Consider the following 41289-nt stretch of genomic DNA (forward strand, 5'->3'; position numbering starts at 1 on the left):
GACTTTTCTGAAAAAATCGCCGTTCTGCTGGTTGGTGCCTCGAGTTTCAAAACCGCTCAACACAACTCTCCTTGAAGTGAACCACCCTGAAGACGTTTGAACCGTTACGGCACATCCATCCACAGGCAGAATAATCCGTGGGCACAGGCCATCGTTCCGCGCCAGGCTGTTTACCGGGACGAAGCTCAGGGGGGTGATCCCTCCGATGGAATCCAGGGGGGCGGCGACCTTGGGCCGCGATAGGGTTCCTCTGCCGGAGACGCTGGCCGGCTTTCCGTGCCCCGGACGGGAGATGCAGCACCAGCGTCGGCGGCTGGAGCCGCGGTTGTGGCCCTCTGGACGGGTTCCCGCTGCATGACCGGCAGCAGCCCCTGCATGCGCGAGCGCAGCTCGTTCGTCATGTCACGGGCGTCCTGAGGTGTTTGCACGATGCGCGGCCGTAGCAGGACCAGCAGCTCGGTACGCGTGTAGTTGGTCGTGCGCGTACCGAACAAAGATCCGACCACCGGCAAACCTGACAAGATTGGCACGCCGTCGCGGCCAGTGGAGGCGTTGTCACGGATCAGGCCGCCGAGCCCGATGGTCTCGCCGCTCCTGACCACGACCGTGCTGTTGATCCGGCGCTGTGCGATGGTCGGCGCATCCAGGTTAGATGAATTTGTTTGCGACGCCTCGGAAACATTCTGCTCAATCTCCATGCGCACCATGCCGCCCTCATTGACGCGTGGAATAACCTCGAGTGTCACGCCGGTATCGACGTACTGGATCGAGTTGACGATCGGGGCGTCGGTATTGAGGACGCTGGTCGCCTGCTGGACCGGCACCGGCACGCTGTCGCCGACCTGGAGCAGAGCCGTCTGGTTGGTCAGGGCCAGCACCTGAGGCGATGACAGGACGCGAACATCCGTTACCGCCTCGAGCGCGCTCAGGATTACCCGCGTATTAGCCGTGTTGAAGATCGTGGCGAAACCGGGCAGTTCGGGTGCAGGAACAGGGGCGTTGCTCCGGCTGAGCAGCGCCTGGAAGTTTCCGCTGTTGAAGAACCACTGCAGCCCGTAGGCGAGCTGATCATTGAGCGTGACCTCGGCGATGGTCGCCTCGATCAGTACCTGGAGCGGTTGAGTGTCAAGCTGCCGCAGAGCATTTTCAATGCGGCGATACTGCTGGCGCGTCGCCTGAATGAGCAGTGCGTTCCGGCTGTCATCGGCCGTGATGCGCAGGCCTGGCGCTGACACGGAGGTGAAAGTAGCTCCCTGCCCGCCGCCGCCAGCGCCTCCGCCTAGACCACCGGATCCGAAGCCGCTTCCACCACCCTGGCCACCGAGACCACCGCCCAGGCCACCGCCCAGACCGCCACCCTGATCCTGGCCGCCCAGACCACCGCCCTGCCCCAGTCCTCCCTGCCCCAGTCCTCCCTGCCCCAGTCCTCCCTGCCCCAGTCCTCCCTGTCCAAGCCCTCCCTGGCCCAATCCACCTTGTCCCAATCCTCCACCGCCGCCCCCCAAACCTCCAGCACCACCTCCCAGTAGGCTCGATCGGCCGAGTTGGCGCGACTGCAAGCCGGGAGCGATGCCGCCGATCTGCTGACCGGTGGGTTCGGCGCCGAAGATCTGTCCCAAAGCAACAGCGATATCGGCAGCCCTGCCGTTCTGCACGGGATAAACGAACAGTTCAGGCTCGGAGCCGCCGCCCTCCTGATCCAGGCGCTCCGCCCATGTCAGCATCCTGTCGATTGTGTCGGGCTTCTTGGCCACGATGACGAGGGCATTCATGCGATCGACAGGCACGAAGCGAACGTCCTGCGGCTGGCCCTCCTCGGTGCTGAAAATCGAGGTGAGTTCTTCGGCCAGGGCTGCCGGCGAGGCGTAGCGCAGCGGCTTCAGCGCCAACGACATGCCCTGGAGCTGGTCCAGGTCGATCGCCTGAACCGTGGCTTCCATCAGGTCAAGCTGGGACCCCGCCCCCGCGAGCAGCAGGAGGTTGCGGGTCGGATCGGCGGACACGACTGCTCCCCTTGGCGTCAGCGGTGCCAGAAGCTCGGCCGCCTTGCCGGCCTCGATGTGGCGCAGCCGCAGGATGCGCACACCCATGCCGGGCCCGGCGGCGAGCGAGGGTCCGCTGGTGAGCGCATTCTCTGCGGGAACCACCTGGTAGCCGCCGGGCATGGGCACCATCGCTATCCCGTGCATCTGGAGCACCCGCTCCATCAGCGCCAGCACGTCGCCGCGCGGAATCGGTCCGCGGGTCTCCATGCTGACCGTCCCCTCGATCCGGGGATCGACCGCGTAGGCAAGGCCGAGGATGTCGCCCAGCACCGCCCGGGAAAACTCCCGGATGTCCGTTTCGGGGAAGTTCAGCTCGACGCTTTCGCCCTGCGGCGTCGGTCGGGTAGCCGTCTGCGGCATCTGCACCCGGATGCCGCCCCGCTCGACAAAGGTAGGCCGGCGCGGTGGCTCATCCGACCTGGTCGAGGATGAGCCGGTTCCGCCAGGCGGCACGAGCGCCGTCGGATCACCGGAGTTCCCCATGTCGATCCGCATCATCTCGGCCACCTGCTCGTCCATTCTCGCGCGGGAGTCGCGTTCCTGCGCGCACCCAGCCAGAAGGGCGATGAGGGCACAGGCGGATAGGCCCAGCCGCGGCCCCGGGAAAGCGGGCCTCATTTTTTCAGTCATTCGATTATCACCGGCCATGAACCTAACGCGACAGAAGCATGCTGACAGGGCTGTGAATTCCATCCGCGACCTGGATTGTCTCCCTTTGTCCTAGCATTCCAGACCAGCTTGCCCGGAAGCGCATCGGTGTGGCTGAGTGAAATGGTCCAGATCGATCCTTTCGAAAGGTTTGGATCGCTGTTGGGAGAGGCTGACTGCCCGTCGGCAGAACCAAGCCGCCATTTGGACCTATGGGTGAAATATATCGTATTCTCAATCGTCAAGGTATGGTGTGCCTGGATCTTGTGGGGGTAGGCGTGCACACTTCGCACATTACTGGCATATTCCAAGAAAGGTCCATACAGATCGATTGGGCACAGATCGATTGAGCGGCGCCCAAGATTTTTGACTGCCCATGAGCAATAGGCTCAAGGCACGCTACCGTGGCTGCTCTGAAACCCTGGGACCGAACTATTTTTCTCGCCGGGCCGTCTTATCGGGCAGGTCCTGCCGATCGGGGATTGAGGACTGGGCCGGAAATCAGGGAGAGTGAGCAGAGTGGAAGGATTGGAAGTGCTGCTGATCGCGGCTGCACCACTGGCCGGCGCAGCCGCCGGCATGGTCGTCGATCGCTATCCAGCACCGGATCAGGATGAGACTTGCGCTGCCGGTTCAGAAGAGATCAGATCTGTGCTCCTGCGCAGTCTTCACCCTGGTATTGAGATAACCTGCACGACGACAGCAGTAGTGGCGGCATTTGCCCTTTCGGCGCCCTTGTCCCTTGTCGCGGCCGGGTTGAGCTGGGTGCTTCTCATCCTGACGCTGATAGACCTGCGCTACCTGGAGGTCCCGGATGCGATCTCCCTGCCGCTGATCCTCGCCGGGCTAGCCACGACCTGGTGGATCAAGCCTCAGGCCGTCCTCGAACATGCCGTGGCGGCCGCCGGCGCAGCGACAGCCATCTGGCTTCTCGGTGAAGCCTTCCGGCGGCTGCGCGGCGTTGCCGGGATCGGAGGCGGAGATGTCTGCCTGTTCGCCGCGGCTGGCGCCTGGGTCGGACTGGCAGCACTGCCAACTGTCGTGTTCCTGTCCGGGATCTTCGGCCTGATCGCAGCATCGCTTTTGGTCAAGCTGGGCTGGGTCGCCTGGAGAGACCACATTCCGTTCGTGCCGGCCATTTCCGCCGCTCTCTGGACCGTCTTTCTTATACCTGAGCAGGCATGGCCCTGACGAGCCTGATTGACGACCCTCTCATGTCCGCAGCCGAAAGTAGGATCAGCCTGACGGCTGCGGTCACAAACCCTGCCCAGAGCTATACCGTCCGCAGTCGTTGTCGTCCGGCAACCAGCAGGTAGTCGAGGATAGCCATCACGACCAGCGATACCCCCACAAGGGGGAAAAGAACGCCGCCGATCATCAGGATCGCCAGCACGCCGCGCAGAACGCTGCGATCCGACGGCAGCGGCGGTACGCCGAGGGAGCGGCCGGGCCGGCGCTTCCACCACATGATACCGGCAGAAACCGACAACAGAACGATCGCCATGCAGACCAGCAGCATCAGGATCTGGTTGGCGAGGCCGAACTCCTGGCCCATGTGGACATTAACGCCCCATTCCAGCGCCTTGCCGAACGGCCCATAATCAGCATAGCTCATGTCAATCAGCGGTTTGCCCGTGTACTGATCGAGATGAACGACCCGCTGCAGCGACAACTCATCCGGATAGGCCGACGCGCTGTAAACGCCTGTCGGACCGCCCGGTAGGCTGACCGCATATCCGGGCGCCATGCCCAGCCGGTCGAAAATCGCCACCGCACTGTCCAGGCCGATCGATCCGCCGCCAACCGGGATCGACTCCGGCATACGCGCCTGCTCGAGCGACCAGCTGGTGGCCGACATGTGGGCCAGATGCTCGTCGGACATCGGAACGTCGGTCCGCACGCCGGATGGATAGCCATAGTTGGAGCTGTTGGCCCACTGATTGACATAGCTGCCCCAGAATACCGACCAGGGCATGCCAGTGACTGCCAGGAACACGATGAAGGCTCCGACGAAAATTCCAGTCACGGCATGAAGATCACGCCAGAAAACGCGCTGGCGCCGGGTGCCACGGACCGTCACGACGCCGCCCTCGGCGCCTCCTTCCCGCTTGCGTGGCCACCACAGAAAGATACCGGTGCCGACCAGCAGGATCGTCCAGCCGCCGACTATTTCAATAATTCCGTTGGCCACAGGTCCGAACCAGGCAAGGCTGTGCAACTGCCGGACCACCCACATGACCGAACCCTTGTCAGGGATGTCGCCAAGTACTCGTCCTGTATAGGGATCGACAAAAACGGAAACTTTATCCCTACCGGTTTTCACAGTGATCTCAGCCGAAGCTTCCGGATCGGCCGGCGGCAGATACTTCACCGCAGTTCCAGGATATGCGGCAAGTGCCGCATCGATCAACGCCGAAGGCGCGGCACGCTCGGCCAACTGGACCTCGACGTGCTTGAGGTCGCGGTAAACAAAATTATCGATCTCGTCCTTGTACAAATAGGCAGCACCCGTCACCGCTAGGATGATCAGGAACGGCAGTGCCAGCAAGCCGGCATAGAAGTGCCAGCGCCATACCGCCCGGTAAACACTCAAGGATGAGATTGCAGCGGCCCGCGAAGGAACCGCTCCCAGCAAAGTTTCCGTCATAGCCTTGTTCCAATGGCATTACGCCGGTGTGCGGACACTTGGACTGTCGGGCACGGCGTCGTTTCGTGAAATCCTTAAATCAGGAGGGGCGCCATCAAAACATTTGTGGGTGGAGCACGCGGACGCAATGCAGTCAAAAAATGCTTGTCGATAGACACCTCGCCTAGCCAGACATTGATTGTCTTTACAGCCGGCGGGCAGTTCAGATCGGACTGATATGACGCCGGCGGGAGCGACGGCGCGGTCCCCGAGCAAACGGTGCAGAGATCACAGGTTTCTCCGGTAGGTCCATGAGAGGAAGCGGATTGTGGCCGCTCAGCCTGGATCGAGTGTTTTACGGCGTGCTTGGGTGTAGCACTATGCCCGTGCTGCGTGGTTGCAATCAGATAATCGGACCTTGGCAGGTCAGCGGGATGAGGAGAGCCGGCAGGCACATGTCCGACGATCAAGCTCTGCATAGCCGCAGCAATGATCGCCACCCAGACGGTCACAACGTGCAAACGATTCCTGCGCCTGCGGAGAAAGTGTCCGCAGTAGAACGGATCCCGACGAAGGTTTCTCCCAATCTGTCGCTTCATTGCAGGTGTGTCGCCGGAGTATCTAAGATGCTACAACCTATGATGGATCAGAAGCCGGAATAATCCAACAAACAATAACTTTTGACGCTTGGTCCTGGCGGTGAGCCTTTCGCTCAAAGCGCTCTATATGGCCAAGTGGGAAACAGGAGATGTCGAGGCACGCCTCATCTCTCAGGCATAGAATGGATTATCCTTGGAGCGCGACTCACTTAGTCTGACGCTCCAAAGGCCAGCAGTTTTCGAACTGCCCAGGCACCGAAACGCCTAGGGCAAACAGTGAAATTCCTAACTGGAAGTATTAATCCCTCAATTTCAGGAATACGAGCGTAGTTCGTCCGTCATCTGATTGAACATGTCGCAGAGGCGGTGAACACAATGTGCTCAGTTGAATTTTTCCAGCACGATCTGACCGGCAGGATGCACGGCGATCTGGACAAATGGAACTTGGCGCACGGATGGATCAGCGCTTCTCCGGCAGAACAACACAGATTTTCCATTCTCGACTCAACTCGCATGTCCAGTCACGGGAAATAGGTCGCTGACGCTGGCTGCGGATCGGAACTGACAGGTTCGAGCCAGGCACAACGACAACTGTAAGAACCGGATTTTTGCTCGGGATCTTCCCGAGGCGGCGACGTGCGTCCTTTTGCGGCGAACCAAGGAGCGATGACAACAATGCGCAGGCGGGAATTCATCAAATACGGCAGCGCACTCGCTGCATTCACAACGGCATCAATGTCCCTGCCGTCATTGCTTTCAGCCCAGATTGCCGAGGAAGTTCCGACCGGCGAGGAAGCGGACTTCGACCTCGAGATCGTCGATGTTGATGTCGAACTGATCGACGGCAGCACTGTGCCGATGTACGCCTTCTGCCACGCTGGTCAGACCCCGACCATTCCCGGCCCTATCCTCCGAGTAAAGCAGGGTAGCACGGTCCGTATCGATGTTCGGAACTCCAGCACCAGATCCCATGGTTTTCAGATCATGGGGCAGGATGCCGCCATTACGGCCATCGCGCCCCATGAAGGCGATGGCGAGGACAAGATCCGGATTGAATTCACGGCGACAAGGCCGGGATCCTACCTCTATGTCGATGGCGACAACGCCCCAATCAACCGTGTCCTCGGTCTGTACGGCGCCTTCATCGTCGAGCCGACAAACGGTTTCGCCGATGCGGCGCGGCAGAAGCCGATGCCCTATGCTCCGGCAGCCGCGACACCAGCCATCAAGTCGCTGTTCTCAGCGCTCGGTGAGGCGACGATCGGCGGTCAGCCGGCCCGGTTCCCCGGCAAGGCTTGGCGGCCTGGTCGGGAATACATCTGGATCTTCAATCAGATCGACCCTGTTCTGTGCCGGCGCATCGCGGCTGGTGAAAATCCCACAGCGTCGGAGTTCCAGGCACAGTTCCACCCCCGGTACTTCACGATCAACGGCCTGTGCGGCCTTGACTCGGCCCACGACAAGGCAACCTGCCCGACCGGCCGCGTCGGCGAACCGGCGCTGATCCGCACCATGAACGCCGGCCTGGCGACCCATTCGCCGCACATCCATGGCAACCATGTCTTCGTGCTGACTGAGAGCAACAACAACGGCGTGCCGGTTTACCAGGAAAGCCTGAACGAGCACGATGTCTGGACCATGCAGCCGATGAAGACCAAGGACGTCCTGCTGCCCTTCACGGCACCGCCGGACGTGCCGCCGGCACCGTGGAGAATGGTCCAGGAAAAATATCCACTGCGTTATCCGATGCACTGCCACAACGAGATTTCCCAAACCTCCGCCGGCGGATCCTACCCGATGGGACTGGTCACGGATTGGCACATCGACGGGCCACTGTAATCCGGCCGGGTAGTTATGAATCTGCCGGGCAGCTCCGGCAGGCACAGGAACCATCAAATCCACCATTAGAAACACGGCTTAACCGACCAACCGGCGAGACGGGTTCCGGCCATCGAAAGCTGTAGAGCCCTGACGCCCTGGAGACACTGATATGGTAACGATCAATCGGCCAATGTTCGATCCTCAGGAATTTGATACTTTTGGCTGCCATCCCTTCGAGAACGACCCTTCGACCCCGGACCGGATCGCGCGTCAGGTCTATGTCGAGAGGCAGGTGTCCAGCTGGAACGTCAACATGAAGGACGGCTCGCAGCTGCAGTTCTGGGGCTTCAAGGATCCTACCATTTCCGGCAGCGACTCTCCCTGGCCGTCCAAGATCATCCGGGTCAAGCAGGGCCAGATCTTCCACTGCATGTTCAAACCATCCAAGGGTGCCCACACCATCCACTGGCACGGCATCGAACCGACCCCGATGAACGATGGCGTCGGCCACACCTCGTTCGAGGTCAAGAGCAGCTACACCTACCAGTGGTGCGCTCACCAGGCCGGAACCTACCTCTACCACTGCCATAAAAATACGGTGCTGCATTTCGAGATGGGCATGTACGGCGTGCTCATCATCGATCCGGTCACAAAAAGCCCCGACACCAACAACCCGAACTACTTGTACGATCCTCTCCCGGGTGACTCGGCTCCCGGCATCACCGCCGGCGCCCCCTACTCGGCCGAATCGATCCTGGTGTTCGACGACGTCGATCCCAGATGGCATACGCTCGATCACAATGCCGGCATGTGCGGCGACGATGTCGGGCTCGACAAGTTCAATCCCAAGTACTTCCTGATCAACGGAGTCCACAACGGCCGGACCCAGACGGATGCGAAGACTGTCACCAAGGCCACTGCCGGGTGGAACGTGATGCTCCGCATCGCCAACGCCTCGTACAGCCGACTGCACGTGACGCTTCCCTTCAACTGCTACATCGTCGAAGTGGACGGCCGTCCGCTGCGGACGAACCCCGCCAAGGGTTGGTTCTCGTCCCCGAAATACATGGCCGCGGGCAGCAAGCTCGAGGTTGGCGTGGCCCAACGCTACGCTATTTGGGTTCCGAAAATTGCGGCGGGCAGCCACTCGATCACCGGCAACTTCCATCACTGGATCACCAACAACAAGCATGCCGACGGTACCGCGATCGCCAAGATCAACGCCGCCTGATTTAACGGAGTTTTTGACCATGAGTGCCTCGCATCTTCTGAAGGGCGCCGGACGGACGGCGCTTCTGGCAGGATTTCTGCTGAGCGGTCCGGCTCTGTACTTCGGGTCCATGGCGACGTCCGCTCAGGCGGATTCTGACCATGCCACTGTGGACAAGGGATTACAGGCTGAAGCCGGGTCGGCGCACGCTGCCGGGAGCCACAGCGGCGGTCACGGCGATACGGCGGCATCGAAGCCGGAGGACACACAGGCGGGCGGCCATGGTAGCGGCGGCTACGGCGCCCACAGCGGTTGGCCGGAGCCGCATCAGCTCGGCGGTGACTTCAGCCTGACCGACCATACTGGCCGAAAGGTAACTCTTGCTGATTTCAAGGGTAAGGCGACCGCCTTTTACTTCGGCTACACGCAGTGTGACGATATCTGCCCGATCATTGGCACCAAGCTCGGCATGGCGGTCGATCTGATGGGCAATAAGGGCGGTCAGATCAACATTGCCATGGTCAGCGTTGACGACCGCAATGATGGTCCACAAGAACTCGCCACCTTCGTTGCCAAGCAGCATCCTCGCCTGATCGGCCTGTCCGGTAACCGGGAGGAAATCTACCAAATCGCCGCGAAGTACCGGGTTCGGCGGGATTATGTCATGACGAACCAGGTCGCCAAGGAAGGTGAGCAGCCGGCCGAGGAGCACGGCAACGATCATGGGGCTGGCCATGGTGATGCCTCGGTTCAGAACCAGCATAGCGGTCAGGGGGCTGCAGCCCACGGCGAGGCCGGCGAAGCGGCCCAAGCTGTACCGGCTTCCGCAGAGATCGTGCCCGGGGACTCTCCGGCTGATGCGCCGCGCAAACCGGGCCAGCGGATCAAGATCCGCTCCGCTTCCGACGACGCGACACGGTTGCACAACATGGCGATGGCGCACACCACCCACATCTACCTGCTGAACAGCGAGGGCCAGGTTGTGCGGTACATCTACCCCAGCATGACGCCGGAAAATCTTGCCAAGCGCCTGACCGACCTGGTGGATGCAGGATGACAGAAGGTTAGGTCATGAGGAGATGCTCGGGTGTGAGGCGGGCTGCTGTTCTGATCTACTGCTCTGAACCGGCGCCAGCAGTAGCCGCGGTCTCGACGAATTCGATGACTGATCCACTCACACCTCAGGAGGCTTCCTTTAAGCAGCCGGAGCGGGGCTCGGGTACAATATCGCGGCCCGATCATCGCTGCCGGCTGCCGGCGCATAAGAGCAGTTACGTGCGCAGCAAATCTCCGGCGGGAGATATGCTGCTTACGGCATGCGAGCTGCTGGTCATTACGGCAACGATCTGCCTGCTGGCTGTAGTGATCTTCCTTGACTCATGATACGTGAGGGTGCCTGCGGGTACCCTAGTGGAGACGATCAAATGGCCGTACCGGGCTCGCTCACGCAGAACGCCTTGAAGGGATGGCGCTGGTGGACCGGCGAGCTCCGCGCCTGCATTCCGCAGCGGTTGCGCTCGCTTGCGCTGTCCCGCGACCTGCGGGTCGAGATGTCCGCCAATGCCATCACGGTCAGGCGCTCATCCCGATCCGTATCGTCCTTTCCGCTGCCGCTCGACAGCGGGAACCGTGAGGTGCTGACCCGTCTGCTGAAACGCCGCCGGTTGACAGTTATAGTTCCCGCGGAGCGCGCAGTTTCCTGCGTTGTCGATCTCCCGCTCGCGGCGGAGCGGGCGGTATCCCAGGCTCTACGCTACGAGGTGGATCGCCGCACACCATTCAAGGCCGATGCCGTTTACCTCGGCTACAAAGTCCGCGAGCGCGACACTGCCGCGCGCAGGCTCAAGGTGGAGATGGTGTGCGCACCCCGGCGCCTGCTCGATCCGCTCCGTGGTGTTGCAGTGTCGGCGCAGGCGGTAATTGGATCGCTGATCGCTGAACTCCCCTCTGGCAATGTCGATCTCGGCTTCGGCGAGAACCAGCGCGCCACTGGCGGTCCGGAACGGATCGTCGCGCTCGGCTTCGGGCTCGGCTGCGCTGCCGCGATCGCGGGTTTGGCGATCCCCCTGATGCGCATCGAGGCCGCCGCCGAAAGCATGGAGGCCGAGGTCGCCGATCTCAGGGTCAGAGCAGGACGGGCGGCGGAGCTGGAGCGCGAGATTGTGCAGATTACGGCGCGTGAAACCTCTCTGGACACGTTTCTCCAAGGTAAGGCCCCCCTGGTCTTCCTCGCCGAACTGGCCAGCATAACCGGCGACGACACATACATCACCGGCTTCCGTTTCGACGGCAACGCTTTTCAGATCGACGGCTCCGCCGCCTCTGCCGCCGCCGTGGTCCAGGCGATCGAAGGTTCACCCCACTTCAGGAATCCAACCTTCCGGACAGCCGTGACACCCGATGCGGATGCCGGAGAGGACTTCTCGCTTAGCTTCCTGGTTGAGCAAGCCGTGCCGGAGGATCGGTGATGTCCCTGCAGATTTCCCCCAAGCTGTCACGCCTACTGGCCCTGACGATCCTTGTGGTCTTGGTGATGGGATCGGTCAATCTCGTTGCCCTTCCCCTGCTGGAACGGTTTGAGACTGCGGAAAGCCGGTTGGCCGATGCTGCAGCCTGGCGCGCGCGTCTCTCTACTTCCCTGGAGCGCATTCCCCAGCTGGAGGAAACACTTCAGCAAACCCGGGAGGCAGCCGGAAGCCGCAAGGGCATCCTGCACGTCGAGAACGAGGCTCTGGGGTCCGCAGAGTTGCAGAAGATAGTCCAGAAGCTGATTTCCGATGCCGGCATCCAGTCGCGCAGCATACAGCCCGTGCCGGCGCGCCGCGAGCATGATGCCATGCAACTTGGAATTCGGGTTTCGGCCCGCGGCGATGAACCGGCCATGGTCAATCTTCTGGAGAGGATTGAGCGGCATGAGCCTTCCCTGGCCGTCAGCAACCTGAACGTTTCGGCTTCCACTTATCGCGGTGAAGTCCCCAGCGGACCCACCGAGGTAGATATGCAGATGGTGCTCGAAGTCCTGGCGGTGGCAAACTCCAAGTGATGCTGCTCACCCTCTGCTGGATAGAGAACCATCCCGATGAAGTTGAAATTTGCGTAGTGCGCGGGATATTTCTTGAGTATTCATCCGGATGGCATCCCTTTCCTTGTATAACCAGGCAAATAATCAATCTTGCGGTGATGTTTCCGGCTATTCGCTCAGGGCTAGGCAAGTCATAGGCATCAGCTGTCGAAAAAATCCTGTCATCGGGAAAATTCCCGGCAATAAAGTCGCTCCCCACACGTCATCTCCCTGAACGCGGTCCTCTGGCTTGGTTAACGGGCACAGGCGCACTCATCGAACAGGTTCCGGGAGAACATTTCCTATGCGGCTCGGTCTACGCCACTGGCTTCTATCCACCTCGACATGCCTCCTCACCGCGGTGACTGTCACGGCGATGTGGTCGTCGTTGAGCCTCGCCCAGACGATACCGGCGGATTCGGAGTTGGGTGGGGAAGTCGAGATCATCGACAACATCGAGGACACTGATCCCGAGGATGAGGTGATCGACGTCAATGAGCCGGATGACCGCCCCCTGGAGTCGCTGAAAGGTAAGGCGCCGCCGCTGCCAGACCTGACCGGCATCGTCAGGAACAAGGATTGGGCCAAAGCGGCCGGGAAAGCGCTGTTCTGGGATCAGCAGATCGGCAGCGACACCGTGGCCTGCGCCAGCTGCCATTTCCGCGCCGGGGCGGACCCTCGTGTCACCAACCAGCTGAACCCGGGACTGAACGCCGGCGACAAGATGTGGGGTTCCACCGCCGGTACGGGGCTGACGGCATCGGGACAGAAGGCCGGCCCCAACATCACCCTGAAGCCTGATGACTTCCCGTTCCGCAAGTTGCTGGATCCGAATAACGCGAAGAGCCGCGTTCTGTTTGACACCAACGACGTCTCCGCGTCGGCGGGTACTTTCGCGGGCGATTACGTCGGCACGATCGAGCGTCCGAAGCAGCAGCCGCGCGCGACCAACACGGACCGCTGCAGAAGGACTGTGGACGAGGTGTTCAATATCCTCGGCCACGGCACGCGCAAGGTCGAGCCACGCAACTCGCCAACCGTCATCAACGCCGTGTTCTATCATCGGAATTTTTGGGACGGTCGGGCGAACAACATGTTCAGCGGCACCGGCGTGTTCGGCCTACGGGACATCCGCAACGACAAGGCCTCGCGGCTCGTCGTGCTGAAGGCGGATGGCAGCGTGGCGCTCCAGAATGTCCGCCTGGAAAATGCCAGCGCCGCTTCCCAGGCGGTGGGTCCGTTGCTCAGCGACTTCGAAATGTCGTGCACCGCGCGCGCCTTCGCCGATATCGGGCGCAAGATGATGGCCCAGCAGGCACTCAAGCTTCAGACGGTCAGCACCTCCGACAGTCTGTTCGGCGCGGGCGGTCCGCTGGGCGATATGGTCACCGCCTCCATGATCGGATTGAAGTTCACTTACGGCGACATGATCAGGAATGCGTTCGCCAAACGCTTCTGGGGGTCTCCGGACAAGTTCAAGTTCGTGACCAACGATGACAATTCGGTAAGCCTGGTCAAGGATCCTGCAGGCTACACCCAGATGGAGCTGAACTTTCCGTTATTCTTCGGCCTCACTGTGATGCTGTACGAGGCAACCCTGGTCTCGGACGACAGTCCCTTCGACCGCGGCCAACTCACCGCCCAGCAGCAGCAGGGTAAGGCGATCTTCGAGGGCAAAGGCAAGTGCATCGCCTGCCACGACGGCCCGCTGATGTCCAAGGCCGCCCATGTATCCAGTCCGGGCAAGCAGCCCAAGCTGGTCGAGCGCATGCCGATGAGTGACGGCAATCCCTCGCTTTACGACAACGGGTTCTACAACATCGGTGTCCGTCCGGTGCAGGAGGATTTGGGCGTCGGCGGGACCGATCCATGGGGGGCTCCGCTGTCATACTCGCGCCAGTGGATCAACGGACGCAAGGCCGACTCCTACCTGATCAACCCCTGCGACTTCGAGGTCCCATTTCCCGGCCAGGAAACCGTCGCCTGCGGCGGCAATGCGGTACCGCCAAGTGTCAACCTGAAGGACGAGAGGCTGGCCGTCATGGGCGCCTTCAAGACCCCGACGCTGCGGAACGTCGCCCTGACGCCGCCCTACTTCCACAACGGCGGTCAGGCTACCCTGCAGCAGGTGATGGCGTTCTATAATCGTGGTGGAGACTTCAACAACATCAACAAGTCCCCCGACGTCACGCCTTTAGGCCTGACCCTGACCGAGCAGGACGCCCTGGTTGCCTTCATGCAGTCGCTGACCGACGAGCGGGTCCGGTGCTCACGCGCCCCCTTCGATCATCCCGAGCTGCTGATCCCGGATGGACATAAGGATGGCGTGTACAAGGCCGACGGCCGCGTCGCCGACCGCCTGCGGGTCCTCAAGGCAACGGGAGCAGCGGGCTACGGCTCGACCAGCTGCCCGTCCAACACCGGCAACCTCTTCGACATGGCTCGTAACATCAACGGCTTGCCGATCAAGCCGTAGGACGACCCTCCGCCTTTGCTCACACAAGAAAGCCCCGGACCTTTGCAGGTCCGGGGCTTTCCTCGTTCTGTCAGAAGCCCCACGACATAGCGGAAGGCAAAGCCGGTTAGATGCCGATCCTTCCAACCGATAGGAGTCGAGACTATCGGCCGATAATTCGGATTACAGATCAACCTGTTCTGAGCAGGCAGCGTCGCCAAGGAAGAAGGATGCTCCTCAGCAGCGCGATAAAATTTGAGAAGCATGTGGCATCCACCCTGAGGGCAGAAAGGGGACGCAAGAAAAAGGCCGGGACAAGCCCGGCCTGAAGTTTCGGTGCTGTGGCGCGTCGAAATGGTCAATCGATCCGGTTATCGACCTGGAGTGTATCCTGGACTTGCACACTCAATTGGGTGTTAGGGTTGGTGGTCATGATCGGCCGTCCATTTGCGTCGATCATCCGGACGCCAACAATGCTGGGGCAACCATCGCCCGCTTGATTGCCGGTCTGGGCATTCGTCAGTCTGGCGTCAACACGATAGAGCCCGAACCGTGCGTCTCCAGCATCGGCAACCGACGTCACGTTGATCGGGTAGGCGAACCTTGCTAGGCCATTGCCTGCAACCCGGAAAATTTCGACCCGGGTCGCCGGGGGCAGGTTCTGTCCACGGTATGTCGCGCCGCGCAACTCGAGTTCGATGTCATTTGGTGCGCGCTCCCGGCACTGGGCGCGGAGAATACTGATTTTTGCCATCGTAGGGGTCGCGATCTCGCCTCCAGACACCTCGAGATCCCACAGATACATCTTCCCATCGTCGGACCACCAGCCCTCGGCTGCCACAGGTGTGCCTGGGATAATGCTGTTCCGGATGAGCGGGAAGCCGAAGTCGTTCTTCAGCGGATTGCCAGGGACACGCGGATCGAAATCAGACTTACCGGTCGGAAAAGAGGGGGCATTTGCACGCGGCGGCATCAGGACAATTTCCATGCCGTCCAGCTTCAGCGTATTGTTGCTGTTCTGGGTGATGTAGCCGAGTGCTACGTTTTCCTCTGGGTTCAGCGCGATGTCACGAGCAGTGACCGTTGCTCCGTTGCTCTCACCAATGACGATTGCAGTGGCATTGCGGAAACCGTTGGGCTTGCCCGGTATCCCGTTCCTCACCGCTTCGGACCAAGAAATATCCGGGTTGGTTGGAGTCGAGATTGTCACACTGTCGTCCGGCGGGATCTGAATCACAGTACCCATTACTGTCATGGTTCGGGTACCGGGTTCATTGACCATGTCCAGAATGCGGCCCTCGATTTCGACTTCCGTGAACGGAAAAGTCGGCTGATTTTGGGCGGAGGCAGGTGCGGTCATTAAGGCCGCCGGAGACATCAGGGCAGTCGTTAGAATAAGGGCTCTGGTCAGATTACGCATAGGCAAATCCTCGGTGTCGCTCCCAGCGGGCGCGCAGTGGTTAGAAGGCTGTTTCTGAATTTCATGCACACGTTTCCGCAGATACTGCTATCGGACACCTGGCGGCATGATCGGAGCGTTTCAGGAGATCAAGTGCTTGCCGTGTACACCTAGATCATTGGCAAAAAAGGTATGAGCATCCACACGTCATGACATGTGGTGGATTACTCCCTTGCGGCAAAAGCGCAGTCCTTGCCTCCCCTGTTACTGTCTTTCCCTGACATGACGATTGCGGCGGCTCAATATTCCTGATTTTTTCTGAACCAAGAGAGGTATTCCAAGTTCACCGGAATACTGTCTATTTTTGGACTTTCGGCATACATATGGTATTTGATAGATCCCATAGGCATAGCGGCGGGTTCGTCGAAAACCAAACCGGCGATATTCAATGTGTGAAGTTTGAATCCACTGAGATGATCTGCAAAGCAATCCGTGACCGAAGCTCCTTTGTGGATGTGACGGACCTGTGGCGCCATACAGTCTTACCTCTTATGAAAAGAGGCACAATCAGGATTAAGTACCGCCCTGAGTCGTCTTTCTCAAGGAAAGGTAGAAACACGCTCGACGGTGGAAAATAAAAATGCAAAGAGCCGAAGACGATGTCAGGGATGCCCTGCCGGCATTGTACCTAAAACTGAGGCGTTTCGCCTTTACTCTCACTGGAACGGAGGACGGAGCCGATGATCTGGTCCAGATCACCTGCGAAAGGGCAATTCGTCAGGCATGCCAACGGGACCCTGCGACTCCTCTCGTGGCGTGGCTGTACTCGGTGATGAACAATGCCTGGGAGGGAGAGCGGGAGTTACCGCCCAATACCGAACCCGTCAGCGAAATTCCAGACCATGACTATCGCAGCACTATGGTTTTTGAGGATCGTCTAATGCTGCGAAGTGTCCGACGCAAAATTCTCGACTTGCCAGAAGAACAGCGATCGGTTGTAACATTGGTAGGGCTGGAGGGTTTCAGTTATAAGGAAACAGCCGAGATGCTCGGCATCCGCATCGGCACCGTCATGAGCCGCCTGTTCCGTGGGCGCCACGCGCTTTCCCGGATGATTGACATGCCGTCACGCCGATCAGTTGCCGGCCAGGACCTATGAACAGCCCTTTGTAAACTGCCGAAATGCGCGGGTATCCAGTGATCACGGAAAAAAGGCGAATGGCGCGATACCGCCGTGCTGGTGCGGGTTCACGGTGTGCTGCTGCGTATGGCCCAGTCCGATCCCGAGACCGCCGCTCGGGAGTTGGATGTGATCGTCGACAGTTGCAGCGTCCGGGCCAAGCACGGCACCAAATATCATATCGTCATCCCAAGCGACGGTCTGCCGCTGGGTGCGGTGGCCTCGGTTGCGAGCTATGACGGAAACTGGGTGATAACGTGGTGAGCAAGGCGGCGTATCGAGGTAGGTGCTTGAAGCCTGCCAGAACCTCCACGAGGGAGCGATACGCCATGAACGAGGATAACAGCATTGTCCAGCTTCGCCAGCCCAACGAGATCGATGATCCGCTGACAGCGCTTTTGCGGAGTGGTGTCAACGGCGAATGAAGTTCGGTCCATCCGCATTCCCGGTGCACAATCTCTGAGTGAATTTTCTATTTATACTTTCTCCATAGTTATGCGGCTTCCAGAACCCGGTGACGGAGCAGGTCAAAGCCGGCCCGGCCGCACATGGTGCGCTTGATCGTCTTAAGCTGGCTGATCTGACCCTCTACCGGGCCGGTACTCCACGGCAGCGACAATCCTGCGCGGACTGCCGCCAGATCCCGCTGCAGGCCACCGGCAAATCCAGCCAGCGGCGTTGCCTGTGCCACGATGAGCCACTGGTCCAGTTTGCCGGCCTGCTTCTCACGTACCATCGCGCGGAACTCGCGCGCCAGCAAGATCACGGGAACCAGATCCGGCGCTTCGGCAAGCAGGGCATCGACGAACTTCCGCGCGGTGTCGTCGATCTCGCCGGCATCGGCGACCACCAGCCACGCCGCGCGACGGCCGGAGGGTGCTTTCCAGGGGCTTGCCGACGGCGCCTGCCCGGCGGGCAGCGGATCGCTGCGCCGGAGCTTGTACCGGACCCATTCCTGCACGCTCTTTGGCCTGCCAGGATAGCCACGATCGCGGATCTCGCGCCACAGCCGGACCGTGTTGGTGCAGCCCTCGCTCCAGCGCCGACGCAGGTAATCGGCATGAACGTCGACAGCACTGCCGTAGGCCGGCTTGCTCCAGGAGGGCGGCCGGCCCGCCAGCAGCCAGGCCCGGATCGTGGAGCGGTCCAGGCCGGTGCTGCGGGAGATCGCGCTCTGTGACCAGCCGCGCGCATCCAGGGCGACCACCTCGTCGAAACGGGCCTGCCGCGCCGCCTGCCTGTCGAGTTTGCGCTGCTCACTGCGGGTGGGAGGCCGGGGCGTGGATGGCGTTACCGGAACGGTCATCAGTGTCGTCGTAACCGCTGTGGCCGTTTTCGCCGCGGCGCGGATCGAGCGATGATGTCGGTCAAGGATGCTTGACAGGGCGTCGCCGAGATTGCGCAGAAGATGCCACCGATCGGCAACCTGGACCGCATCCGGAGCGCCGGCCCGAACCCCGTCGGCATAGCTGCCGGCCCGATCCCGGGCGACGATCTCAATGCCGGGATGCGCCTTCAGCCACGCCTCGACAGTCTCGGCCTTGCGGTCACGCAGCAGATCGATCGGTCGGTTCTCATTCTCCAGATCGACGATGATGGTGCCATAGCGTCGGCCACGACGCCATGCCCAGTCATCGATGCCGATGACGCGCGGGGACGGCGCTTCCGAGATAGGAACAGCCCGGATCAGGCGCAGCAGGGTGTCGCCGCTGACCGGCATGGCAAGCCGGCCTGCCAGGCGGGCGCCGGATTCACCGCCGGCATGCAGAGCGATGCGGCGTTGCGCTTCGGCGAGACGGACGGTCCGCCGGACCCTCGGCAGGGCCACCTCCGGCAGGCGTTCAGCGAAGATCCGGCGCGGGCACCTGCGAGCGGAGCAGCGAAAACGGCGGATCTGAAGATCGAGATGGCCGATCCGACCATGCCAGGGAAGATCTCCGAGATGCCGGACGTATCGGCTGTGGACGCGGCGCGAACGGCGGCGGCACAGGGGACAGGATGCTGTAGCAGCGCGAGCATGAACCGCTATGAGCACGCGATCAGAGTTGACGACGACCTGCTCAACCGCAAGGCCGGCTGGGAGCAGGGACAGCAGCGAATTGGACACGGAGAAGAGGGCTTTCTCTGAGAAAAACCGTTTCCCTTCATATGGTTATCTTCATCCTCCAGTACACTCGCGCTGCACCGGGAATGCGGATGGACCAGCATTCACTCGGCGTCTACAATTACTTCATACCGGGCTTGCTCCAGCGCCAGCTCAACTTGCCGACGGACTTCGTCAGCCTCGGCTTCCCGCGCCTCGATGGCTCGCAAAGCAGCTTCGATACCCAACGGTTCAAGGAGCCGCAGGACCTCGCCACCGACTGCCTGGTCAACACGCAGAGCGCCGAACGAGATACAGCGTTCCGTCCCATGATTGACGTGGGCGCCTTGGCAATGGTAGCGGGCCGAACTGCCGTGAGCGCCACTGTAGGCGACATGCAGCTTGCGGCCGCAATGGCCGCAACGCAGCAGTCCGGCCAGGAGCGCCTCTCCCTTGCGGACGGCTCCACGGACCATCAGGCCCTTGCTGTTGGCATTGTCGGTGATCAGGCGCTGGTTCCTCTCATACTCACTCCACGAGATGTATCCCTCGTGATGGCCGGGGATCAACACTTGCCAGTCCTCCCGCTCGCGCCGGATGCCATGGGTAACCTGCTTGCGGCCTTGAACCAGCTTAACCCGGCTGCCGGTCCGGCCGAACGCGTAGGCCCCAGCATAAATGGGATTGGTCAGCAGGTGATGGACAGTGTTGTAGACCGGCGGCTTCCAAACGATGTGCCGGCCCTGGGGGCCGTAATCGACTGCGGGTAGATCGATTCCCTCCTGCCGGAGCCAAAGGTGGACCTGTCGGATACTCTGGAACTCGGCGAAATTACTGAGTACCAGAGCGATGGCCGGAACGCACCCGAAGGTCAGGGTCCAGATCAATGCGGTCATGTCGGGTCTTCACGTAACCGACAGCCACCGTCAAAAACAACTCGCCGCGTTTGGCTTTCTGGCGCAAGGCCTCCAATGATCGCTGCCGCAGAATCGAGAGTTCCATCTCGCTCAGCGTCCCTTTCATGCCCAGGACCAGACGATCGTTTGCCAACCGCGCGTCGTATTGGCCTTCCTCATCAATCAGGAGGCAGTCGACCAGGGCACAGAACTCCAACAGGGTATGCCAGTCCCGGCCGTTGCGGGCCAGCCGCGAAGCCTCAACCGCCAGCACGGCGCCGACGCGCCCCTCGCAGATCGCCAGCAGAAGCCGCTCGAACCCCGGCCGGCTGACGCCGCCGCCAGATCGTCCAAGATCATCATCAATTACAACCACTTCAGTCCAGCCAAGTTGTCGAGCCCGCTCGGCCAGGGCGTATTGTCGGCGCCGGCTTTCCGGGTTATGGAGCAACTGGTCAGGCGTTGATTGCCGGACATAGACATAGGCACCCCGGGCGAGATGGTCAGGCGTGATCTGGCTCATCACCGCCCTCCCGTATCCCGCTGGACTCTGCCTGTACAGCTTCCGTCAACAGGGCTTCGATCAAATCCAGCAGTTTGTTCCGCTCCACCGATGTCAGCGTCGGTACCTGCCCGGCTGCCGTGAAGAGATCCCTCTGAGCTGCTACCCCTTGCCGTCGACCCATGCCGCAGTCCTCCATGTGATGGAACTGGCGGAAAGGTTAGAACGGTATTGACCACCGTTCGAAGCACTAGCAAAGTTAATGCTGGAAGTCTGGGAGTATCCCGGATCTCCAGATCGGCAGCTTCTGGCCGAACCATCCATTCCGGCAGAAGCGCCAGTGTCCTATCGGGCTGACAGACCATGAGCATGGCGGTGCCGCGGTGGGTGTTTCGCCCTGTGACCACGACCGCCTAGCCGGCCAGTGGATGGAAGCGATATTGGATTGTCGCTTCGAAAGCCTGATACCCGGCAGTATGTCGCTGCTTCGACCGGCACCGGCAAAACCTGGATCGCCTGCGCGCTCGGCAATCAGGCGGCACGGGAGGGCTTCAGCGTGCTCTACACCCGGCTGTCACGCCTGCTGGACGACATCGCGACGGCGCGTCTTGGCTCAGGAGCCGGCGCTCTGATGCGACGGCTTGCCAGGGTCGATCTCCTGATCCTCGACGACCGGATGATGAGCGAACTGACCGCGACCCAGCGGCGGGATCTGATGGAGATTGTCGATGACCGCCATGACCGCGGCTCGATCATTCTGGCCTCCCAGATACCCTTGTCCAGCTGGCACCGGGCGATCGGGGATTCCACTTATTCCGAAGCGATACTGGATCGCATCGTTCACGCTGCCTATCGGGTAGAACTTCAGGGCGACTCCCTGCGCAAACCCGCTCGTGGTGGCACCGCCCGTGGTGGCACCGCCCCTTCCGGCAGCGCCATCAACCCGCTTCCCACCTCGGGGAAACAACCCTAAAGTGAACTTACGTCAGACGCCAACGGCAGGCCCCGCCCCATGGGGCGAGGCCTGCCGTCGCCCTTGCGAAGTGCCTGCTACGGTTGAAGCGCAGGTGGTCGGATTGATGAAAATGCCGGTCGGTTTCGTGAACATGTGCACTGCTCCAGCCTGAACAGCAGGACCCCAGTTCCGGGCACTATCGATCGATGTCTCTGGGCGTCATCGCGACCTTGCCCTTGAGGGCGTCGCGCCAAGTTTCGGTGCCCACGGTCCGCCATTAAGCCTCATCTCCTCTAACCATCTCATGAATCTCATCATAAGCCTGATGTTGCCGATTTTGGACATGCGTATCCTCTGAACGATCAGCAGCAATCCGCATGGTCGCATCAACCGCACGGGATGGTGAGAGGTGTTGAGGATATTGGCCTCGGTCAGGATGTCGCCGTCAGACGACCATCCCAAAGGGCTGACGTTTATATCGAATACCTTTTCATACTATCAGTACAATATCGAATTACTATCTAGGTAGTTATAATGATTTTAAATCAAATGGAAATAAAGATGACACCTGTCTCGTCATGCCCTTGAGAAAACATGAGGGGAAGTGACAATGGCTCGATCGATGATTTGGATACCAGCGTTCGCGATCGTTGCTATCTGCATCGCAGCATCACCCGATCCAGCGAAAGCAGGGACTTCGAAAGGCACCACCGCTGGACAAGTCGGAGAAGCAAAGCCGCTCCATGCGAAGGGTATCAAAAGGCAAGGACGCAGGGTCGATGACAGTGTTACGACCTGCAGGATGTTCGGCAGTGATGGCCTGACCCCTCGACCGGGGCTGACGCACATGAAGCAGAGCGACCATGCTCGTCTGCGCGCCGAGAACGATCTGATCGAGATGTCCCAGCGTGGCAATGGCGACGAAGCCGCTTACTACAGGTCCCTGACAGGCAACAGCGCAGACAATCCTAAACTCAACCGCTATCGAGTCGCGGACAGACTAGGCATGAAGAAAGCCTGCAAGCCGTATTGGTCCACGCCCTGAGCGTGAAAAATAATCGGTTCACAATTCACTTAATGCATCAGAGAGAATTCCCATGACCATTCGATCCCTGCTTCTGGCGACCGTTGCCATTGCCACGATATCTGCTCCGGCCGTGGCCCAGGTGGCTGCCGAACTGGAGGGACGCGTGACCGACATCACGACAACCGGTACCGGCCCCGAAACCACCGTCACATCACTCAAGGTGTTTAATACCACCATCGCCATAAAGTCCGGAACCACGTTCGCCACACCGACACGGGACGGCATGTCCGCCAACAACATCGGCGTTTGCAATAATCGCCCGTTTGCCGGTATGAGCCGAACCACCAAGACCATGATTGGAGGCACCGGCATCATCGTTGGATCATCTGTCGACCTGCCTGCTCCGGCCGTCGGCTCGGTGGTCGAACCTCAAACCGTGTTTCTTGAGCCGGCTGAAAACGTTCTGCTCGGCCGCATCACCAAAATCCCCGAGTACGAACTCGACCCGGTTACCAGCACGAAAAAATATGTGAGCGGCACCTTGGAAGTTGAAGGAACAAGCGTAATCGTACTCGGCGCCAGAGCGGGCGAGCACTTCCCGCCCACCGGTACAGTGGCTCACAATCCGTGCCTGCCAGGGACAGGCGTCAAGAACGATTTCGGCTTTGCAATCCCGCCGGAGTCACTGGTGGTCGGCGCCGAAGCCGCGGCTGAGGGCTGGTTCGGAGATGATGGCAGGTTCTACGCCTTCCTGATTGAAAGTGTCGGTGCGCCGGACATTCAGCCCACTTCAGTGAGCATCACCCGCGCCCAGTGCCGGACCCGTTCCGCGACCCAGATGGAGTGGGAAATCCGGGGTGGAACCGCTGATGAGGCATCTGGCGGAGCAGGCCAGATCCTGATCGGCAAGCCGGTACCCTCTCCCACGCCGGAAAACCCCAACAGGACAGTATTCGGGGCTTATACGGGTGCCACCACCACGGCTACCGCTGACCCGCTCAACAGGCCCTATGGCCTCTACACCTTCAAGGCGAACATCAATAATCAAGGGTCATGCCCGGAGACCGTGATGGTCCGGTATGTCGGAAAGTCCGCTACCGTAACCGTGCGCGCTGGCGTGGATCGCCGCTGAACGAACTGCATACCGGACGCAGTTTCAACCTGCCATCAGCGGAAACCCAATTTTGGCACTCGTATCAAGCCAGTAACGGCTACACCCGGACGACCGGCGCCTTGTTGGCTACGGTCGGCTGGAGGGTCTTTCGGGCGCCCGGCGTCTGGGACGCCTGTTCCGGGCGGCACGGCTGTATGTGAACTATTTTCAGCCGTCATTTAAACTCAAGGAGAAGAGGCGGGACGGCGCGCGGATGAGCGTCTGCTGGCGAACGATCGCTTCGAGGAACCGGCGAAGGGGGTCTGCGCACGGAGTTCGCCCGACTGGATCCGGTTGCGCTGCTGCGAGAAATTCGCGCGGCGCAGGCCGAGCTGGATGATCTGACGCCGTTCATTGCCGGCTTGGCGCGGGCCTGGGAAGACGGCGAGGTGCGGCCGACCCACCGACAGGCGACGACGGCGCCACGGACGTGGCGGACGCGGGTGGATCCCTTCGAGGAGGTCTGATCAGTTGTCGAAATGTGGTTGGAGGCGGAACCCGAGCGGACGGCGCGGGAGCTGTTAGAGCGGCTTCAGAGTACCTACCCCGATCGCTATCCTGATGGCCAGCTGCGAACGCTTCAGCGGCGGGTGAAGGTGTGGCGCAGCGCCAAGGCACAGGAACTGGTCTTTGGCGCCTCCCGGTCCGCAGCGGCCTGACGGGCGATACTGGGAATGCCCCCGCCGACATCTGGATGACCCATCGGTTGCGGTCGGATACCGCTCACTTCCTGCCTTGTCTGGAGGATCCCACCGTGCTCACTCCGGTCAAGAACACGAGCGGAGCTCGTGCCGCTACGCGGCGGCCTGCGGCCGTCCCTGACCTCTCCTGCGCGCGATGGCGTCCGGTGGACAGGTCGGGACGAGAGGATGGTCGTTCCGGTCGAACAAGAGGATGTCAAGCAATCTTTTGGCTTGAAGAAGCTGATCCCTTTCTGTCGCCTCGAATGTCAGTTCCGCTGTCGCCTGGTAACATTTCTGGGTGCGGCAATACGGACAAGCGGTTTTGATTGACGCGCAACAGCTCAGCATGAATCGGAGATAAAGCTATACCGCATGCTGGATGATGGCGGATGGGAACTTATGGCGGGCATACGAAATCAGCTGTATCCAGGCAGATTATCGTCGCCGCTGTCGGAGCGCCACTGTTGCCGTGACATTACCGGCACAGCGACAGGTTTACTTCGAACGTAACGTAAGATTGTAGCGCCAGACATAGTTATACCGGAAGTATTCAGTCGCATGATAAGCAAAAGTGATATTGTAATATACTTTTGGAAAATAGTACCTTGTTAAGGTTCATTTGACTAGCAGTATGCTTGGTCAAGCTGAGAGGGAGTGTGGAAGGGAATGCCTGATCTGGTCTGTCGGGTCTTCTTTTATCTGCTCCTCTTATTTTTGGCTGCCGCGGCGTCACTTGGCGCGACCCCAGCCTACTCGGTTGACCTGGTTGATCCTCTGGCTGGAAAAGAAACCCCGGATCCAGGCTTCGAAGGCATGAGAACACATACTCTGCGCGCTCTCACGATGCTTGACACGCCAAGGTACCCTGATGATTTCAACCATTTCATCTATGCGGAGCCAGGCGCCCCGAAGCAAGGAGCCCTGCGCACGGCCGAGGTCGGCACATTTCACAATCTGACCCCCTTCATCCTTCAGCAAAGTAGCGTGCAGGTATGGCTTGTGTATGAGCAGCTCTTCACGTCGCCACGCGATGATCCGCTATCATCGTATCCCCTGATTGCGCAAAGCGCTGAAATCGCGCAGGACAAATCGTTCGTCATATTCCATCTGAACCCTTTGGCGCGCTGGCACGATGGCATCCTCATCTCGTCAGAAGATGTCGTGTTCACTTTCAAGACCTTGTGCAACCACGACAAAGCTATTCCCTACTTCCGCTCGGCATTTCGAGACGTCAAGAGTGTCGAAGCCATAGATCAACATCAGGTAAAGTTTCATCTTTTTCCAGACAGCGAAATCAATCTTCCTTTTTTAATTGCGAGCATGCATATTTTACCCGCACATTATTACGAAACGAGAGAATTCGGCAAATCCTCGATGGAGCTTCCAGTAGGAAGCGGTCCATATCGTGTCAGCCAGGTGCTTCCCGGCCGCCGGATCGTTTATGAACGGGTCAGAGACTACTGGGCGCGTGACCTGCCGACGCGGCGCGGACTGTACAACTTCGACCGATGGGTTGTTGACTACTATCGCGACACCAACGCCAAGGCCCAGGCGTTCATGGCCGGTCTTTCCGACATCGTGTACGAATTCAACCCCATGCGCTGGCTCGCCTATGACGCCTTCCCGGACAAGGCGGAGCACCGGCTTATCAAAGTTCAATCCCGGCTCCAGGGTGCGCTGGGGAGCATGAACTTCGCGTTCAATCTGAGATGTCCTCCTTTCGACAACAGGCTGATTCGGGACGCGATCACGCAACTCTTCGACTTCGAATGGATCAACAGGGTCTTGATGGGCGGATGGGCCGAGCGCAATCACAGCCGGTTTCCCAATTCGGAACTGGCTGCCCAGAGCCACCCCTCAGCTGCGGAAATCGAGCTGCTCCTGCCCTGGAAGGGGAGTATCAGGGATGAGACGCTTCAGCGGGAATTCGCTCTTCCAGTCAGTGACGGCACTGGTTATCAGCGTCAGCAACGTCGCAAGGCTTTCGAACTGTTCGCACAGGCGGGCTATGCTCTTCATCAAGGATCCTTGGTGAACGGTACAGGCAAGCCGCTGTCAGTCGAGATCATCACTGCGAGTTCAGATTTCCGGAACGTGGTCCTCGCTTTCGTCACCAGCCTCAGAAGAGCAGGCATCGATGCTCGCCTGCGGATCATCGACGTGCCTCAGTTCGAGAGACGATCCAGGGTGGATTTCGATTTCGACATGACCTTTCAGTTTTTCGGCACCACGGATCTTCCCGGCCCGGAGCAGGAGTTCTACTGGGGGTCGAGGTTTGCCTATGAGCGCTACACCGTCAATATTCCCGGCATCCAGGATCCCGTCGTCGATGACCTGATCGGCCGGATCAGACGCGCCACCTCCCGCAAGGAGCTGATCCCGGCTATCCGAGCCCTTGATCGTGTTATCGCATGGAATGAGTACCTGCTCTCGGGATGGTATATGGCCACTTCCCACTACGCTTACTGGGACAGGTTCGGTCGGGCAGACGTCCGGTCGGAACAGGAAGCCGACCGGCCGCTGGGCTCCCCCGCTATCGAGGCTTGGTGGGCCAAGTGAAACAGGAGGCTCTTACAACCTGCTAAAGGAAAGCGCCCGTCTCTCCGGCACAAGCCGGATAAGATGTCGCCAGAGTTGCTGCGGCGCAACAACACCGATGCCATCGCTCTCCTGATCCGAGGCTCGTCATGCGTTCCTTGCCACAAGCCGCAGCTTTGCTTTGCAATCGGGTAGCCGTGGCGGCAGGTTTCATCATTGTTGCTGTCATCGTCCGGGCGCCGGCGCTGCTTTATTCCGTTCTCAACTATGATGAGAGCATGTATCTGCTGATGGGGCTGGAGTTCGCGCGCGGGCATCTGCCATACACGACCATCTGCGACTTGAAGCCGTTCGGCCTGTTCGCGCTGGCAACGCCTTTCGCGGCTTCGCCGTTCGACCCAGTGATCTCCAGCCGTATCGGAGCCAGCGTTGTCGTTGGGTTGACCGCTTACCTGCTGTGCCGGGTCTCGAGTCTGCTGTTCAGCGATGAGCGGCGGCTGATCGGCACCAGTGCTGGCTTGGGCTACATTGTCTTCAGCCTGGTCAACGGCGGCATGGCGTTTCAGGGTGAAATCTTCCACACGGCCTGCGCGGTGCTGGCTCTGCTGCTGATCCTGCGGGCCATTCACCATCGACTGCCGCCGAGCCTCGCACCCATGATCGCTGCCGGGCTAACGCTCGGGATCGGCATCCAGATCAAGCAATCCGTGCTGTTCGACATGCTGGCCTTTCTGACTGGCTTTTTCATTCTGACGGCCCCGAACTGGCAGAGTTTGCGCCATCACGCGCGAGCAAACCTCCGGCCTTTGATCGCGCTGGGTCTCGCCCTCCCGCTTCCAACCCTGGCTGTGATGGCGCTCTATGCCGGCACTGGCCACTGGGAGGCCTGGGTCGCCGCCAACATCACGGCGCACTCCGCGTTCTACACGGGAGACCGTGAGTTGGCTTGGCTGCCAGCTCTGTGGTCCGTGGCGGAACAGGCGCCGCTCTGGATCGGCGGACTACTAGCGGCTGTTTTCGTTCGCCAGCTGACGTTCAGCGGGCGAGAGTTCCGAGCGACCGTCTTCCTTGGTGTATGGGTTTTTGCCATCGTCCTGTGCCAATTGTTTCTGCGTATCGCTTCTGATCATTACTTCCTGCAGTTCCTGCCCCCGCTCAGCCTGCTTGGCGGTCTGGTGATCGGACGCGGCCTGCTGATGTATTTGCCCAGCCGGCGTCATGTTGGAGTGACACTGGCCATGCTGGTGGGACTCACCCTGTTCGCGGTGGCCAAGAACCCGATCATGCACAGCTTCCACATCGTCAAGGACCGGCTCGCCGGCGACACCTGGGCGGGCGACACTCCCCGACGCGTCACGGCCGATCTCAAACCCCTACTCAAGCCGGATGATGCGATCTACGTCGTCGGCTTCCAGCCGGCAATCTACTATCTGACCGGCGCGGTGATCCCGACCCGGTTTGCTTTTACCGGCATGCCGAGCTTCCTTCAGCCAGGACGCGATGGCTGCCGCTGGATCGAGCCCGCTGTTGAAATGCGGCGCATTCTCGACAACCTGCCGCGGTTCATCGTGGTCGAGCGTGGAATTTTCTACGCCGAGATGCCCTTGGATGTGCGTCGACTGTTGGACGAGCGGCTGATCCGGGATTACCGGGTCCGCGCCCGATATGAACAGCACTTCGCGCATCAGCTTTACCCATTCGAACGGTTTGTCATGAACGGCGGCGCACCAGCAGACGTGTATGAACTGCGGGATGAACCGCGCGCCCGCGCGCCTGTCAACTGGCCAAAGGAAGCTGAGTGATGCACGATCCCGAAGTTGATTTTGATACAGGGCCGCTGATTGCCCCGGCTGGAGATGTCAGCCAGTTAGAGGGGCATTGGTGCAGGAAGGCCCAGGACTAGGCCGACGCGACCGAGGCTGACCTCGGCGACCAGCCTCTGGAAACCGGGTCGCCCCTCCACTGAGGTGCCGGAGCGACCAAGGTTATCATCGATGATTTCGACGCGCTCGCGTGGCCATCCGAGCTCCAGAGCACGTTCCACCAGCCCATATTGGAGACGAGTCGATTCCTGATGGCGCTCGACCTGCTGGAGCGTTGACTGGCGCACGTAGACCAGGGCCAGACGATCACGGTGACGGCTGCGGATCTTGTCCGTCGGAGTTGGGATCATGCCGGTCATGGCAATCCTCCTCCGCTGCCGCGCCGGCTTCCATCTGCCGACGGACCAGGTGGCCGATCAGAACCGCAAGTTTCCGTCGCCGCTGTGCCGGCAGGCGCGGCCATGCCATTCGGCTCGGCTACACAGTGTTGTTCATTTCGATGCTCGGATGCCCAGCGCACCAGAGCCCGCCTCAATCAAGGCGCGGAACATGGCCGAGACCATCATCGGCCATATCAAGAAGTTCTCTTCCCTCAATCTGTCCAAGCATCGATCCGTCATCAACGCCTTCGTTCACATCATCGCGGCCATTACCACCTACCAGATCAACGGACTTGGTTAGTTTCCCCGGTTGGTGTGTGTGACGATCTGACGTGAGGGCTTCCCTTGATGAGGGTCGGCATGTTTGGCTAACGGCATGTCAGTTCCGCCGCTTCCAGACCTGGACGCCCTGTCCCCGACGAGCTGAAGAAGCTGGTGGTTCAGCTTTTGGTCGAAGTGACAGCGTTGCGCGAGGAGAACCAGGAACTGCGCGTGGAAAACGCTCGACTGAAGGATCTGCCGAAGAAATCGAAGCTGGCACCCGGCGGCATGGACAAGGCAACGGAATCGGATAAACGGGCCAGGACCAAGGAAGCACGCCGGCAGCGGCACAAACGGCAGAGTGGCCGGCGCACCCCGCCGGTGACCGAGGAGCGAACCCTTGCCGTCGAGGCCCTGGCCGGCTCGCGGCGCCGCGGCTTCGAACCCTTCACCGGGCAGGATCTGATCCTGACGCCGCAGGTCATCCGCTTTCGCCGCGAGCGCTGGGTGACACCGGAGGGTCAGGAGATCACAACACCGCTGCCGCCTGAAGTGAGTGGCCAATTTGGCCCCGGGATCGTGCGCTATGTCCTGATGCAGCACGTCCAGGGACAGGTGACGGTGGAGCGTCTGCACGCCCAATTGAAAAGCCTGGACGTGCGCATTTCGAAGGGCCAGATCATCACCATCCTGACCGCCAGCAAAGATGCTTTCTATGCTGAGAAGGACGCCATCCTGGAGGCCGGGCTGGCAACCGCGCGCTGGGTGACGGTCGATGGGCCGCAGGCAACGCCCTCCGGGCGGTACACGCAGCCCGCCACGCCGGGCACGATGAATACACCAACCACATCGGCAATGGCCACTTCGCCTGGTTCGCCACCCGCCCGTCGAAGAGCCGGCTGAACTTCCTGGACCTGCTGCGCGCCGGCCATCCCGACTTCGTCATCAATGCCACGGCGCTGGCCTACCTGGTTGAACACGGCGTGTGAAAGCATCGTCGCCGCTCTGCTCACCGCCGGATCTCAAAGCTTTGACGATGATGCGGCATGGCAGGCTTACCTGGACAGCTTCGGCCTCGGCACCGGTCATCGGCGGCGGGCACCGAGGCGGCCCTGGTCGGTGCCATCGTCGCCCTCGGCCTGCTGAGCCACACGGTGATCATCTCCGATGATGCCGGTCAGTTCGACGTTTTCCAGCACGCCCTGTGCTGGATCCATGCCGAGCGCCATCTCCACCGGATCATCTGCGTCACCGACGAGCAGCACCGTCTGGTCTCCGTGCAGCGTCAGCTGGTTTGGTGGTTCTACGCCGAGCTCAAGCTCTACAAAGACAATCCCACAGCCACTCGCCGAACGGCGTTGAGGCAGCGGTTTGATCGGATCTTCACCCGGGTCACCGGCTTCGCCGACCTCGACGAGGCCGTCGCCCGTACCCTTGCCAACAAGGACGAACTGCTGCTTGTGCTCGACCGCCCAGACATCCCGCTGCATATCAACGGCTCGGAGAACGACGTCCGCAGCTTCGTCACCAAACGCAAAGTCTCCGGCAAGACCCGCTCCGCAGTCGGCAAGCAGGCCCGGGACACCTTTCTCAGCCTGCTGAAAACCTGCTCCAAGCTCGCCATTTCGTTCTGGGACTACCTGGGCGCCAGACTCAAAATCCCGGACGCCGAGCGCGTGCCCTGGCTCCCCGATCTCATCCGGCAGAACGTTTCGGCATAGCCCAACTCACAACGCCATGACCGCTATCTGCCGGCGAAACTGACCAAGTCCCAGATCAACCCGATCAAGCCAAAGCGCAACCTTCAGCCCCGCTATCAGCTCGAAACAACAGCCTGAAAACTCCTTATCGGGTGAAGCATTTGCCACGCTATGCGTCAAAGACATCGGCCCCGCCGGCTGCTTCGCCGAGGGTGCCGCGCTGAGCCTGGGAGAGATCGCCGGCAGGACCGATGCCCTGGGCTGGACCGTGCCGCATCCCGACGTTTCTCAGGCGTTTCTCAACGGCCGCCCTGAAGACGCGGCGTTAGGGACGGCCCTCCCGAGCGGCCGCCACGGATGACCCCGTTGAACAGGAACTTGAGCGTCTCGCTTCGGCTCACCACGGCATGAACGCAGAACGACGCCACCATGGCCGCGACGACTATGGCAACGAACTCGACCAGGACAGGCCACTCGACATAGGTGAAAGCCAACCCGAACCAGCAGACGAACATCATGTGAAACAGGTAGACGACCATCGAAGCCTCCACCATTTTCCTAGTAAGGTCGGTCGAACGATTGAACCACCGCCGGGCGACGCAGAGAAGGACATGGGCGGACAGGATGCCGGCGATGGGCGTCAGGAAATAGCTTGCCGCCTTGGATACCGGCTCCCCCCTCGGCTCCACCAGCGTCAGGATCAGGCATGCAACGGCTGCCGCGCACCATGACGGCAAGTGGATCGTGGTGAATCGCTCCAGCCAGTCTGGGCGGTAGGCAAGAGCGGCGCCCAGAACAAAGAAGGGAGCGAAGGCCACCGTCCGTATCGACTGCACCATGCCCGAAAACAGGATATTGACGTCGAGCATGCTGCCGATGGTCGCTGCGCCAACAACGCCGGAACCGGCCAGGATCAACGCCAGCGCGGCGCTTTTCCAGTCGCGGCCGATCAGGTCCAGCACCCTGTCGGACACACGGCCGAGCCGAAGCCTGCCGCCGTATCTCCACCCTAGGGCAAGCAGCGATGAATAGATCAGCAGATCGCCAAGGAACCATAACTGCTCGATCCAGTGCCCGCCCGGAGAAGACAGCCTCGCCAGCCAGTCCTGCCAAGCGTTCGGCAGACCATGATCGGCAATGGCGCCCGCCAGCATCTGCCAGGGGTTGACCAGGAGAGCCACGCTGATCAGGGGCACGCTCAGCCGGATGAACCTGCTCTTCAGCCAGACGCCTTCGCCCTGCTTCCCGATCATCAGCATGGCGAAAAACCCGGAGATGATCATGAAGGCCGGCATTCTGAACGTGTGGGTGAACTGGAACACCCAGGTCAAAATGAAGGAGGTCTCGACCGAAAAGACGATCCAGTCGATGTTGGCGGAGTAGATCATGCCTGCATGGTAGGGAATACCCAGGAACATCAGAAAAGCTCTGAGCTGATCCAGGTAATGTTTCCGTTCCATTCGATCATTCCGGCATTGGCAGAAGACGGACGGCAGGCGGCGTCGTAGCCTGCCAGCCCTCCGAGTGTAAAACAACCAGCTTAAACGCTCGTGGCGTCTCTACTGCGAATGTCCAGACCCGTTAACCGAATAGCGGAGTAATCGGCGCGATCGAAGGGCTTGCTTGGTTTTCCTTACCGAACCGGTTCACGGCCGGAATATGCCGAGTCGAAGACTGGAACCATCTCATTACCGAAGGGATCGAGTTGGGGAGCGGCAGACTCCCAGGTCATTCGGGATGCCGGCACCGCTTTCGTGGCATCCGCATCGCCCCGCGCCATGCCTTCGATGCCGCCGGCGTCCACCCTGGCGACCTGCGCGATCATCTCTTCTACGTCTATCTCTTCTACGGCTTGTCCGCCGCTGTCGGGTGCCGCCATTCCCGCAAAGCCCAGTCCAGCGGACAGCGCCACGGACAGCACGACACCCCTCACAATGTTTTTTCGAACCATCTTCAGCATAGCCGAACCTCGCAAACAAAGGTGACAGGCTGATTAGTATCACTGCTGAAGATGGCCCGATCTGTAACCTGGGCGACATTTGGGAGTTTTGTTTTACCGGGGCTCCCAACGGGCCGGGCGGCTACTTCCCATATGTCCCGAACTGTTCCCTGAATTCCGCCTGAGTTCGAGGCCATGGCAGGTGAATGCCTTGAAATTGCCGTTCGGACAGGGTGAGGGTGCTGGCGCGTCGATTTCCCGATGCAGCGGAAGCCGAGCGGGCTGCCTGCCCCGCCGCCGCCTTTGCCATAAGCCTCAAGGCATCCTTGGATCCCGCCAACCATGACGCCCGGGATAATGCGCCCAGTCGACCTGGGCCCGCGCCCCGGCGGGCATCTCCACCCGGCGCCGCGCCCGCACGCGGGAGCTGGTTATCTCCGCACCCAGTAGCGCTGGACCGAGCGCAAGCTGCCGGCATAATCGTGTTCGCCGACCAGCCAGTGGTGCAACGCCGCCAGATTGAGCCGTCCTCCTGGGCAGCGCGCCAGGTCTCGATGGCCTCGGCCACCGCTTCTGCCCGGAAAAGCTGGCGTGAGCACCCGTCCACCGCGCTCAAGTGCAACCGTTCCAGGTGATACCGGACCGTTCTTTCCGTCACGTCCAGGAGCCGGGCAATGTCGCTCGTCATCGTGCCACGCGACGAGAGAACCTTGATTATCATGCGAGCCTCCGTGTCCAGACGGCCCATTCCTCCCTCCAAACCGCTTGTCCTTGCGGCGGGAGTATGTTGGCCGGAGGCGTCACCTCGTAAATCTGGGTGTCGCCTTATCCGGAGACTGAACTGTCGCCTTACAGACCCCAAGCCTGCTCGCATTGGCCACCTCGACCGCCTCGACCGGCGACCGGGGCGACCACGATCGCCTGGGCAGTGGGTCGGACTCGATCCAGGCGGCCCTGACAGCGGTGAAGTCCCAGGACCCCCTCGTATTCGTCGGGTCGCTCTCCTACGCCGCCAACCTAGAGGACAAGGAAGCCGGCCGGACCGTTGATCCGGGCAATCAGGTCGGGGTCAACCTAAGCTCGATCCTAGCCGTCAGCCCAGAAACCTCGCTGGGTTTCGGCGTTGAGTTGAGCTTTTCCAACGAGACGGATGTGGATGGTCAGGAGATCGCAGGGTCAGACGGCCTCAGTGGCGTCCTGGAACTTGGTCTTGGGACAGTTCTGACGCCCAGCACACTCCTGAGCATCACGGCCGGAATGGGATTCACCGAGGATGCCCCGGACTTCCGACTGGGTTTCTCGCTGCCGATCCGGTTCTGATCCGGTAAAAACCACCATCGATTCATTATACTTTCTTGGTTTAATTTGGGTCGTTAACGTCGAAGCAGGATGGAGCGGATGAACTAGGGCGGAATCGGAATGAAAGACATTGTCGTGATAGCCCTGCTCTTCGCCGCGGTGGCGGTAGGATCTAGCTATGCGTTCACAATGGCGACCCACCTCCTCTTGAGGTTATTTGGAATTTAGGATGTGCCGATCGTCTGTCTTGAAACCGGACATTAAACCAGTTGAGAAACTAAAACCGATTGGACCTCCCGGCGGCTGTCCCTGAACTATTTGTATTGGATACTTGAAGCGTGGTCGGAGAAGGTAGCAACTAGTCATAATAAATACCTAAGGGGTTAAGCATGGAAAGAAGCGAAGAGAAAGACAATTCCTTGGATGATTTTGATCCGATACTGCTAAAAGTGGCGATAGAAGGTGCCAGACTTGGAACCTTCGACTACGACGTGGCTACTAATCGCTGTCGCTGGAACCGGCGACTGAAAGAAATGGTGGCTCTTCCACCGAGCCAGCAGGAAAGCTTCGACAGCTTCGCAGCCATGCTACACCCGGAGGATCGGCAGAAGGCACTCACGGCAGTCGGGGCCGCTTTGGATCCGGAGGGCAATGGCCTGTACGCCTGTGAGATGCGGCTGGTAAGCTACGACGGCGCCACACTCTGGGTCAGCGCGGCCGGTCAGTGTGTGTTCGACACCGGTCCGATGGGCCGCTTCCCTGTTCGGCTTGTTGGGATCGTTCGCGACGTTTCCCAGCGTGTGGCATTGCTGAGGCAGAAGGATCTCCTTGTCCGAGAAATGAGTCACCGCGTTAAGAACTCGCTGCAGACCGCGCTGACGATGCTCGACCTGCAAGCCAGGTTCGTTGGCGATGGCACCGCACGCAGCGAACTTGATGAGGCTCGCGGGCGTATACAGTCCGTAGCTCAGGTCCATCAGCACCTTTATCAAGCTTCCGACCCAACAAGAATTGCCATTGGCGATTACCTGCGCAATCTGGTCACCGAGCTCGCTGTGCACCTGCCTGTCGGCGTGACTGAGATCGACTGGTCCACGACCGGGGACAACCTGGCAGTACCGACGGATGATGTGCTCAACGTTGGACTGATCGTCAACGAACTCATCACGAACGCCTGCAAATATGCCTTTGTTGGCCGCGTACATGGATGCGTCACCGTCTCGATCCACGACGGAGGACAGAATGTTGAAATCCGCGTTGCTGACGATGGTGTTGGTCTACCCCGCCGAGTGGACCCACTATGTGACGGAAATCTCGGCATGACGATAGTTCGATCCGTCGTCGAACAGCTTGAGGGAGCGTTGTTCTGCGAACGCGGCACTGGTACATGCTTCATTGTTCGTTTTCCGAAACGCTGATTACACATGTCCTAGCTTGGCCCGCTCATGCGTCGGGCGAGTTCCAAACGTCCCCGACACAGGCGGCTCATCAGGGTGCCGATCGGGATGTCCAGCTCGGCGGCCGCTTCCCCGTAGCTCAGGCCATTGACGCAAACCAGCATAATAGCGGAGCGTTGCTCCTCCGGCAGGGCCGCGATCACATGACGCACCCGTGCCAGAGTGGAGCGCGCGATGACGGCGCGTTCGGTATCCTCTGTTCCCAGATGCTCCGCATCCTCCAGCGGAGCCGACAGGCGATCGCGCGAACTCCGCTTCTCATCAATCCATAGGTTCTTGATAACGCTGCGCATCCAGCTCCCCGGCTGCTCAATGGCGGCCAGAGAGCCCTGACGCCTCAGAGCGCGCTCATAAGCCGCTTGCACGAGTTCGTTGCCGACATCGGCTGACCCGGTCAGCGAGCGGGCGAAACGCTGCAGGTCGGGCATCAGGGCAATGATCGTATGCCGTCCATCGTGCAAGCCTAACGAGGTCATGTCACAACCTAATGGTAAACGACAGCCGTCGATAGCCGCCGGATTGTTCTAGATGCCAAACTTATCAATGAAACGCCCGTTTAAATCAATTGCAATAAGTAATTATATCGCTTGATATACAGCTAATTTTCTACGATTTACGATTGAAGAATGGGAACAGAAATTAAATTATTTTGAAGATGACCATCCCTCGCACCAGACACATCCCCTCACCAGCTTCAGCATTATATTTCAAAGGCTTGGCCATCTTAGGCGTACCTGGGGTAAAAGGGCGGGCGTTCAGGCTGTTTCGGAACGCATCTTGACGAGGTCGGGAAAGTACGGGGCATCGGCTCCGGGAACGCCGACGCGATGGCCGAGATAGTTCCAGAAGGAGACGCCGAGCTTAGTGCAAGTCAGCAGCAGGCCGGCGAAGGCGTCCCGGACTCGCGTTCCTGATCGGAGCGGGTACCGCCGGAGATCTTGCGCTTGATCACCCCTCTCGCGGGTCCATGGACCCGCTGTCGGGGCCGACGGCGGCGCTCGCGCCGCGAAAGGCCTGTGGTCGCAGGTCGCGTTCCGAGCCGTTGGTGTTGAGCGGCACCTCGGGGCGGTCGAGTACGACCAGCAACGCGTCCTTGTTGGCGTGCAACCGTTCCAGCAACCGGTCGAGCGTCGCGAACCCGGTGCGCCGTCGGAAGATCCGGTCAAAGCGTGCCCGTAGCTGCCCGCGCCGTCTTGGCGGTTTCCAGTCCGGCCAGCAGCACCGCGCGGGCTTCGTCCACGAAGGCGCCGTTGCCGGCGTTCAGCAGGCGGACCACCTGACGCTTGGAAATGTGGATGCCAAATGCCCGGAGCTGGGTGACCAGCTGCGGCATCGTTACCTGGCCCTGATGATATTGCAGGAGCACGAAACGGCGCAGTTCCGGCCCAAAGTGGCCGGTGATCCCGGTCGGCATCGGCGCCGTCACCGTCCTGCCGTCTGGTGTTTGCCAGCGTTCACGGCGGATGCGCACGACGTGCGGGCGCAGCTCGAGATCCTGGACGACGAAGTCCTCGTAACCTTTGAAGCGCGAGCCGGTCGGCACGTCAGCCTTGATGATCCGGTCCTCGTGGATGACCAGCCGCTCGGTCTTCCGGCGCTTTTTCCCGCGCCGATTGTCGCTGCCCTCCGGCTTGGGTTCAGTCTTCCGCTCCATGCCGCTCGGCTGGATCGCCGGCCGACCCTTCACGCCCTTGAGTGCGGCGATCTCCGCCCGTAAGTTCGCAATCGCCTGCTTCAGCGCGGCATTCTCTGCCAGCAGGCGTTCGGTTAGGGCTTCAAGGTCGCCGCGCGACAGGCCGGAAAGTGAAAGTTTCTCAGGAGCGGACACATCAGGAAAAATGGCACCAGGGCTGATCCCAACCAATCCCAGCCCGCCTCATGCCTGCCCAGCCCTTTGCTCCAGGTACGTTGCGCGGTTCGTTTGGGTAAGCCCTGTTGGACTGGCTCTGATGGAGCTGTAGGCCATAATTCCTGACATGAAGCCAATGGCCACGATCTCACCGGCTCCTGTCAGGTGGTCAAAAACGTAGGTAACCACCGCGCCACTGGCGACCAGAAGAAGCAGGACGACGATGCCGTAAGAGGTCTGAGAAGGATAGACATCGACCCAGCTTTTCCGAACTTCCGGGGACAGAGCTTCAACATGAACAACGGCCGGGTGGACCACAGCATCCGCTTCACCGGCCAGCACAACTCCAGTCCAACAAAGCGCCAGCCGTTCGGAGAGGTGGCATCCGACCAGCGTCAGCATGGCCATGAGCACGCCATCAATATTCCCCATTAGAACTAGATTTAGCGGGTATTTGCGTAGGTGTTCCGGTCCTGCTGCAGCCAGATCGGCAACGGCCCAAGGGTCACAGATCATGACATCGGCCATACCGGTCGATGCGTCCAGCGAAACAAGAACGCCGAGCAGGAAGCCAATGGCGGCGCCACCGAAGCGAATGAGCCAGAAGAAAAAGAAACGCATGGCCGATCCCTGTGTCAGCTGGATTAGGATTGGCTACTTCTGATTGAGGCCCCAGTGTCAGGTCGAGCGACCTTGCGAGTCCCATCGGCCGATTCTGGACCCCGCCCGTGGGGCAGATCGAGCCGACCGCACCAGCGGCAGTCCGGCAACAAGACGGCCAAAGAGATCACTATGCATTCCACAAATCTTTGTCGTGGTGTACCGGGCAGGTACGGTTTGAAGAGGAAAAGAGTAAGGGCAAGATAACCCTCCGGGTGTCATAACATATTGTCTTGAATTGCTTATCTTTCTGTACCGGTTCTGGCGTACCGGATTGCCGGAGCGGTGCCGGGTGCTGCTCCGGCTCACATCCGGCTATACTTTTACTCTGAGATAGGGTTATCATCTAGCCCGCATTGACCCGCATTGACGGAGGAACGCGATGCACCACAGCTCAGTCAGGGAACGGCAGCGGTTGCCGATCCGGCCATGATGAGGGTGCCCGCGATGCTGGGCCGCTCCGGCGCCCTACAACTAAAACTTGTGCGCCGCCACGCCGCGCCGGAACCCCAGCGGATGCGGGCCATGCCCCTGCCGCCGGTCGGCACAACGGTGCGCGGGCGGTTTATCGGCAAGCCGGGACGGTTCGCCCAGCGGGTCATGGTCAAGGTGAAATACCGGGCCGCGCACAATGGCAAGGTCGCCTTCAGGCGGTCACTGCGGGACAATGCAAAGTACATCACCCGCAATGGAGAACTGGCCGGGTTTGACCGGAGCGGTCGACCGGCCACCCGGGAGGACATCAACGCCGAGATCCACGGGTGGAGTGAGGACAACAGATACTACAAATTCATACTGTCACCCGAGAACGGACACCGCCTCGATCTGCAGGACTACACCCACGCGGTGATGGGGAAGGTCGAGCGCGACCTGCTGACCGAGGACGAAGTCCGGCGCGGCGCGGGGCTGGAATGGTTCGCGGTCGAGCACTGGGACACCGACCATCCACACACTCACGTGATGATGAGGGCCAGGGTTGAAGACAGGAATTTACGCCTGTCGAACGGCTACGTTTCGCATGGCCTGCGGGCGCGGGCGCGGGAGGTCGCAACCCAGCAGCTGGGCTACCGACTGGAGCGCGGCACGGACCTGGAGGAGAAGCGCCGTATCGTCGTGGAGCGTCGGCGGCAGCTGGGGCTGGACCCGGGCACGGGTTCACCCCTGCGGCAGCGGGAGTCGCCGCGGGGACGCGAGGGAGGGCTGGACTGATGCGAGCTTGGTGGGCATGGCTGCAGGTTGCCCAGCACGAATGGTGGTTCGTGCCGGCGGGGCTGGGGCTGCTGGCGGTCACAGTCGCTGCCGTCGTTCTGATGCGCATCGCGGTCAGCCGGGCCAGCAGCTGGCTGCTGAACCCGCGCATGAAGGGCACCGAGGCCCAGGTCGAGGCGGTCTGGGCCACGGAGGAGGATCTCGTGAAGTTCGGGCTGATCAAACCACGCAGGCGGGGGATCAGGGCATGGATGCCGACACTCGGCCGAGGCTGAACGATCCCGGCGGGATCACGGTGGGGGCGTTGCCTGACGGCCGCCTGCTGATCGACCGGCACCAGATGCACGTACGCGTCACCGGCCCGACCGGGGCGGGCAAGACGCTGTCCTTTTTCATGCCGACCCTGATGAGAAGCTGGAAGGGATCGGCCATCGTCCACGACCGAAAAGGCGATTTCTGGCTGCTGCTCCAGGGCTCCAGCCGCTGGCGGCATAACCTGCTGTTCGCACCGACCCTGCCCGATAGTGTCAAGTACAATCCAATGGCCCGTGTCGGAACCGGAACGGATCAGATCGCCGGCTTCCAGAACCTCGCCGCCCTGCTGCCGCACAGCGACACCACGCAGGCGAAGGAGCCGATCTGGGATGAGAACGCCAAGGCATTGGCCACGGCCGAAATGATGTTCCTCAACAACTTCGGCGATCCCAGGGACAGGAACCTCGGTGGTCTGCGGCGTTTTCACGGTACCGGCAAGGCCGGCGGCGAACGGATGATGCGCCAGCAGCACCCGGACCCGATCCTGCGCGAGGAGATCGCGGCGTCCGCGCGCAGGATCTGGCAGAACGACAACGAACGCTATGTCGGGTCGATCCTGGCGACGATCGACAGCTACCTGAACGTTTATGCCGATCCCAACGTGGCCGCCGCCACGGAAACCTGCGAGTTCTCACCGGCCGATCTGGTGTGCGGACCCAACCCGGTGCTGCTGAACCTGTACCTGCCGCCGGAGCATTCCAGCCGCCTGGCGCCGCTGGTCCGCATGCTGACCAGCCAGATCCTCAATGCCCTGATGGGGCATCAGGACAAGGTCGGCGGGCGCTGGAAGAAGCACTGCATGCTGTTCGCCCTCGACGAGTTCAACCGCTTCGGCAAGGTCGATGCCGTCGAGGGCGCCATGGCGGATATGCGCTCCTATCACTGCCGGGCCATGCTGGGTGCCCAGTCCGACGGCGTCCTGACGACGATCTACGGCGAGAAGTCGCTGATCTTCAACAACTCGCGGCTCGTTGCCCTGCGCCCGTTCGACAGCGGCGAGGCCGACAAGCTGAGCCGGGCGATCGGCTCCATCGAGGTCACGGCGGAGTCTGACAGCGCATCCTACAGCGTCGGCGGCGAGCGCCGGGGAGGGGGTCTGTCACGGTCGCGGGTGCGCAAGCCGATCCTGCCGACTGAAGCGGTGTTGCGGCTGTCGGAAAACGACGTCCTGGTCTGCGGCTATCCCAAGCCGATCAGGGTACGGCGCCCGCCGCTGTCGTCCTGGCGCACCCTGGTCGATCCGGTGCCGCGCTCGTGGTCGCCGCTCGACGCCGAGTTCCTGCCGGTGCGCGACGACAAAGGCAATTTCATCGATCTGCCACCGGCCGTTGATGAGCACAACCCGTGGGACGGCATTCGGTTCGACGAGCCGCCCCCGCCCGATGCTCTGCCGGAGCCGAGGCGGTCGGAGGAGGCTGGGAAACCGAAGGCGAAAAGGACCCCTAGGACCAGGACGACGGCACCGCCAGAAGAGGCTGCTTCAGCACCGACGCCCCCTACCCCTACCCCTACCCCT

The 41289-nt window shown here is 60.7% G+C and carries 37 protein-coding genes; 22 read left to right on the top strand and 15 right to left on the bottom strand.

Features of this window, described 5'->3' with window-relative positions:
* Positions 1-185: 185 nt before the first annotated feature.
* On the bottom strand, positions 186-2675 hold the full coding sequence (gene gspD, locus N826_RS33255) for a type II secretion system secretin GspD (protein ID WP_169789460.1): 2490 nt from the start codon (positions 2673-2675) through the stop codon (positions 186-188).
* Between the two features lie 552 nt (positions 2676-3227).
* Here gspD and N826_RS33260 point away from each other — a divergent pair.
* Entirely contained in the window at positions 3228-3884 is a 657-nt protein-coding gene (locus N826_RS33260) for a prepilin peptidase (RefSeq protein ID WP_147040993.1), read from the top strand.
* Positions 3885-3966: 82 nt separating this feature from the next.
* Here the strand turns inward: N826_RS33260 and N826_RS33265 are convergent, their stop codons facing one another.
* Positions 3967-5340, bottom strand: a complete 1374-nt coding sequence (locus N826_RS33265; protein ID WP_044436197.1) for a PepSY-associated TM helix domain-containing protein — start codon at positions 5338-5340, stop codon at positions 3967-3969.
* Positions 5341-6593: 1253 nt separating this feature from the next.
* Here N826_RS33265 and N826_RS33270 point away from each other — a divergent pair.
* The 6 genes from N826_RS33270 to N826_RS33295 all read left to right on the top strand — a co-directional run bounded on the left by N826_RS33270 (position 6594) and on the right by N826_RS33295 (position 14486).
* Positions 6594-7757: a multicopper oxidase domain-containing protein gene (locus tag N826_RS33270; RefSeq protein WP_052832498.1), complete on the top strand. Its 1164-nt coding sequence runs from the start codon at positions 6594-6596 to the stop codon at positions 7755-7757.
* 151 nt (positions 7758-7908) lie between these two features.
* Positions 7909-8970 carry a multicopper oxidase domain-containing protein gene (locus N826_RS33275; protein WP_084721395.1) on the top strand — a complete coding sequence of 354 codons (1062 nt, stop codon included), beginning with the start codon at positions 7909-7911 and terminating at the stop codon, positions 8968-8970.
* A gap of 19 nt (positions 8971-8989) precedes the next feature.
* Entirely contained in the window at positions 8990-10006 is a 1017-nt protein-coding gene (locus tag N826_RS40870; protein WP_052832503.1) for an SCO family protein, read from the top strand.
* A gap of 367 nt (positions 10007-10373) precedes the next feature.
* Complete coding sequence (locus tag N826_RS33285) at positions 10374-11417, top strand: PilN domain-containing protein (RefSeq protein WP_044436199.1); 1044 nt, start codon at positions 10374-10376, stop codon at positions 11415-11417.
* The gene (gene gspM, locus N826_RS33290) at positions 11417-11992 is read left to right on the top strand and encodes a type II secretion system protein GspM (RefSeq protein ID WP_044436200.1); all 576 of its coding nucleotides are present in this window, start codon (positions 11417-11419) and stop codon (positions 11990-11992) included. Before N826_RS33285 ends, gspM begins: the two co-directional genes overlap by 1 nt.
* Before the next feature lie 322 nt (positions 11993-12314).
* Positions 12315-14486 carry a cytochrome-c peroxidase gene (locus N826_RS33295; RefSeq protein ID WP_084721398.1) on the top strand — a complete coding sequence of 724 codons (2172 nt, stop codon included), beginning with the start codon at positions 12315-12317 and terminating at the stop codon, positions 14484-14486.
* Positions 14487-14823: 337 nt separating this feature from the next.
* Here N826_RS33295 and N826_RS33300 read toward each other — a convergent pair whose 3' ends face one another.
* Entirely contained in the window at positions 14824-15885 is a 1062-nt protein-coding gene (locus N826_RS33300) for a hypothetical protein (RefSeq protein ID WP_044436202.1), read from the bottom strand.
* Positions 15886-16163: 278 nt separating this feature from the next.
* On the bottom strand, positions 16164-16400 hold the full coding sequence (locus N826_RS43695) for a hypothetical protein (protein ID WP_147040991.1): 237 nt from the start codon (positions 16398-16400) through the stop codon (positions 16164-16166).
* A 104-nt stretch (positions 16401-16504) separates the two neighbouring features.
* On the opposite strand from N826_RS43695, the gene N826_RS33305 reads away from it, so the two are divergent.
* On the top strand, positions 16505-17023 hold the full coding sequence (locus N826_RS33305; protein WP_044436203.1) for an RNA polymerase sigma factor: 519 nt from the start codon (positions 16505-16507) through the stop codon (positions 17021-17023).
* A gap of 96 nt (positions 17024-17119) precedes the next feature.
* Positions 17120-17308: a hypothetical protein gene (locus N826_RS33310; RefSeq protein ID WP_147040989.1), complete on the top strand. Its 189-nt coding sequence runs from the start codon at positions 17120-17122 to the stop codon at positions 17306-17308.
* Positions 17309-17537: 229 nt separating this feature from the next.
* Here N826_RS33310 and N826_RS33315 read toward each other — a convergent pair whose 3' ends face one another.
* From N826_RS33315 to N826_RS44970, 3 genes are all read right to left on the bottom strand, one after another.
* A complete protein-coding gene (locus N826_RS33315; RefSeq protein WP_147040987.1) occupies positions 17538-19151 on the bottom strand; it encodes an ISL3 family transposase in 1614 nt (537 codons plus the stop codon).
* A gap of 101 nt (positions 19152-19252) precedes the next feature.
* Complete coding sequence (locus N826_RS44965) at positions 19253-20023, bottom strand: recombinase family protein (RefSeq protein ID WP_084721399.1); 771 nt, start codon at positions 20021-20023, stop codon at positions 19253-19255.
* Positions 19959-20546, bottom strand: a complete 588-nt coding sequence (locus N826_RS44970; RefSeq protein ID WP_084721400.1) for a recombinase family protein — start codon at positions 20544-20546, stop codon at positions 19959-19961. Before N826_RS44970 ends, N826_RS44965 begins: the two co-directional genes overlap by 65 nt.
* Before the next feature lie 424 nt (positions 20547-20970).
* Between N826_RS44970 and N826_RS33330 the strand changes: the two genes are divergently transcribed.
* From N826_RS33330 to N826_RS33340, 3 genes are all read left to right on the top strand, one after another.
* A complete protein-coding gene (locus N826_RS33330) occupies positions 20971-21498 on the top strand; it encodes an ATP-binding protein (RefSeq protein WP_052832507.1) in 528 nt (175 codons plus the stop codon).
* A 592-nt stretch (positions 21499-22090) separates the two neighbouring features.
* Positions 22091-22525 (top strand): hypothetical protein, encoded by a 435-nt coding sequence (locus N826_RS43700; protein ID WP_147040985.1) that lies wholly within the window; start codon positions 22091-22093, stop codon positions 22523-22525.
* A gap of 52 nt (positions 22526-22577) precedes the next feature.
* Positions 22578-23639 (top strand): hypothetical protein, encoded by a 1062-nt coding sequence (locus N826_RS33340; RefSeq protein WP_044436207.1) that lies wholly within the window; start codon positions 22578-22580, stop codon positions 23637-23639.
* A 601-nt stretch (positions 23640-24240) separates the two neighbouring features.
* On the opposite strand, the gene N826_RS45825 is transcribed toward N826_RS33340, so the two are convergent.
* Complete coding sequence (locus N826_RS45825) at positions 24241-24363, bottom strand: hypothetical protein (RefSeq protein WP_280178493.1); 123 nt, start codon at positions 24361-24363, stop codon at positions 24241-24243.
* 646 nt (positions 24364-25009) lie between these two features.
* On the opposite strand from N826_RS45825, the gene N826_RS33350 reads away from it, so the two are divergent.
* Complete coding sequence (locus N826_RS33350) at positions 25010-26902, top strand: extracellular solute-binding protein (protein ID WP_052832511.1); 1893 nt, start codon at positions 25010-25012, stop codon at positions 26900-26902.
* 128 nt (positions 26903-27030) lie between these two features.
* Positions 27031-28683, top strand: a complete 1653-nt coding sequence (locus N826_RS33355; protein WP_147040983.1) for a Clp protease/crotonase-like domain-containing protein — start codon at positions 27031-27033, stop codon at positions 28681-28683.
* A gap of 65 nt (positions 28684-28748) precedes the next feature.
* On the opposite strand, the gene N826_RS33360 is transcribed toward N826_RS33355, so the two are convergent.
* The gene (locus N826_RS33360; protein ID WP_044436209.1) at positions 28749-29063 is read right to left on the bottom strand and encodes a recombinase family protein; all 315 of its coding nucleotides are present in this window, start codon (positions 29061-29063) and stop codon (positions 28749-28751) included.
* On the opposite strand from N826_RS33360, the gene N826_RS33365 reads away from it, so the two are divergent.
* The 3 genes from N826_RS33365 to N826_RS44980 all read left to right on the top strand — a co-directional run bounded on the left by N826_RS33365 (position 29053) and on the right by N826_RS44980 (position 31066).
* Positions 29053-29385 (top strand): hypothetical protein, encoded by a 333-nt coding sequence (locus tag N826_RS33365; RefSeq protein ID WP_044436210.1) that lies wholly within the window; start codon positions 29053-29055, stop codon positions 29383-29385. The two genes, N826_RS33360 and N826_RS33365, sit on opposite strands and share 11 nt — an antisense overlap.
* Before the next feature lie 134 nt (positions 29386-29519).
* Complete coding sequence (locus N826_RS44975; protein WP_211099452.1) at positions 29520-30248, top strand: hypothetical protein; 729 nt, start codon at positions 29520-29522, stop codon at positions 30246-30248.
* A gap of 143 nt (positions 30249-30391) precedes the next feature.
* Positions 30392-31066 (top strand): IS66 family transposase, encoded by a 675-nt coding sequence (locus tag N826_RS44980; protein WP_211099453.1) that lies wholly within the window; start codon positions 30392-30394, stop codon positions 31064-31066.
* Positions 31067-31344: 278 nt separating this feature from the next.
* Here the strand turns inward: N826_RS44980 and N826_RS33375 are convergent, their stop codons facing one another.
* Together N826_RS33375 and N826_RS33380 are read right to left on the bottom strand one after the other, a co-directional pair.
* Positions 31345-32505, bottom strand: coding sequence for an acyltransferase family protein (locus N826_RS33375; protein ID WP_044436211.1), 1161 nt, complete (start codon positions 32503-32505; stop codon positions 31345-31347).
* A 173-nt stretch (positions 32506-32678) separates the two neighbouring features.
* Positions 32679-33005, bottom strand: a complete 327-nt coding sequence (locus N826_RS33380) for a hypothetical protein (protein ID WP_044436213.1) — start codon at positions 33003-33005, stop codon at positions 32679-32681.
* Between the two features lie 843 nt (positions 33006-33848).
* Here N826_RS33380 and N826_RS33390 point away from each other — a divergent pair.
* Together N826_RS33390 and N826_RS33395 are read left to right on the top strand one after the other, a co-directional pair.
* Positions 33849-34304, top strand: coding sequence for a transporter (locus N826_RS33390; RefSeq protein ID WP_147040981.1), 456 nt, complete (start codon positions 33849-33851; stop codon positions 34302-34304).
* Positions 34305-34672: 368 nt separating this feature from the next.
* Entirely contained in the window at positions 34673-35701 is a 1029-nt protein-coding gene (locus N826_RS33395; RefSeq protein WP_084721403.1) for a sensor histidine kinase, read from the top strand.
* A gap of 11 nt (positions 35702-35712) precedes the next feature.
* Here N826_RS33395 and N826_RS33400 read toward each other — a convergent pair whose 3' ends face one another.
* The 4 genes from N826_RS33400 to N826_RS33410 form a co-directional block, all read right to left on the bottom strand.
* The gene (locus tag N826_RS33400) at positions 35713-36216 is read right to left on the bottom strand and encodes an RNA polymerase sigma factor (protein ID WP_044436218.1); all 504 of its coding nucleotides are present in this window, start codon (positions 36214-36216) and stop codon (positions 35713-35715) included.
* Positions 36217-36688: 472 nt separating this feature from the next.
* Complete coding sequence (locus N826_RS44985; protein ID WP_211099454.1) at positions 36689-36898, bottom strand: IS66 family transposase; 210 nt, start codon at positions 36896-36898, stop codon at positions 36689-36691.
* A gap of 4 nt (positions 36899-36902) precedes the next feature.
* Positions 36903-37604, bottom strand: a complete 702-nt coding sequence (locus N826_RS43710) for a hypothetical protein (protein WP_147040979.1) — start codon at positions 37602-37604, stop codon at positions 36903-36905.
* 12 nt (positions 37605-37616) lie between these two features.
* Complete coding sequence (locus tag N826_RS33410) at positions 37617-38210, bottom strand: hypothetical protein (protein WP_044436219.1); 594 nt, start codon at positions 38208-38210, stop codon at positions 37617-37619.
* Between the two features lie 564 nt (positions 38211-38774).
* Here N826_RS33410 and N826_RS44505 point away from each other — a divergent pair.
* From N826_RS44505 to N826_RS33425, 3 genes are all read left to right on the top strand, one after another.
* Positions 38775-39458: a hypothetical protein gene (locus tag N826_RS44505; RefSeq protein ID WP_169789461.1), complete on the top strand. Its 684-nt coding sequence runs from the start codon at positions 38775-38777 to the stop codon at positions 39456-39458.
* Complete coding sequence (locus N826_RS44510) at positions 39458-39733, top strand: hypothetical protein (RefSeq protein ID WP_044436223.1); 276 nt, start codon at positions 39458-39460, stop codon at positions 39731-39733. The genes N826_RS44505 and N826_RS44510 overlap by 1 nt, the downstream gene beginning before the upstream one ends.
* Positions 39706-41289 (top strand): type IV secretory system conjugative DNA transfer family protein (locus N826_RS33425; RefSeq protein ID WP_044436225.1); only part of this gene is annotated, 1584 nt, incomplete at its 3' end. The genes N826_RS44510 and N826_RS33425, both read left to right, overlap by 28 nt.

Source organism: Skermanella aerolata KACC 11604, from assembly GCF_000936425.1.
GTDB classification, from domain to species: Bacteria; Pseudomonadota; Alphaproteobacteria; order Azospirillales; family Azospirillaceae; genus Skermanella; species Skermanella aerolata.

Excerpts from the sequence above, each read along its gene's own strand:
- gspD (WP_169789460.1), bottom strand. The coding sequence starts at position 2,675 with ATGACTGAAAAAATGAGGCCCGCTTTCCCGGGGCCGCGGCTGGGCCTA.
- N826_RS33265 (WP_044436197.1), bottom strand. The coding sequence starts at position 5,340 with ATGACGGAAACTTTGCTGGGAGCGGTTCCTTCGCGGGCCGCTGCAATC.
- N826_RS33270 (WP_052832498.1), top strand. The coding sequence starts at position 6,594 with ATGCGCAGGCGGGAATTCATCAAATACGGCAGCGCACTCGCTGCATTC.
- N826_RS33275 (WP_084721395.1), top strand. The coding sequence starts at position 7,909 with ATGGTAACGATCAATCGGCCAATGTTCGATCCTCAGGAATTTGATACT.
- N826_RS40870 (WP_052832503.1), top strand. The coding sequence starts at position 8,990 with ATGAGTGCCTCGCATCTTCTGAAGGGCGCCGGACGGACGGCGCTTCTG.
- N826_RS33285 (WP_044436199.1), top strand. The coding sequence starts at position 10,374 with ATGGCCGTACCGGGCTCGCTCACGCAGAACGCCTTGAAGGGATGGCGC.
- gspM (WP_044436200.1), top strand. The coding sequence starts at position 11,417 with ATGTCCCTGCAGATTTCCCCCAAGCTGTCACGCCTACTGGCCCTGACG.
- N826_RS33295 (WP_084721398.1), top strand. The coding sequence starts at position 12,315 with ATGCGGCTCGGTCTACGCCACTGGCTTCTATCCACCTCGACATGCCTC.
- N826_RS33300 (WP_044436202.1), bottom strand. The coding sequence starts at position 15,885 with ATGCGTAATCTGACCAGAGCCCTTATTCTAACGACTGCCCTGATGTCT.
- N826_RS43695 (WP_147040991.1), bottom strand. The coding sequence starts at position 16,400 with ATGGCGCCACAGGTCCGTCACATCCACAAAGGAGCTTCGGTCACGGAT.
- N826_RS33305 (WP_044436203.1), top strand. The coding sequence starts at position 16,505 with ATGCAAAGAGCCGAAGACGATGTCAGGGATGCCCTGCCGGCATTGTAC.
- N826_RS44965 (WP_084721399.1), bottom strand. The coding sequence starts at position 20,023 with ATGACCGCATTGATCTGGACCCTGACCTTCGGGTGCGTTCCGGCCATC.
- N826_RS44970 (WP_084721400.1), bottom strand. The coding sequence starts at position 20,546 with ATGAGCCAGATCACGCCTGACCATCTCGCCCGGGGTGCCTATGTCTAT.
- N826_RS43700 (WP_147040985.1), top strand. The coding sequence starts at position 22,091 with ATGGCTCGATCGATGATTTGGATACCAGCGTTCGCGATCGTTGCTATC.
- N826_RS33340 (WP_044436207.1), top strand. The coding sequence starts at position 22,578 with ATGACCATTCGATCCCTGCTTCTGGCGACCGTTGCCATTGCCACGATA.
- N826_RS45825 (WP_280178493.1), bottom strand. The coding sequence starts at position 24,363 with ATGGGTCATCCAGATGTCGGCGGGGGCATTCCCAGTATCGCCCGTCAG.
- N826_RS33350 (WP_052832511.1), top strand. The coding sequence starts at position 25,010 with ATGCCTGATCTGGTCTGTCGGGTCTTCTTTTATCTGCTCCTCTTATTT.
- N826_RS33355 (WP_147040983.1), top strand. The coding sequence starts at position 27,031 with ATGCGTTCCTTGCCACAAGCCGCAGCTTTGCTTTGCAATCGGGTAGCC.
- N826_RS33365 (WP_044436210.1), top strand. The coding sequence starts at position 29,053 with ATGCCGGTCATGGCAATCCTCCTCCGCTGCCGCGCCGGCTTCCATCTG.
- N826_RS33360 (WP_044436209.1), bottom strand. The coding sequence starts at position 29,063 with ATGACCGGCATGATCCCAACTCCGACGGACAAGATCCGCAGCCGTCAC.
- N826_RS44980 (WP_211099453.1), top strand. The coding sequence starts at position 30,392 with ATGGCAGGCTTACCTGGACAGCTTCGGCCTCGGCACCGGTCATCGGCG.
- N826_RS33375 (WP_044436211.1), bottom strand. The coding sequence starts at position 32,505 with ATGGAACGGAAACATTACCTGGATCAGCTCAGAGCTTTTCTGATGTTC.
- N826_RS33380 (WP_044436213.1), bottom strand. The coding sequence starts at position 33,005 with ATGCTGAAGATGGTTCGAAAAAACATTGTGAGGGGTGTCGTGCTGTCC.
- N826_RS33395 (WP_084721403.1), top strand. The coding sequence starts at position 34,673 with ATGGAAAGAAGCGAAGAGAAAGACAATTCCTTGGATGATTTTGATCCG.
- N826_RS33400 (WP_044436218.1), bottom strand. The coding sequence starts at position 36,216 with ATGACCTCGTTAGGCTTGCACGATGGACGGCATACGATCATTGCCCTG.
- N826_RS33410 (WP_044436219.1), bottom strand. The coding sequence starts at position 38,210 with ATGCGTTTCTTTTTCTTCTGGCTCATTCGCTTCGGTGGCGCCGCCATT.
- N826_RS44505 (WP_169789461.1), top strand. The coding sequence starts at position 38,775 with ATGCCCCTGCCGCCGGTCGGCACAACGGTGCGCGGGCGGTTTATCGGC.
- N826_RS44510 (WP_044436223.1), top strand. The coding sequence starts at position 39,458 with ATGCGAGCTTGGTGGGCATGGCTGCAGGTTGCCCAGCACGAATGGTGG.